This is a genomic window from Acetobacter sp. DsW_063 (assembly GCF_002153745.1).
In the GTDB taxonomy this organism is placed as follows: domain Bacteria; phylum Pseudomonadota; class Alphaproteobacteria; order Acetobacterales; family Acetobacteraceae; genus Acetobacter.
Map to the genome: position 1 here is coordinate 1 of NZ_JOPL01000031.1, position 44,581 is coordinate 44,581.

At 59.9% G+C, this 44,581-nt stretch carries 36 protein-coding genes; 9 read left to right on the plus strand and 27 right to left on the minus strand.

Annotated elements, in window-relative coordinates; genetic code table 11:
- Nucleotides 1-252 precede the first annotated feature (252 nt).
- Together hutG and HK28_RS06365 are read right to left on the minus strand one after the other, a co-directional pair.
- Entirely contained in the window at nt 253-1,053 is an 801-nt protein-coding gene (gene hutG / locus HK28_RS06360) for an N-formylglutamate deformylase (RefSeq protein WP_086643774.1), read from the minus strand.
- Nucleotides 1,054-1,129: 76 nt separating this feature from the next.
- The gene (locus HK28_RS06365) at nt 1,130-2,521 is read right to left on the minus strand and encodes a formimidoylglutamate deiminase (protein ID WP_086643803.1); all 1,392 of its coding nucleotides are present in this window, start codon (nt 2,519-2,521) and stop codon (nt 1,130-1,132) included.
- Between the two features lie 143 nt (nt 2,522-2,664).
- Here HK28_RS06365 and hutI point away from each other — a divergent pair, with 143 nt between their 5' ends.
- From hutI to HK28_RS06380, 3 genes are read left to right on the plus strand one after another with little or no spacing between them, the layout of a single operon-like run.
- The gene (hutI, locus tag HK28_RS06370) at nt 2,665-3,930 is read left to right on the plus strand and encodes an imidazolonepropionase (RefSeq protein WP_086643775.1); all 1,266 of its coding nucleotides are present in this window, start codon (nt 2,665-2,667) and stop codon (nt 3,928-3,930) included.
- Nucleotides 3,920-4,681, plus strand: a complete 762-nt coding sequence (gene hutC, locus HK28_RS06375) for a histidine utilization repressor (protein WP_086643776.1) — start codon at nt 3,920-3,922, stop codon at nt 4,679-4,681. The genes hutI and hutC overlap by 11 nt, the downstream gene beginning before the upstream one ends.
- Before the next feature lie 41 nt (nt 4,682-4,722).
- Nucleotides 4,723-5,196 (plus strand): YbaK/EbsC family protein, encoded by a 474-nt coding sequence (locus HK28_RS06380; RefSeq protein ID WP_086643777.1) that lies wholly within the window; start codon nt 4,723-4,725, stop codon nt 5,194-5,196.
- Nucleotides 5,197-5,643: 447 nt separating this feature from the next.
- On the opposite strand, the gene HK28_RS06385 is transcribed toward HK28_RS06380, so the two are convergent.
- Genes HK28_RS06385 through HK28_RS06395 form a run of 3 tightly spaced genes read right to left on the minus strand, consistent with a single transcriptional unit; the run spans nt 5,644 to nt 8,239 of the window.
- Entirely contained in the window at nt 5,644-6,396 is a 753-nt protein-coding gene (locus HK28_RS06385) for a TylF/MycF/NovP-related O-methyltransferase (protein WP_086643778.1), read from the minus strand.
- A 23-nt stretch (nt 6,397-6,419) separates the two neighbouring features.
- Nucleotides 6,420-7,391, minus strand: a complete 972-nt coding sequence (locus HK28_RS06390; RefSeq protein WP_086643804.1) for an NAD(P)H-dependent glycerol-3-phosphate dehydrogenase — start codon at nt 7,389-7,391, stop codon at nt 6,420-6,422.
- Complete coding sequence (locus tag HK28_RS06395; protein WP_086643779.1) at nt 7,388-8,239, minus strand: 23S rRNA (adenine(2030)-N(6))-methyltransferase RlmJ; 852 nt, start codon at nt 8,237-8,239, stop codon at nt 7,388-7,390. Before HK28_RS06395 ends, HK28_RS06390 begins: the two co-directional genes overlap by 4 nt.
- Nucleotides 8,240-8,453: 214 nt before the next feature.
- Here HK28_RS06395 and HK28_RS06400 point away from each other — a divergent pair, with 214 nt between their 5' ends.
- Nucleotides 8,454-9,713, plus strand: a complete 1,260-nt coding sequence (locus HK28_RS06400; RefSeq protein ID WP_086643780.1) for a tyrosine-type recombinase/integrase — start codon at nt 8,454-8,456, stop codon at nt 9,711-9,713.
- A gap of 17 nt (nt 9,714-9,730) precedes the next feature.
- Here the strand turns inward: HK28_RS06400 and HK28_RS06405 are convergent, their stop codons facing one another.
- Both HK28_RS06405 and HK28_RS06410 read right to left on the minus strand, forming a co-directional pair.
- Nucleotides 9,731-10,675, minus strand: coding sequence for a hypothetical protein (locus HK28_RS06405; protein WP_143217337.1), 945 nt, complete (start codon nt 10,673-10,675; stop codon nt 9,731-9,733).
- Nucleotides 10,672-12,111: a primase-helicase family protein gene (locus tag HK28_RS06410; RefSeq protein WP_086643782.1), complete on the minus strand. Its 1,440-nt coding sequence runs from the start codon at nt 12,109-12,111 to the stop codon at nt 10,672-10,674. The genes HK28_RS06405 and HK28_RS06410 overlap by 4 nt, the downstream gene beginning before the upstream one ends.
- 1,508 nt (nt 12,112-13,619) lie before the next feature.
- Between HK28_RS06410 and HK28_RS06415 the strand changes: the two genes are divergently transcribed.
- Nucleotides 13,620-14,216, plus strand: a complete 597-nt coding sequence (locus HK28_RS06415) for a recombinase family protein (RefSeq protein ID WP_086643805.1) — start codon at nt 13,620-13,622, stop codon at nt 14,214-14,216.
- On the opposite strand, the gene HK28_RS06420 is transcribed toward HK28_RS06415, so the two are convergent.
- Nucleotides 14,213-15,160, minus strand: coding sequence for a hypothetical protein (locus tag HK28_RS06420; protein ID WP_086643783.1), 948 nt, complete (start codon nt 15,158-15,160; stop codon nt 14,213-14,215). The two genes, HK28_RS06415 and HK28_RS06420, sit on opposite strands and share 4 nt — an antisense overlap.
- Before the next feature lie 412 nt (nt 15,161-15,572).
- Between HK28_RS06420 and HK28_RS06425 the strand changes: the two genes are divergently transcribed.
- Complete coding sequence (locus tag HK28_RS06425) at nt 15,573-16,400, plus strand: aldo/keto reductase (protein WP_086643784.1); 828 nt, start codon at nt 15,573-15,575, stop codon at nt 16,398-16,400.
- A 231-nt stretch (nt 16,401-16,631) separates the two neighbouring features.
- Here the strand turns inward: HK28_RS06425 and alr are convergent, their stop codons facing one another.
- The 5 genes from alr to HK28_RS06450 all read right to left on the minus strand — a co-directional run bounded on the left by alr (nt 16,632) and on the right by HK28_RS06450 (nt 24,869).
- Nucleotides 16,632-17,756: an alanine racemase gene (gene alr / locus HK28_RS06430; RefSeq protein WP_086643806.1), complete on the minus strand. Its 1,125-nt coding sequence runs from the start codon at nt 17,754-17,756 to the stop codon at nt 16,632-16,634.
- Nucleotides 17,757-17,905: 149 nt separating this feature from the next.
- The gene (locus HK28_RS06435) at nt 17,906-18,925 is read right to left on the minus strand and encodes an NAD(P)/FAD-dependent oxidoreductase (protein WP_086643785.1); all 1,020 of its coding nucleotides are present in this window, start codon (nt 18,923-18,925) and stop codon (nt 17,906-17,908) included.
- Between the two features lie 127 nt (nt 18,926-19,052).
- Complete coding sequence (locus HK28_RS06440) at nt 19,053-20,588, minus strand: efflux transporter outer membrane subunit (RefSeq protein ID WP_086643786.1); 1,536 nt, start codon at nt 20,586-20,588, stop codon at nt 19,053-19,055.
- Nucleotides 20,585-23,704, minus strand: coding sequence for an efflux RND transporter permease subunit (locus HK28_RS06445; RefSeq protein WP_086643807.1), 3,120 nt, complete (start codon nt 23,702-23,704; stop codon nt 20,585-20,587). Before HK28_RS06445 ends, HK28_RS06440 begins: the two co-directional genes overlap by 4 nt.
- A complete protein-coding gene (locus HK28_RS06450; RefSeq protein ID WP_158093410.1) occupies nt 23,697-24,869 on the minus strand; it encodes an efflux RND transporter periplasmic adaptor subunit in 1,173 nt (390 codons plus the stop codon). The genes HK28_RS06445 and HK28_RS06450 overlap by 8 nt, the downstream gene beginning before the upstream one ends.
- Nucleotides 24,870-25,487: 618 nt before the next feature.
- Here HK28_RS06450 and HK28_RS06455 point away from each other — a divergent pair.
- Complete coding sequence (locus HK28_RS06455) at nt 25,488-26,729, plus strand: multidrug effflux MFS transporter (protein WP_086643788.1); 1,242 nt, start codon at nt 25,488-25,490, stop codon at nt 26,727-26,729.
- A gap of 34 nt (nt 26,730-26,763) precedes the next feature.
- On the opposite strand, the gene HK28_RS06460 is transcribed toward HK28_RS06455, so the two are convergent.
- Nucleotides 26,764-27,945, minus strand: coding sequence for an adenylosuccinate synthetase (locus HK28_RS06460; protein ID WP_158093411.1), 1,182 nt, complete (start codon nt 27,943-27,945; stop codon nt 26,764-26,766).
- A 13-nt stretch (nt 27,946-27,958) separates the two neighbouring features.
- A complete protein-coding gene (locus HK28_RS06465; protein ID WP_086643790.1) occupies nt 27,959-28,846 on the minus strand; it encodes a hypothetical protein in 888 nt (295 codons plus the stop codon).
- A 110-nt stretch (nt 28,847-28,956) separates the two neighbouring features.
- On the opposite strand from HK28_RS06465, the gene HK28_RS06470 reads away from it, so the two are divergent.
- Nucleotides 28,957-29,625 carry an NrtR DNA-binding winged helix domain-containing protein gene (locus HK28_RS06470; RefSeq protein WP_086643791.1) on the plus strand — a complete coding sequence of 223 codons (669 nt, stop codon included), beginning with the start codon at nt 28,957-28,959 and terminating at the stop codon, nt 29,623-29,625.
- A gap of 189 nt (nt 29,626-29,814) precedes the next feature.
- Here HK28_RS06470 and ilvD read toward each other — a convergent pair whose 3' ends face one another.
- The 12 genes from ilvD to HK28_RS06530 form a co-directional block, all read right to left on the minus strand.
- Nucleotides 29,815-31,674, minus strand: coding sequence for a dihydroxy-acid dehydratase (gene ilvD / locus HK28_RS06475; protein WP_086643808.1), 1,860 nt, complete (start codon nt 31,672-31,674; stop codon nt 29,815-29,817).
- Nucleotides 31,675-31,810: 136 nt separating this feature from the next.
- A complete protein-coding gene (locus HK28_RS06480) occupies nt 31,811-32,971 on the minus strand; it encodes a hypothetical protein (RefSeq protein ID WP_086643809.1) in 1,161 nt (386 codons plus the stop codon).
- Nucleotides 32,972-33,098: 127 nt separating this feature from the next.
- Nucleotides 33,099-34,190: a nitronate monooxygenase family protein gene (locus HK28_RS06485; RefSeq protein WP_086643792.1), complete on the minus strand. Its 1,092-nt coding sequence runs from the start codon at nt 34,188-34,190 to the stop codon at nt 33,099-33,101.
- Nucleotides 34,187-35,023, minus strand: a complete 837-nt coding sequence (locus HK28_RS06490; RefSeq protein WP_086643793.1) for an SDR family oxidoreductase — start codon at nt 35,021-35,023, stop codon at nt 34,187-34,189. Before HK28_RS06490 ends, HK28_RS06485 begins: the two co-directional genes overlap by 4 nt.
- Before the next feature lie 9 nt (nt 35,024-35,032).
- A complete protein-coding gene (gene purF, locus HK28_RS06495) occupies nt 35,033-36,517 on the minus strand; it encodes an amidophosphoribosyltransferase (RefSeq protein ID WP_086643794.1) in 1,485 nt (494 codons plus the stop codon).
- A 49-nt stretch (nt 36,518-36,566) separates the two neighbouring features.
- On the minus strand, nt 36,567-37,232 hold the full coding sequence (locus tag HK28_RS06500; RefSeq protein ID WP_158093412.1) for a CvpA family protein: 666 nt from the start codon (nt 37,230-37,232) through the stop codon (nt 36,567-36,569).
- Between the two features lie 235 nt (nt 37,233-37,467).
- Nucleotides 37,468-37,860, minus strand: coding sequence for a phosphoribosyl-ATP pyrophosphatase (locus HK28_RS06505; protein ID WP_233140400.1), 393 nt, complete (start codon nt 37,858-37,860; stop codon nt 37,468-37,470).
- Nucleotides 37,861-38,005: 145 nt separating this feature from the next.
- Entirely contained in the window at nt 38,006-38,923 is a 918-nt protein-coding gene (locus HK28_RS06510; protein ID WP_086643797.1) for a polysaccharide deacetylase, read from the minus strand.
- Nucleotides 38,920-40,467: a peptide MFS transporter gene (locus HK28_RS06515; RefSeq protein WP_086643798.1), complete on the minus strand. Its 1,548-nt coding sequence runs from the start codon at nt 40,465-40,467 to the stop codon at nt 38,920-38,922. The genes HK28_RS06510 and HK28_RS06515 overlap by 4 nt, the downstream gene beginning before the upstream one ends.
- 318 nt (nt 40,468-40,785) lie before the next feature.
- Entirely contained in the window at nt 40,786-41,505 is a 720-nt protein-coding gene (locus HK28_RS06520; protein ID WP_086643799.1) for a glycoside hydrolase family 108 protein, read from the minus strand.
- Between the two features lie 322 nt (nt 41,506-41,827).
- The gene (ybaK, locus tag HK28_RS06525; protein WP_086643800.1) at nt 41,828-42,310 is read right to left on the minus strand and encodes a Cys-tRNA(Pro) deacylase; all 483 of its coding nucleotides are present in this window, start codon (nt 42,308-42,310) and stop codon (nt 41,828-41,830) included.
- Nucleotides 42,311-42,677: 367 nt separating this feature from the next.
- On the minus strand, nt 42,678-43,490 hold the full coding sequence (locus tag HK28_RS06530) for a helix-turn-helix domain-containing protein (protein ID WP_086643801.1): 813 nt from the start codon (nt 43,488-43,490) through the stop codon (nt 42,678-42,680).
- A 52-nt stretch (nt 43,491-43,542) separates the two neighbouring features.
- Here HK28_RS06530 and HK28_RS06535 point away from each other — a divergent pair, with 52 nt between their 5' ends.
- Complete coding sequence (locus HK28_RS06535; protein ID WP_233140401.1) at nt 43,543-44,478, plus strand: NAD(P)-dependent oxidoreductase; 936 nt, start codon at nt 43,543-43,545, stop codon at nt 44,476-44,478.
- Nucleotides 44,479-44,581 lie beyond the last annotated feature (103 nt).

Consider the following 44,581-nt stretch of genomic DNA (forward strand, 5'->3'; position numbering starts at 1 on the left):
GGAATCACACAGAACAGGTCAGAGCCAAGGGGCTTTTCAAACCCTCCATCTGCGTCCGGTGTCCTGAATACAGGAAAGTTGCTCCTGCGACGGGTCAGGGGGGGGGGCGAAGCCGTCTGTTTGCGCCGCGCCAAGTAAGGCAACCCCCTCGCACCGCCCAGCACCTCTTCGTGTTGAGTTCATAGTGCTTGCTGGCCCTGAGGCATCGTGACAAATCATTCGGAAGGGCCTGTAACCAGCGCCGCGCGAGGCTTAACCCTCTGGCGTCCAGGAGAGCAATGCCTCGAGCAGCCCGTTGATGGCTTCCTGCAGACGCGCGCCTTTCGTCGCATCCGCAAGCCATGGGTCATCCTCGCTGGTCAGATAGGTAGATTGCGCGATCTCCAGCTGGACCGCGTGCACGCCCGTCTCTGGCGTGCCGTAATGACGCGTTGTGTAGCCTCCACGAAACCGCCCGTTCAAAACATGCGTGTAATCGGGCGACATTCCGACCTGCCCCATCACGGCATTCGACAAGGAGGCTGCGCAGGACGCGCCGCTATTGGTGCCAACGTTCAGGTCCGGCAGCACGCCCTCGAACAGTCGTGCAACCTGCGAACGGATCGAATGTGCGTCCCACAGGATCGCCCACCCATGCTTTGCTCTCAGCCGTTTGAGTTCCGCAGTAACGGCGTCATGGTAGGGGCGCCAGTAAGCCTCCGTCCGTTGCGCGATTTCGTCCCCGCCAGGCGCCTCTCCTTCGAGATAGATCGGAGTCCCGTCGAAGGTCAGATGTGGCGCAAGGCCGGTGCTCGGTCGTCCAGGATAGAGCGCCGCATCATCGGCGCCGCGATTCAGATCGACGACATATCGCGAGTAATGGGCGGTAAGGACGCCGACCCCACGCAGCGCTGCTCCGGTGTAGAGATCCGGCATGTACCAGTCCGTGTCAGGAAGGCGCAGTCCGCGCGCCGTCATGCGGGCCTCCATGCCCGGCGCAAGGGCCGTACCTGCGTGTGGGATGGTGACCAGAACGGGGCTTGAGCCCGGCGTCAGTGTGAAGACTGGAGGCATAATCCTGTCGCTCCCGATTCTTTCATATGATATAAAATTATTTTCTCAATTTGAGTAAAGCCTGCGGCCCCTTGCGTCACTCTTCCAGCAACGCGGCGGCGGTCATGTTAAAGCGTTCCCGCGCAGCGTCCTGCAGAGGGTGGCGCCCGTCACACACCAGCCACTCTCCAGCGCACATGACATCACGGATCGGTAAGGCCGTTCCCGCGAAAATCGCGGCGTCGAGGATCGCATCTCCCGTCAGTCCGGGAAGCGACAGCCGCGCAGCGTCGAGTGTGCAGAGATCTGCTCTTGCGCCGACTGTGATTCCCCAGAGCGTATCGCCGCCCGCGAGAAGCCCGCAGGCCTGCGCGCCGCCTTGCGCCGCCGCCCGATAGAGTGCTGCGCCTGTCGAACCGACCTCGCCTTCCGGCAGGCCGAGGCAGCGCTGTCGCCGACTGAGTCTCTGTCCGTATTCGAGCAGGCGCAGTTCTTCGCCTGGGCTGATCAGCACGTTGCTGTCTGACCCCACACCCCACGCGCCCTTGCGTGTGATGTAGTCCTGAAAGGGGAAAAATCCGTCGCCCAGATTGGCTTCCGTGATCGGGCACAGTCCGGCGACGGCGCGACTGTCTGCGGCTCGCGCGGTCTCCACGGCGTCCATATGGGTTGCATGGACAAGGCACCACCGATCATCCACAGGCGCGTTGTCGAGCAGGTAGGAGACCGGGCGCGCGCCTGTCGCTGCGAGACATTCATCTACTTCACGCGTCTGCTCCGCGACGTGGATATGGACGGGGCCGCCATGGACCCGCCGTTCTGTAAGGCGCGCAGCGTCAGCGATATCGACGGCGCGCAGGGAATGCAGGCCGAGCCCGACGACAAGACGACTGTCGCCCACAGCGCCTGCCGCCCGCTCAGCAATCTCCATGATGGTCTCCGCGCTGGTCGCGAAGCGGCGCTGGTCACTCTGTAGCCCAGCCGCCCCGAAACCGGAGCGGGCGTATAGCGTGGGAAGCAGCGTCAGCCCGATCCCGACATCCCGCGCCGCAGCGATCAACTGGACGGACATCTCGGCAGGGTTCGCGTATGGCGCGCCGTCGGGCGCGTGGTGCAGGTAGTGGAATTCAGCGACCTGCGTATACCCGGCGCGAAGCATCTCGATATACAGATGTGTCGCAATGGTTCGCATGTCGTCAGGGCTGATCCGCAGCGCCAGACGATACATCAACGTGCGCCACGTCCAGAACGTATCCGCCGGATTCTGACGGCGTTCGGTCAGGCCCGCCATGGCGCGCTGGAACGCGTGAGAATGCAGGTTGGGCATCGACGGAATCGCGACATCCGCCCGCCAGTCGACGCCATCGGGTGTCGCATCAGGCGCGATATGTGCAAAACGTCCGTTTTCATCCGTCGCGATCCGCACGTTACAGCGCCATCCTTCGGGCAGGAGGGCTTGTTTCACGAATCCGATGCGGGTTTGCGTCATGCCGGTGCGTCCGCTTTTTCTGTCGTTGCGTAAACGCACCATAGCTGCTTCGATGGGGTTGTATAGACTTACCTAGAGTTTTACCGAAGACGTTCCATGCGCATGGTGTATCGCGCAAGGGCTTTGTAAACAGGATGACGACGATGTGGGACAGGCTCTGGATAGGCGTTCATCTCGCGACGCTCGACCCGACGGCGACCCAGGATGCTTATGGCTGCATACGCGACGGCGCGATTGCGTCGCGCGACGGGCGGATTATCTGGCTCGGGCGGCGACAGGACTTGCCGGATGCGCCTGAATCTCTGGCGCGTGAGGTCATCACCTGCAGCGTCGGAATTCACGCCGAAGATCTGGTCGGGGCGCGTATGCCGTGGGTGACGCCGGGCCTCATCGACGCGCACACACATCTTGTTTTTGCCGGGGATCGCAGTGCGGAGTTCGAACAACGCCTGAATGGCGTGAGCTATGAGGAAATCGCCCGGTCTGGCGGTGGCATCGCATCAACTGTGCGCGCCACGCGAACTGCGAGCGAAGAGGAGTTGCTGGAAATCGCGCTTCGCCGCACGCAGGTGATGATTGCCGCCGGAACCACGACAATTGAGATCAAGTCCGGATATGGACTGACGCTGGCGGACGAGGTCAAACAGCTGCGCGTGGCGCGCGCCGTCGGCGAAAGATTGCCGGTGCGCGTGCACACGACGTTCCTTGGCGCCCACGCCCTGCCGCCGGAATTCGCCGGACGACAGGACGACTACGTCACGCATCTGGTTGAAGATATGCTGCCCGAAATCGCGCGGCTCGGCCTCGCGGACAGCGTGGACGCATTCTGCGAGAGCATCGCCTTCACAGCGCCGCAAGTGGATCGACTGTTCGCCGCTGCGCGCGAACTTGGCTTGCCGGTCCGGCTGCATGCCGATCAATTGTCCGATGGCGGCGGAGCGTCGCTGGCTGCGAAGTATCGGGCGCTCTCGGCCGACCATGTTGAATATGTGGGAGAAGAGGGCGCCGCCGCATTGGCGGAGGCAGGCACGGTCGCCATGCTGCTGCCCGGCGCGTTCTATTTCATCCGTGAAACGCAGGCGCCGCCTGTCGATCTTTTCCGGCGTTGCGGCGTGCCGATGGGGCTGGCTACAGATTGCAACCCCGGCACGTCGCCATTATCCAGCCTGACGGCGACGATGAATCTCGCCTCCGTGCTGTTCAGGTTGACGCCGGAGGAGGCTCTGAAAGCCGTGACCCGGATCGCCGCGCAGGCGCTCGGCATGTGCGGCGATATCGGCGTTCTTTCTACAGGCAGTTTTGCAGACTTCGTGCTCTGGGACGTGACCGGTCCACATGAACTGTCCTACTGGATCGGTGGCGTGACCCCGATCGCACGCGTTTTTGGAGGCGTTCCCGATGGCGTCTGATACGGACACCCTTCCGCGCCGTACCGTGTCGCCGGACCTGACGGCTGCGCGCCCTGCTTCCCGCTACGAGCAGGTGAAACACTACATCACCGAGCGGATCGCCTCGGGCGAGTGGGGCGTCGGTTCGCGTCTGCCATCTGAAAATGAACTGGTGGAAACGCTCGGCGTCTCCCGGATGACCGTGCATCGCGCTCTGCGCGAACTCATGGGCGAGGGGATCGTCACGCGCGCCCAGGGCGTGGGCACGTTTGTCGCCCGACCGGCGCCAAGGGCTGAGGTGCTCGAGCTTCGTGACATCGCCGACGATATTCAGGCGGGTGGGGGACGGCACCGATCACGCGTCGTATTGCTGGAGACGATCCGCGCTGATGGGCATCTCGCCCTCGCTTTTGACCAGCGGCCGGGCGTCAAGCTGTTCCACTCGGTGCTGATCCATTACGAGGACGACACGCCCCTGCAGATTGAGGAGCGTTTTGTGTCTCCGCATTTTGCGCCGGACTATCTCGATCAGGATTTCGCCACGACCCATCCTCATCGGTATCTGTTTCAGATCTCGCCTCCGCACGAGGTCGAGCACGTCATCTTCGCCGTGACGCCGGAAGCGGATCAGCAAGCCCTCCTTGAACTCGACGGCCCAGAAGCGTGCCTGCAACTGGTGCGCCGAACCTGGGTCGATGGACGCGTGGTGATGCGTGGCGTGTTCACGTATCCTGGCAGCCGCTACAGTTTTGGCGGACGACGGCAGACCTGATCCGCAACGTCGTCATCAGGCAATCAGGGAGATTCCAGCGTATGAGTCTTGAGTCCGTTCGCGCCTTCTTCGCCGAACACGCGCCCGACATCGCGCCCGTCGTGATGGAGGCGAGCACGGCGACCGTGTCGGAGGCCGCGCAGACGCTCGGCGTGGAAGACGGGCAGATCGCCAAGACGCTGGCGATAAAGGTCGGCGACGAACGCCTGCTTGTCGTTATGGCGGGCACGGGCCGTCTGGACAATCGCAAGACCAAGGCCGCGTTCGGTGACCGTCCTCGCATGCTTCCGCCCGATGAGGTGCTTGAATTGACCAGTCACCCTGTTGGCGGCGTCTGCCCTTTTGGTCTGCCGCAACCCTTGCGCGTATGCTGCGATATTTCGTTGCGTCGGTATGCCGAGGTCTGGCCGGCGGCGGGTTCAACCACCAGTTCGGTCTGCCTGACGCCTGAACGCCTGGCTGAATTGGTGAACGGAGAATGGGTCGATGTGTGTCAGGCTGTCGCTGACGCGTGATCAAAGATATTTCACGTAATAATATTACGCAGTGTAAAATGGAGGTCGGGCGTCGAGCGGGTCGGACGTAGATACAGCGAACGACTCCAATCTTCTGGCGGAAAAATCTGGAGGCAGAGATATTCCTGTTTATTTCCAAAGGGAAAACGAACGAAATTCATATCTGAAATAATATAATGTGATTCCGTTCTGCCTGCGCAGAAAGTATTCATTTTCTAAAAATGCATTCCTCGCGGCGTTCAGCGTCGCCTTGCTTCCCGTTTGCCCGATACCAAACGGAGCAATCCGACGCCCTCTCCGTCAAGAACTGCCCGCCCGGAGTTGGTTACATGTTGGCTCAAGGATGTGCTGGCGGCGCTCTTCATACAAATTGATTTATTGGCCGTCTCAGCAGGAGCAAAGCTCATTCGTTCCAAATCCGCAGTATCAAATTACGGCTCTAAACATTTAAGCTGCGACAGCAGTTGCATCCGCTTCCACGCTGACCATTACGCGCGCATCCGCCGACCGGATAACCATAGCCTGTGTCGTCGGTAATTCGATCATCCGTTCGGGACGGCCAGCCATGAAACGGTCAACAGCGTTCCGGACACCCGGAATGATTGAGTAATCGTGCGTGATAAGTATGCCCCCCGGAAGCATGCGCGGATAAAAAAACTCCAGACCAGCAAAGGTCGCGCCTTCAAGGTCAACATCCAGATGCACAAAAGAGAATCGCAAATTTTCCAAGCCTGCCGTGCTGGCTGGAAACACGCCCTGATGAAAATGAACGCCCTTGTATCCCTTCAACACATTCTGGACTTCGGCCAGAGTTCCTCGAAATTCACCTTTTCGGAAAGTGCCCAGTTCTGCACCGGAAGGTTTTGGGAGACCTGAGAAAGTGTCGAACAGATGCAGGGGCGTGGTCCCTTTCACGGAACACAGCAGACGCGCCGAGCAACCTTTGTAGACCCCGAATTCTGCGAACGCGCCACCATGCTCCGCCTGCGCCTGCGCCAACGCATGCAACATAAAGGATTCATCGCCGCTGAGCAGGGAGTCCGCCTTCCTGCGGCACGACTCTATGGTGTCGATGACCTGTTTCGATTTATGGCCGCGCAACAAGGTGAGTTGAAGACGCGTCTGAATGTCGGATGACAGGAAACGAAGAACTTTGTTGCGACTTACAATCCGTCTAAGCCGTTCGTTTCGCATCCACATCCGCGTCTTCCCCCTTATCTGACTCAGGCCATGCGCCCCGCTTCGCTTCCTGCCGGTCGAGACAACAGACGTTCGATAACATCGGTCAAAAGACTGCGCCCTTCGACCAGATCAGCTACCGCTTCAATCACCGGAACCGCCACGTCATGCCGCTTCGCAAGAGCCAGAAGGGCGCCGGAGGTGGCCACGCCTTCCGCCACGCCTGCTGGTGAATTCAAAGATTCTGCAAGCGTCATGCCTTTACCCAACGCGGAGCCAACACGAAAGTTGCGGGAGGCGCCCCCGGTGCAGGTGAGCAGCAGGTCGCCCACGCCTGCAAGACCCGCCAGCGTCTCTGGGCGTCCGCCCAATGCGGCGGCCAGACGCCCGATTTCGGCCAATCCGCGCGTCACCAGCGCCGCGCGCGCATTTTCGCCCAGACCTGCGCCAATCGCCGCCCCGGCTGCTATCGCGATCACGTTCTTCGCGGCGCCACCAAGCTGCACCCCGACAATGTCGTCGCTGTCATAGAGACGAAACCGAGGCGTCGTCAGCAGATCGCCGAGAGCGCGAGCAAGACTCGCCTTCCGTGCTGCGATCACCGCCGCCGCAGGCAAACATGCCGCGATTTCATGCGCAAAATTCGGTCCGGACAACACTGCGCCGGAAACGCCGGGGAGCGCCTCTTCTAGAATCTGAAGAGGAAATCGTAATGTTCCAGGTTCGACGCCCTTGCAGCACAGGACGACCGGCGCGCCGCTGTTCAGACCGCCCAACACGGCCGGCAGATGCTGCATCGGAACCGCCAGCAGCACCATGTCGGCGCGCTCCGGCATCCGTCCGCTCACCGACACCGTGTCGGGCAGCGGATATCCCGGCAAACGCGGCATGGCCCCATTCGCCAGACGCGCCGACGGGTCGCGCGCCCAGAGATGCACCTGCGCGCCCGCTCGCGCGGCCTGCAAAGCCAGCGCCAGCCCCCACGACCCGGCGCCGATCACAGCGATATGCTTCATTCCGGCGCGACCCATTCAACCTTCGCCTGCGTCTCTCCGCCACCCAGATGGCGGCAAAGCGGCTCAAGCATACTGCGCGCTTCCTCATCGAACTGATAGGGCGGCTGCACCACCAGAAGCCCACACCCGTTGAGATGCGAAGGGTCCAGCGGCGGGCGCAGGGTAAATTCAACGTTCAATACGTCGCGCAGCCCCGCATCCCGGATCGTATCCAGAAACGCCCGTACAGGCCCGCCATGCTTGATCGGATACCACGCGGCCACCATGCCGGTGGAAAAGCGTGCGCGCGCCTGCGCCACCGCTTGCGCCAGCCGTGCGAACTCGTCGGTCCGTTCGAACGGCGGGTCGATCAGCGTCAACCCGCGCCTGGCCTGCCTTGGCGGCAACAGGGCACCGATCGCCTCATACCCGTCGCGATGATGAACCGACACGTTCGGCTTGTTTCGAAACAGGCGTCGCAACACCGCCTGATCTTCCGGATGCAGTTCGCAGCAGACAAGTTCGTCCTGCGGGCGGAGCAGGCGCGCAACCAGTTCCGGCGAGCCCGGATAATGAAACGCGCCATCCTCCGGCCTCAAACTGGCCCGCACCATATCCAGCCAGGGGCGCAGCGGCGTCAGTTCCGACGCGTCCTCTGGAATGGCCAGCAGACGCCCGATCCCATCCCGCCATTCGCCCGTGGCCTCCGCCTGAACGCCAGCAAGATCGTACCCGCCAATCCCTGCGTGGGTGTCCAGAACCGCAAATGGCGTATCCTTGCGGGTCAGCGCGCCAATCAGCGCGGCCAGCAGGGCGTGCTTCATGCAGTCGGCGAAGTTGCCAGCGTGGTAAGCGTGTCTATAATTCACTGAGAAATCACCATAACCTGTTGTTTTAACATGATATTTTCAGGGCTCTTCTCGGCTTGACTTACCCGCATACCTACCGCATACCTCGTAAAACGCGTTTCGCACTTCTCAATGAAATCAAACACTTAGGAATTTGCGAATTTTCGCATCCGCATACTTCCCGCATACCTTTGAGCCACCAAAACGCTGACCCGCATACCTTAGAGACGAGCCGATGTCTGAGCCACCATTCACTTTGTTCAAACAACCCAAATCGGCAAATTTTTACGTTCGATTTTATACGCTCGGACGCGAAATCAGGCGGTCATTGGGGACTTCGGACGAACGGGACGCATTGAAACGCGCGCACCTCGAATACGGGAGATATGTCGCACGGGCCGAAATGGGTCTGGATGGCCGCGATCCCACGATCAATTCGTTGATCCCGCGATATGAGCGATATCTCGACGGTAAGGTTGAACGACGCCGAATGACCGCGCTGAGAGCCAAACAGCACAAACGGGTGGTTCAGCTTTATCTCGCTCAATTTTGCGGTGACAAACCTGTCTCGTATCTGTCGGCGAAAACCATCGACGATTTTATGAACTGGCGCATGACGTACTGGACTAGCGGGCCGGGAACGCAAATCACCAAACAAACCATTCTTCGGTGCGGGAAACCCGTAACTCGCCGCATCAATCCGAAAATCAAAACGATTCCTGCCGCCACCACTCAACAAATGGAGCAATCTGGTCTGTATATTTTCCTCAACTGGCTGCATGACGAGAAATTGATCGCAGACCGGATTCAATTCCGATATGCCGATAAACAACACGTGGCCAGACCAGCATTCAGCACCGACGAATTGAAGTCGTTTTTTCACGCCATCGGTCTCAGGCAAATCAGCGCATCAACAGCAGATGCTGATTACCGATCATCCTACAAATGGAAAATGTTTTTCGATTATTGCATGTTCATGCTGGAAACCGGACTGCGCCCCACGGAAGCCCGAACGCTCAAATGGAAGCACATTATCGGATTCGATTACGAGACCGTTATGCCGCAAATGATATCGATACGAGTTCAGGGAAAAGGAAAACACAGGACGACAATACCGCTGCCACAGGTCGCGATTACATTGGCTGGTGTATGGACCAATTTCAAATTCATGCACAACACTGCGCCTGATCCAGAGGATTACATTTTCGCCAATTCAAAGAGAAAAATCACCGAAGATATGGATCGATTTATGAATGTGATCCTGAAAGATTCCGCACTTGAACGTGATTATCTCGGGACGAAACGCACAACGTACTCATTCAGACATACTCACATCACGGAGCAAATTGTTGATCGTGTTGATTATTACAGCCTTGCGAAAAACTTGGGGACTTCAGTCGATATGATCAGAAAACACTACGATCACAGCACGATTGAACAGCACCGGGAGGCGCTTATCCCCAAGAAATGGCGGGATTATTCTCAGAATTCTTGACCCGCATTGGTTGGAATTCAGCGCACAACACGTCTCGCATCACGGATCAATTGCGCGAAATTATTATGCGTTGAACCGTGTAATACGTCAGCAAGGGCCTTTTCCAAAATCTGATCGTCAACGCCATTCGGAAATCGCCCATTGGTGGCCTTGACCAACGTACACGCGAACTTGGCGGCATATGCGCCTTTGCTTGCTTGTGTGCTGATTTCATCGGCCAATTTGCGACATTTGCCCAAAGGGCTGAACAGGTTCTGATCGGTCAATCCGTTCCAATACGGTGAGCCGTGGCTTTTGACGATTTTGCCGTGTGCACGTTTGGCGTTGGCTGACTGCTTCATACGTGCCGCTAAAATCGCCTTGGCTCGCTGCCGACTGGCCTGTGCGATTATTCCGGTGGGATCATACGCACCTCGGTTGTTGACGTGCCTATGGACGCATTTGTGGCCCGTTTGTGTGTTGGTGGCCGGAATGTAAAATTTGCGAGCGATATTGGAACATGCCGCGTCCAGTTTCAGCTTGCCCGACCACATGTTTTGCACGGCGTCGAATAATAACTTATTCTGGTCGTTGTCGTTGATCGGCGTTGTCAGTGGAATAACGGCACGCGCTTTGTCCTTGCTGCCGGGGACGTATGACATGGTTGTGTGGATGAAATAATCGCAATCGAGTTCGTCCAATGCCGCCTGCACGTTTGTCCATGTGTTGCCGTCGTCGTCAAAATCCATCCCGAACAGGCACGTTGGTTTGGCTAACGCGTTCACCGGATGAAACGTGCTGGTCTGCGCGTCCCACGTGAATGAACAGGGCAGCCACAATGGGCCGCCCTTTCCCGGAAACTCGCGTTTTTCAGCTTGTTCCGTCATGAACTGCGCGAACTCGTTGAACGAATCACATGGCACGTTTTTGCACTCGTACGCATCCACGGCTGCAATAATCGAAAAATTGAACAGACTCATCATGCGGCCTCCACGTCGAACTGATCGGCGTTTATGTGGCACCTGCGGCGGTCATGCGTTTCCGTGTCTTCGTCCAACCGCATGTCATTTCGTATTTCCAGAACGTTTTCGTGTTTCAACCAGATGCGATCCGATGCGAAGCCGAAAAATGAACTGGCTTCATACATTTCAGATTTGATTTGGCGAGCATTCGGTTTCTCATGGCCGTTGCGCTCACACCAACTCTGATACTGCTCAAAGAACTGGGTTTTCTTTATATTATATCTGTAAAATGACCCACGAACGAATTTCTCCGTTAATAAATCGGATAACTTTTCCTCAGCCAGAAAATCATGAATTAATGACTTGGCGTCATTCGTCAATTGGTCAGACACCTCCGTTCTGTGCCATGTGTTGATCAGCTCTTCGTCAATCCACATGTAATGGATAAACTTCGCCAGCAATCTGCACATGTTCTCATCGTCAATATCACGTGTGTATTTTACGGTATTCGTTCTTTGCGTATCGGCTAATCCGATCAGCGGATCGTTGAATGTACGAATGAATACCGTGCGGCGTTCCGTGTCGTCAGTTTTGTACGGACTCAGCAAATTTGAGAATATCCAATAATTGGACAGGTTGCGCGCCGTTTTTTGGTCAACGCCCTTTTGCTCAAACGAGACGTATTCATCAATCGACACCTTTTTGATCAGTTCATTCAGACCACCGGTTCGGTCCAAGACCTCGTTCAGCACCACCAACGACGAACCAACAGACCAACTGTTGAACTTGCCTTCGATGTTCTGTGGTTTGGCGACATTGGTCTCGCCCAGCAAACGACGCATGTAATTTTCCAACAGGTTCTTACCCATGCCACCCGGTCTTCCAACTAACGCCATATTGGTTTTCAAATTCGATCCGGGACGCATGTAATTCTGAGCGATCTGGTGCATGATGAAACGGAATTCGAACTCCTGTTCGTTCTTCTCGTCGTGCAATATGTCCATCAATTCATCGAATGTCTTTTCGCCGCGTTTGTTCGCCAAATTGATCCTGATGATTTTGTTGATGAACTCGGCGATTGTGTCCTGCTCATCCTGTTTCCACGGCTGATCATCGTCGGCGATTTTGATTCCGGTATCGCGCCATGTGTTGCGGAATAATTTGCCGTCCTCCATGAATGACTGCGGCCCCATCGGGAAATATCCGTCGCCCGCACATGTCTCGTGGAATTGTGATTGTGCAAAAACCCACGTCACGAAATCTTCGTCGATCAACTCGTCATTGAGATCATGCACGATGACCTTGGCTGCAGCTGCGGGTTTTTTGAAATACGACCATGTGTGTGAATCCGCACGCCATACGGTCACGCCGTCTCGTTCTGTTTCAGGAATTGCCACCTTGAGGACATTTCGCGTGGCCTCTTCGAACAGCTCCAATTCAACGGGATCAGTGATCACACTGGGTACCTTGATATGGACCGGTCTGCCCTTGGCGTCGGTTGTGGTGCTGCTCGTGTGTGTCGTGAATTGAGAAATCTTCACCTTGTGGAACGTTGGTGCGGAACAATGCGTTGCACCGGCTGTGCGCTCTTTGAAAACTAATGTGTACATATTGCTAATCTCAAAATATGGCGATGGAAACAATCAGCCGTTCGCCAACAAAAAACGGGGCCATCCCGACCAAGAGACAACCCCGCGAATCCGCAATATGTACGTGTATTTATACACACATAATTCTGGCAATGCAACCAGAAAATCCACATATTGGGGACGGGATCGGTGTTTTACTTGGTCGCCGATCATCTATACATTATATTTAACATATTGTTGTGATTATGCAACTATTTCATGTCGTGAGTCCCCTGTTCCCGGTTGTGATCATATGCGTTTGCCGTTGTTCCCGTGCGTGTTCCCAATGTTCCCATGTTGTTCCCAATCTGTACCCAGAAAAATTGGCTGATTTCCGCCATGTTCCCAATGTTCCCAGGTTTTTATATATATAATAACAAACAAACACACATACGTATATACGTGGTATACACATGGCAAAACCTGGGAACATTGGGAACATGGCGGTTTTCTGCGGTTTTTTCTGGGTACAACATGGGAACAAACCGGGAACAACCACATGTGTATCGCCCCCGCTCATTCAATCAAACACACGACACGTCTCCATATACGTCGACCATACCCGGTCTGAAATGCGTGGGAGTGACGGACACAAGCGCGCCCACGCCAAACTCGCACCACGGCTGATTTCAGAAACCAATTTTCCCCATGCACGCCTCAATTAATTTCAAACTACTTGGGGCGGCGGGCATGGCTCAAACAGCACAGCGAGACGGATCGGGTCAATAAAAAAAACGCACCGAATTAGTTTTTTGTTTATATGTTGGTCGTCTTTCGAAATTCGAAAAGTCAATACCGACCGGCAAAAACCGACGCGACTAAATTAATTGGCAATGAAATCAACGCGTTGCCCCATTTGGTACATTTTTCCCGTCGCGTAATTTCCGATGGGGGCTGCGCTTGAGTCGAAAACACTTTTCAAAATTTACCCCCCTTATACACTGGGAAATTCCATTTACTTCTACTAATGCCCGATGGAAATCCAATTTACTTGCGCTTGTCGTTTTCCACAGCCGACTGGAATTTTCAATTTACTTCTGACCATCCGTCATTGGAAATTCCATCCACTTCTGACCATTCTCGTGTTGTCGGCGTTGGCTACTTCTGGTTTTCACTCACCGGCGACAACACGCGAGTGATCAGACGTACGCACAATGCACTATCGCTGACGGTTGTTGGTGTGTGAGCGATATCCGCGCCTGATCTGTTCCATTTGACCATGCCCAAACGCGACACCGATCAGTCAGCCCGAATGTGTTTCATTTGAATCGGAATTTGACTTATGAGACACATTCTCATATATCTCCTAAAATCAAATGATACAGATCGGATGCACAATGATCATCGGATACGCCCGTACCAGCACCACCGATCAAACGCACGGATTGGCGGCGCAACAGACCACATTGTCGGATTATGGATGCGAACGGGTTTTCAGCGAACAGGTCAGCGCCAAATCAACCGCACGTCCTGAACTCGCCAATGTGCTTGATTACATTAGGGACGGCGACGTGCTGGTCGTTACTAAACCTGATCGTCTGGCGCGCTCAACCGCTGATCTGTTGGACATTGTGCGCGGCATCGAGGCGAAAAACGCGTCGTTAGTAATTTTGTCGATGGGCGGTCAGGTGCTGGACACGTCAAACCCCACATCGAAAATGATGCTGACAATGTTGGCCGCCGTGGCTGAATTCGAACGCGATCTGATGCTGGAACGTCAGCGTGAGGGAATTGCACAGGCCAAATCAGCGGGAAAATATCAGGGCCGCCCACCGATGGCTGACGAACAACGCGACGCGATCCTGACAATGTTGGACAACGGCACGTCACCCACGGAAACCGCCCGAAAATTGGGAATCAGCCGTGCGACCGTGTATCGCATTGAAGCAGTTCACAAGAGACGTTGCGAAGGATCCGGTTTACAGAAACATTAATTCGAAAGAGGTTTATCAATATATTTTTCGGAGTCTATCAACATTGACAATAATTGATCGAGTCTTCGACGTTGATCTGCGTCATTTGCTCTAGTTAATTTTAAAATAATTTCTCTTTTCAACCTTTGAATATCAAACATTACTGAATCTATCATAGATTTCGTCGTAATCCCCGCAAATAATTTTTTTTGAATTTTCGAAACCTCAATATCCAAATTTTCGATCGAAATATCAGAAATTGAGTGATCATCATATGTTGGTGGTGGTGTAAAAATTCCACGTTTCTTATCATTTAACAACTTACTTAATGTTATTTTGATACTATCCAGTTCGCGGAGAAGTATCTCATTCGTAAAATTCTGCTTATTATCTACGCTCATCGGAGATATTTTTGCTGGGCTGGCGATTTGTATGAATTTAATAATGGAGTTTATATTTGCGTCTGCTGTATCAGGATTCATTGTGGAGTGGATAAATTTTGTAATTTCTGATTGTGTGTTTAGCACATCACGATATCCGAGATGCCTCGAGTAGGTAATGTATCGTATGGTAGCTATATCAAAAATGTCCGCAGTTTCATTATCCTTAATAATTACCACGGGCTTGTCGAATGCTTGTCGAATGCCTAGTTCAAATAAAACATTTGGATTTCTTCCACTGACGTCGCAAATAGCCAGTGGGCATTCAACGATTTTTTTTATGATATCGGCATGTATAATATTTGTTGTTTTTGATTCATCAGCTCGAATCGGTTTGTACCCTGCCGCTTCTACAGCTGGTACGATAATATCTTTATAGACGTGCGTGAAATGATCATTGGGGTATGGTGGCATGTCAGCAATGGGCATTATTACGAAGCAATTTTTGTCTGAATCCGCGCTCACTGCTTTTTTCACCGTCATATCCACCACCCCGAACTCAATCAATTCTAAGCCATCGAACACTTCGTGTCATTTTTTTTCACATTGCCCGCATACCTACGCGCGTGTCCGAATTTTATATGAATGAATTCAATATCTTACGCACGATGACGATACGGTAAGCGTGTCTGTAGTTCACTGAGAAATCACCATAACATTTTGTTTTAATTTAAATTTACCGTGGGTGTCGTCAAGTTGATTAACCCGCATACTACACAAAACTAACTTTCCAGTCGTCAATGAAATCAATCGCTTAAGATTTTACAATTTTTTGCATCCGCATACTGCCCGCATACCCAGATGTGCTCCCTCCACTGCCCCATGATCGAGAACTCACGTGCGCTTGCCCCTGCGACTCTTGGGGTTCTACAAATGCACCAAAGTTCTGAGGTCACCGATTGTCGTTCACGACGCTTGAAAAATGAGGTTGAATTTCATGGTTCTTTCTCCAAGGCTTCGCCTTCTGAACGGCGTCGAAATGCCCCAGTTCGGTCTGGGAACCTGGCCGATGGACGACGCGCAGGTCGCCGGCGCCGTCAGCCACGCGATTGACGCCGGCTATCGTCTTTTCGACACGGCTGAGAATTACCGCAACGAAACAGGCGTTGGAGAGGGCGTTCGGCGCAGTTCCGCATCGCGCGCCGAAATCTTCATCACCACCAAATTCAACAAGGAGTGGCACAGCCGCGACGGCGTACGGACGGCGTGCGAAGCAAGCCTGCGTCGTCTTGGGATGGACTACGTCGATTTGCTGCTGATCCACTGGCCCAACCCGGCGCAGGACCTCTATGTCGAGGCGTTCGAGGGTATGACCCGCCTGCTTGAGGCCGGGATGACCCGTTCGATCGGCGTTTCGAACTTCAAGTCGGCTCATCTGGCGAAACTCTTCGACGCAGGCTTTGTGCCGCACGTCAACCAGATCCAGCTCGATCCGTATTTGCGCAGGGACGATCTTGTCACCATCCATCGCGAAAAAGGCATCGTTACGGAAACGTGGAGTCCGCTGGGCCGCAATGGCGAGATCATGCATGATCCGGTCATCGGAGAAATCGCCGCCCGGATGGGCAAGACGGTCGGGCAGGTGATCCTGCGCTGGCACCTGCAGAGCGGCTTCGCCACGACGCCAAAATCCGCCGACCCTGCACGGCAGAAGGAAAATCTGGGTTGTGTTGCCTTCGAGATTTCCAATGACGATATGGCGCGCATCGACAGCCTTGGGGGTACGGACATGCTGCCCGTCGATGCAGATAAATCGGGACATTAGAGCGACAGGGGGCCGTACAAGTGAACTAACGGTTGCGGTAAACGTCGCGACGTCAGTATTAAAATTTTCTATGATATTTACTTGTTGTTTTTATATTATTCCGGTTCGGCGTGACCGCGTGGCGGTCTCCCGGGGACGAATGGTCGCCAGAGCGGGCGTCCGGCGTATCGCGTCGGCCTGACGTTTCCGCGCGATGCGTCACTATAGACGTGCAATGAAGAAAAACCAAAATCAGGACGCAGCGTGTCCCTGCGTGTAGCTCCTGTGATATCGGCCGCCGAGATCCGTAAGCAACTCATAGCCGATCGTGCCCGCCGCTGCCGCAGCTTCGTCCAGCGAGATATGCGGGCCGATCAGATCGAACGGAGTACCCGCTGGCACAAGCAAGCAGCCCAGGTCCGTAATGTCTACGGCGAGGGAGTCCATAGACACCCGGCCAATGATCGGCAAATGCGTCTCAGGATGCGACGGCAGGACGGCGCGCCCGCGATTGGAGGCCGCGCGGTGGAAGCCGTCGCCGTAACCTATGCCGAGCAGCGCTACCCGCGTCGGGCGTGCTGCGGTAAACAGCCCGCCATAACCGACAGTTTGCCCCGTTGGGATGTCGCGCGTCTGAATCACTCGCGCCTGCAACCGCACGACGGGCCGCATGGGGTTCGGCCGTCCCGGCGTCGGGTTGACGCCATAAAGCGCCGCTCCCGGACGGACGATGTCAAAATGCCATTCAGGGCCGAGAAAAATCCCTGAAGACGCCGCAAGGCTGCGGGGCAGGGTAGGAAACAGCGCTGTCAAACGCAGGAAGGCCGCCAACTGCGCGGCGTTCGCCGGATGCTGCGGCTCGTCAGCGCACGCCAGATGGCTCATGACGAAAAGCGGTTTGACTCCCGCCAGCATGCCTGGATCATTCGCAATGGTCGTGACGATTTCGGCGGTTAACCCAAAGCGCGCCATGCCGGAATCGATCTGAATCACGGCGGGCAACATGCGCCCCAGACTGGCGGCGAGCGCCCGCCATTCGGCGAGCTGCTCCACGCTGTTCAGCACCGGCGTCAGCCCGGCCTCCAGAAGATCGCGCGACGTGCCCGGCGGGGGGCCGTGCAACACGAAAATCGGGATGTCCCGGCTGATCACCGGGCGCAGAGCCACGCCCTCCGACAGGTGCGCGACGAAGAAACGGCGGCAACCGGCCTTCTCCAGTGTCGGCCCGACAGTCAACGCGCCCAGGCCATACGCGTCGGCCTTGATCGCCGCGCCGCACTCTCCGCCCACGACGCTTTGCAGTGTCCTATAGTTTGCGGCGATCGCCGCCAGATCGATCGTCAGGGCGCCGCCTGCCCATTGCGCAGCGATGTCCATTTCAGAAAGTCCTCGATACATGCGGGGTTTTGCTCCAGAGAATGGAGAGCATGAAGGCCTCTGCGCTTGTTCCGGGCGCCCGCTCAGGTAGCGCCCGCGTGTCCCGGTGAATCAGTATAAGGCGGCGACCCGCCCGCGCCACCCTCTCGTTACGAATTCGGAACGCCTTTGCTTGTCGAATATTCGAAATGCAGCGCCTGATCGGGGTGGACGATCGGATGAATCGCATGCGCTGCCATCGCACCCTCGCTGAAACCCTGCAGGATGAGCTTCAGCTTGCCCGGATACGTCGCGACGTCGCCGATGGCGAACACGCCGGCCAGACTTGTCTCGCATGTCGAGGGCGTAACCGGAATCGTAGAGCGGATCTGGTCCATGCCCCATTGCGCGACCGGGCCAAGGTCGGTCGCCAGTCCAAAGAACGCCAGCAGATGATCGGCTTCAAGACGACGGCTTTCACCGTCCAGCGTCACCAGCTCCACTTCCCGCAACGCGCCGTTTTCGCCGTGCAGGGCCTTGAGCTGGAACGGAGTGACCTTTTCGATCTCGCCGCGCTCCACGGCCTCGTCGAGCTGCCGCAGGCTTTCCGGCGCCGCGCGAAACTTGTCGCGGCGATGCACCAGATAGATCTTGCGCGCCAGCTCCTTTAACGAGAGCGCCCAGTCGAGGGCGGAGTCGCCCCCGCCTGCGATGACCAGTGTTTTCCCCTCGAAGTCCGCGCGACGACGGACATAATACTGCACCGAGCCTGTGTCTTCATAGGCTTCAAGCCCGTCCAGCGGCGGTCGGTTCGGGCCGAACGCTCCGGCTCCGGCCGCGATGATCACGGCCTTCGCGTGGATGACGTCGCCCTTGTCCGTGCCAAGGATGAACGCCCCGCGCTGACCTTTCAGGGTTTCGACGCGACGACCGAGCATCCGGGGGATGTTGAACGGCTCGATCTGGCGGGCGAGGGATTCGATCAGCGCAGCCCCTTCGATCGCCGGATGGGCGGGAATGTCGTAGATCGGCTTTTCGGGATAAAGCGCGGCGCACTGACCGCCGATATCGGCGAGGGCGTCGACAAGCACGCAGTCGAGCTTGAGCATCGCGCACTCGAACGCGGCGAACAGACCCGTAGGCCCGGCTCCGATGATGGCGACATCCGTCGTGATCGTCCCGTCTGTCATGTGTCGTCTCTCTCCTGCCGTGAGCGGGGGGCGGCCTCAGCGCAAGGTCAGCATAACCGTAGCGTCTGATTGTCGTGTCTGGCGAAGTCGTTGTGCGTCAGAGCGGAGGCGAACGCAACGCGGTCGTTCAGCCGTTACCGGCTGGTCCAGCCGCCGGTCGCGCGGAGGCGGCGGCTTTCGCGCCGCCGGGGACCGTTGCAGCCGGATCGTCAACCCGGTTCCACCAGCCGCCGCCGAGAGACTGGAACAGCCCCACCGTATCCGACAGCCGCGCCGCGCGGGCCTGAATCAGGGTCAGCATGGTTTGTAGGCGCGCCTCTTGCACGTTCAGCAGAGCGACCTGACTGACGTCGCCGAGGCGAAGCTGCGCCTGCATGATCTGGGCGCTTCTGTCCGACTCATGTTCGGCTGCAGCCGACTGAATCAGCGCGTCCGCGTCGGTGTGGACGGCGCTGAGGCTGTCGGCGACGTCCTGCACGGCGGAAACGATCGTCGCCCGATACTGGGCGGCGGCTTCCTCGTACCGTTTGCGCGCAGCCTGCTCCTGATGCTGAAGCTGGAACCCGTCGAAGATCGGCTGGGTCAGCATCGCGCCCAGTGTCCATTGACCGTATCCGGGCGTCGCCATCTGGGCGATCGTCGCGGCCGCGAAGCCGGGGTCGAAGCCGAGCTGTATATTCGGCAGACGGTTGGCGATGGCGACGCCGACCTGCGCACAGGCGGCGTGGAAATAGGCTTCCGAGGTGCGGATATCCGGCCGCTGGGAGATGAGCCGCGCAGGCACGCTGACTGGCAAAACCTCAGGCAGTACGAACCGATCCAGCTCGAACTGCGGCGTCGGCGCGTCCGGCATGTCGTTGGACAGCGCCGCGATCTCGTCATGCAGCGTCGCCAGAGTCTGGCGCAGGGGCGGTAGCGTCGCGCGCGTCTGGGCCAACAGGGTGCGCTGCATCGCAACTTCGGCGCCCGACATCGCGCCAAGAGCCTTCTCCGCCAGAGAGGCTTTCAGGGTGCGCTCCTGATCCGCGATCAGCGTCTCGGTCGTCTCGATCTGGGCGCGCGTCATGGCGTAGGAAACGGCCGCGTCCACGGTGGAGCTGGTGAGGGTCAACCACGCAGCTTCGAGCTGGTTGCGCTGCGCTTCACGTTCCGCCGCCGCTGACTCGATCTGACGGCGCACCCCGCCCCAGATATCCGGAGAGTAGGAGATGTTCAGCTGCGCTGTGTGGATTGTGTACAGCCAGGAATTTGCGATCGGCACGTTGGAGTACGCCCGCGACGTCTTGAAGCGCGCCGGGTTGTAGAAACCGCTGACCGAAGGATACAGCGCGCTCTCGGTCGCTTTCTTGTCCTGTTGCGCGGCCTGAAGCGCGAGCTTCGCGGCTTCGAGCGTCGGGCTTCGCGCCAGCACGCGTTTCAGAAGCTGATCGAGCTCCGGATAGTGGAACAGCGTCCACCAGTCCGCCGGGATGTCCTTGCCCATGGCCAAAAGCTGTGGCGCGTCCTGATTTGACGGCAGACCTTTCTTCGCTTCGCTGCCCGACGTGCGCGCCAGACCTCCCGGTCCGTAAGTGGTCGTCGGCGCGTCAGGGCGGTGGAAGTCCGGCCCAACGGCGCATCCGGCAAGCGCGATCAGGGCGACGGCTCCGAGAAGTCTCCTCATGCCGGAGACCCGCCGGTTTCGCCCGCATGCGATGCGGCCCGTTGTCGGTCCTCCCGACGTTTCGCCCAGGCTTCGATCCGCGCGTAGTACGTCGGCAGGATGAACAGCGTCAGGAAGGTGGCGATGCCCAGACCGCCCACCACCACGGTGGCGAGGCCGCGTTGCACGTCGGTGCCGATGCCTGTCGCGATGGCGGCGGGCAACATGCCGACGCTTGCGACTGTCGCCGTCATGAGCACCGGACGGAAGCGCTCTCCGGCGCCCTCAAGGACTGCTGCGCGCAACTCCATGCCGTTGGCCCGGTGGCGGTTGATGTTCGAAACCATGATGATGCCGTTTTGAACCGCGACGCCGAACAGGGCGATGAAGCCGACGGCGGTCGCGACGTTCAGCGTTTCGCCGCGCAGATGCAGCGCCACCAGCCCGCCAAGCGTCGCCAGCGGCACGACGCCGAGGACGAGCGCCGCCTGACGGAAAATACGGAACTCCCCGAATAGCAGCACCAGCATGACGGCGAACATGATCGCCAGAGCGACCGTCAGGCGTGCCTGCGCGTGCTGCTGCTCCTGAAACGTGCCTGCCCATTCCAACCGGTATCGCGCCGTATCGAAGTGAACGTCGCGGTTGATGCGGGCCTGCGCGTCCGTCAGGTATTGCGACAGCGCGCGGTCGCCGTTGTTGACGCGGATGGTGATCTGGCGGTGATTGTTCTCATGCGAGATGTTGCTCTCGCCGGTTTCCAGTGTGATCTTTGCAAGTTCGTTGAGCGAAATTTGGCTGCCGGACGCCGTGGTGAACGGCATCCGCCCCAGCGTCTGCAGATTGGCGGCGTCCGCCTGTGGAATGCGCACCGTCATGTTGTAACTGCGGTCGCCGACGTAAAGCTGGGCAACGGCGGCGTCGCCGATGCCGTTCTGCACCACGTTCATCACGTCGGATCCAGCGACGCCGTAACGCGCGACGGCCATGCGATCGACGGAGATGTTCATCTCCGGAATTTCGGGCTCCTGAAAGATCGAGGCGTCGCGGGTGCCGGGCACGGTCCAGAGAATGCGCACGACTTCGTTGCCGATGCGGCGCAGTTCACGGAAATCCTGACCATAGATACGCAGCACGAGCGGAGAGTGTGCGCCGCCGACCAGATCGTTCATGTTGTCTTCGATCGGTTGGCTGATCCCAAAGCTGATGCCCGGAATCTGGCGTAACTTCGCAGCAAATTTTTTCTCGAACTGCTTTTTCGTCTCTCCATGCGGCCAGGTGCTGTAGGGCTTCAGGCCGACGGGCATTTCGATATGCGACGGCGTCCAGGGATCGGTGCCTGAATCGTTACGTCCGAGCTGCGTGATGGCGAAGGAAATTTCCGGAAATTCGTCTGCCGCGTGGCGGATATCGCTGGCCATGGCGCTGGCCTTGTCGAGCGAAATGCCGGAGGGGAGCTGAATCTGAAGCCACAGCGCCCCCTCGTCCAGCTCCGGCAGGAATTCACGCCCGACTGAGGCCCCCAATACGACGACCAAAGCGAAGGCAGCGACGCCTGCGATATAGGCGACCTGCGGTCGGTCGACGATATGGCCGAGCCAGCGAACATAGGTCCGATGCAGCCACTCCAGCGGCTTGTTGTGGAACAGGCGGTGGGGCTTGCGCATCGCCAGCCACGCCAGCGCGGGCGTCAGCATGGTTGCGCTCAGCAACGCACCGAACAGGGCGAAGCTGACCGTGAAGGCCATTGGGCGAAAGAGTTTTCCTTCCGCAGCCTGAAAGGCGAAGAGCGGGCTGTAGGCGACGATGATGATCAGCGTCGAGAACATGATCGATCGGCCGATATGACCCGTGGTTTCGAGCACCTGACTCATTTCGACCACGTCGTTCGGTCGCTCTTCGCGAATGCGCAGGATCGCCTCGGTCACCACGATGGCCCCGTCGACGACGACGCCAAAATCTATGGCGCCAAGGGAGAACAGGTTCGCGGGCATGCCGAGCATGTCCATGACCACGAACACGAACGCCAGGGCGAGAGGGATGGTGATAGCCGCGACAAGCGCGCTTCTCGGGCTGCCCAGAAAAAGCACGAGGACGATCAGAACGAGGCCGACGCCCTTGAAAACGGTGTCCATCACCTTGTCTGTAGTGGCGCGGACAAGCACGTCGCGGTCGATATAAGGTACGATCCTTACGCCCATTGGCGTAAGCTGCTGCTGCAGACTGTCGATCTGGGCATGAACGTTTTTCAGGATGAGCGACGCGTTCTGGCCGCTGAGCATCGTGATGATGCCCTCAATCGTGTCGGGATTGGAGTCCTTGCCGAGAATGCCCTCCCGCACCTGGTGGCCAAGCTGCATCTGACCGAGATTGCGCAAGAACACAGGAATGCCGTTGCGCTGGGCGACCGAGATTTCGCCCATTTCGTCCAGCGTGCGCACCAGTCCGCTGCCGCGTACGACGTAAGACTGGTCACCGCGCGTCACACGCCCACCGCCAGCGTTGCCGTTGTTGTTGCGGATTGCGGTCAGGACGTCATTGAGTCCGATACCGTAGTAATGAAGCGATCCGGGATTCAGGACCAACTGGTATTCTTTGGTGAAACCGCCGAAATTGGTCACCGAGGCGATGCCGGGGATTTGGGTCAGCGCCGGGATGACGATCCATTTCTGGATGTCGGACAGTTGCATAAGATTGGCGCGATCCGACACCAGCGTATAGCGAAGAATCTCCCCTGACGGTCCGGTGACCGGGCCAAGGCCCGGCGTTGCGCCATAAGGCACGGTCACCTGGGCCAACTGTTCGGTCACGCGTTGGCGCGCGAAATAGACGTCCGTGCCGTCCTTGAAGATCAGCGTGATCAGCGAGAGGCCGAACGTGCTGCTGGATCGGGAGTCGATCAGACCCGGAGTGCTTGCGAGCTGGCGTTCCAGCGGCGTCGTGATCTGCTGCTCGACTTCTTCGGCGGCGAGGCCAGAAACCTGCGTCGTGACCTGCACGGTCACGGCGCCCAGATCCGGATAAGCCTCGATCGCGATGCTTCGCCAGGCCAGAACGCCCCAGATTGCGAGAGCTATTGCCGCGGCGAAAACCAGGCGTCTGTTGCGAAGACAGCCTGCAATGACCCGATCAATCATCATTCAGCAGGATCGCGCCAACGGTGACGACGGAATCGCTGGGCGACAGGCCGGAGGTAACGCGGCACTGGTCCCCTTCGTCATAGACGATCTCGACCGCGCGCCGTTCGAACACATGGGGGGCCACGCGGACGAAGACCGTCACCTTGTCATTGTTCATCAACAGCGCCGATTGCGGCACCGAGATCGTCGGCGGTTGCGGCTCCATGACTGTAATCGCTGCGTACATGTTCGGGCGCAGCGCCCCGTCCACGTTTGGCAGGATGGAGCGAACGCGCAGCACCGCCATGTTCGGCTGAACGATCGGGTCGATGGCTGAGACCGTCGAGTGCAGGATGACGTTCGGAAAAGCGGACGGCGCGACGTTGACCTGCTGCCCGACCGTGACGCCGCGGATATCGCGTTCGGGCACGTCGGCGATAGCCCATAATTCTTCCGAATTGGCCATGACGATCAGCGGCTGCGTGATATCGACGACGTTCATGCCAGCGGTCGCGTTGACCGCGCTCACGTCGCCTTCGATCGGCGCCTTGAGGGTTATGATTCCGTCGGCGCCGGATGCGGATTGCAGCGCGCTCAATCTGGCCTGCGCGCGGTCCTCCTCGGCCTGCGCCTGCAGCAGGTTGCTGCGGGCGTTTTCGAGATCTTTCTGGGCGCCGCCGCCTGCGGCCAGAACGCCCTGGGCGCGGGTGAATGCGCGTTGCGCGAACTCCAGACCCGCACGGGCCTTCGCCTCGTCGCTGGTCGCCTGCGCGGCGTCGCCGGAGATGACGCGCGCCAAAATCTGCCCGGCCTGCACATGATCGCCCGGATTCACCGTGACTTCCTGAATCAGGCCGGTGACGGGCGAAAAAACCGTGACGCTACGGGACGGTTCGGCGACGATCTGACCCGGCGTCCGGACCCCGCGATTCCAGATGCTCGCCGTCACCGGGGTCACGACAAGCGTTTTGTCGAGGGCGGAGTCAGCCTCGACCACCACTTGCCCTCGGGCGTTGCGGTGCGCCGGATTGTTCTCTGCGTTGGCCTGGCTCGCAAACCCGGAGCATGAAAGCATCGCAGCCGCCGCGACAGCGTAACGTCCGGATGTCTTGGGACGATGCATCCCGGTAACAGGAGCGGCGGCGCCCAATGGACCGAGGCGGCCAACGATTGGCAGGTTCATACTGGATAAGGCGCCCGTTCCCGAATTGCGGCTGGTCTGGAATGACATGCGTCGCAGACTGAATGAAGGTGCAATCATACGACGACATCACGGGTAAAATGTGGCGGGCGACGCTGACGCCGCCACCGGGCGTCGTCGTTGTACTGATCGCCGGACGCCGTCTCTAAATAGCCTTTTGAGGCTGCGCTCGGGCAGCCAAGCACCTAACTGAGTCCGGGGCGCTCCGCAATGGGCGGGCGATGCGCCTGGAGAGGTGAAATGAAGCTCCACAAGGCCCAGTGGAGGATCCTGAGGCAGTTTGCGCCGATTTGTTCGGCTTTACACGCTGAAAGGCGGCGATCAGCGTGATTTACAAAAAGATCTTATGAAATCAAAGGCCTTTGTGAAATTTTTATTTCCGCCGCGACGTGCCGTGTGTTCGTTCGGGATTGGTGGTTTGGGAGATAGACATATGTTGCAATAATTTTGACGTGAACGAGAAATATTTATCGCTGTCAGCCGAGGCTCCTGTCGGCGCGCCATGCCGCGAACTGTGATCGGTCCCGCGAATTGCGCCGGTGGACAATGCCGGAAAACGGGTGAATGACACATATTCCCTTTCGCCCCCTACGGTCCGTGATGTTCTCCGCCAAATCAGCCCAACACCTGCTCGCAGGGGCTCCGCCGCCACTTCCACTGATCGTGTTACTTGGCACCATCACCGCGATCGGTCCTCTTTCAACCGACATGTACCTTCCGGCATTTCCCACGCTGGACAAGGAGCTGGAGGGCGGTGGGCCGGGTTCCGCGCAGTTCACGCTTGCGACGTGGTTCGCGGGTCTTGCCGTGGGACAGTTCTCATGCGGGCCGCTGTCGGATCGGTTCGGGCGGCGCGCGCCGTTGATCGCGGGATTGCTGGTCTTCACGCTGGCCTCCATCGGCTGCGCCACGACATCCGATTTTCATGCGTTCTGCCTGTTTCGCTTTCTGGCGGCCCTCGGCGGAGCGGTCGGCGCCGTCGTGCCGCGAGCATTCGTGCGCGACATCGCGACCGGCCGGGACGGCGCGCGCATCATGACGCAGCTTACTCTGGTGTTCGGCGCGATGCCGATCCTCGCACCGTCGCTGGGCGGCGCGGTCCTCACCTTTGGGTCTTGGCGCTGGATCTTCTGGATCGCGGTCCTTTACGGGATTGCGGGCATCCTCGCCGTCTATCTGATGTTGCCCGATACCTTGCCGCTGTCGCGTCGCGTTCCCCTGCACCCTGCTGCGATCCTGAACCGCTATATCAACCTTCTGGGCGAGCCGAATTTTGTGCTCAACGCGATCATCGCAAGTGCGGGCACCTTCGTCACATTCGCCTATCTGGGCGGAGCTCCCGTGGTGTTCGAACACCTGATCGGCTTCACGCCGATGCAGTTCGCGCTGTTTTTTGGCGTGAACGCCGCCACATTCATTCTGTGCAACCAGATCAGCGGCAAACTCGTGCAGCGCGTTCCAGTCGAAACTCTGATGCAGAGAGGCGTCGCCGCCTGCGCGTCCGCTGCGGCCCTGTTCCTTCTGCTGACCGTGCTGCACGTCGCCACCCCCGGCCATCCGGCGCTCGTCGCCGTGCTGATCATGATGACGACCGGAACTCTGGGTTTCGTCGGCGCGAACGCTACCGTATTGGCGTTCCACCATCACGGGGCGCAGGCCGGAAGCGCTTCCGCGTTGCTGGGAACGATGCAGTTCAGCATCGGCGCGATCAGCGGCGTTCTGATGGGATACATGCCAACGAGTTCCATCATCCCGATGGCGTTCGTCATGAGCATTGGCGCGTTGATGATGGTCGTGGCCGACGTTCTTCGCAAACGACTGTGCGCTCCGGTGACAGCCTAAACCTGCCGCGTCGTTTGATCCGGTCAAACCAACTTCAACGGTTCGTCGGGCCTGCAAATGTCTGCAACTGCGTCAGGTGCGTAGCTGCACGGATATCGGCCAGAAACTCGTCTCGTGAGCCATCTACGGTTTTGCCGTCCCTGATCCACGCGACACGCGCCCCGATGCACTGATCCAGACAGGTGACGGCAATAGCGGGGCGCAGGGTGAGGCCGCTGGCGCAAGTCATGTCCGCGTGTATGTCCGATGCCAGTGCAGCTGGGTCGAGCAGTCCGAAGCGTAGCGTTTCCTGCCAGGGATTGGGCTGATTTGTAGGGTCATCCACTGCAAAGAAGGGCGCGATGTTGCGTTCATCGCTCATCGGACCCCGGCCGTGACGGGTCAGGTAACAGCGCGACACGTAGAATGCGTCAATCGTCTCCAGGCTGGCCTCACGTGCGATCGCGGCAATATTGGCGACGCCGGTGTTCGAGCGGGTAAGGTAGGGAAAGTCAGGATAGTGTTGGTCCAGCCTCAGACCCTGCGCCGCTTCAAAGATCACGGTCTGGTCTGCGCTCAGTGTGGCGTCCTCTCTCAGATCGACGACGCTCGAGAAGAAGAGGCAATCATCCACAAATCGCTTGACGATATCGGACGATGCTGCGTGGCTCAGCGGGGAATCATTTCCGAATTTCAGACCCAACTGTTTCATACGCGCGGGCAACCAGTCCCCCTGAATGGCACGCAGTTTGTCACGCAGCCGTGGCGCCCGCAGATCGGCGACGGTCAAGGTATACGCGGTGTCCTCGGTTCGTCCTGCGGTTTCGCCAAACCCCATACCGCACGATCCGTGCCGCTCTTCGCCACGAGATGACTCCAGAGCCTGATTGATCATCATGTCCCACGGCGTCGTGACCGCGCCGCGTGGGTCCGCGGTTACATGCACGCAACCGCTTTTCGCCGCGACCTGATCTAACTCTTCTCGAAAAAGCATGGGATGGGAAATCATGAATTGCGACAGATGCGTTGACGCTCCCGCAAGCGCGCCCGAGCCGATATGGTGAAACACGTGGCGTGTTCCGTCGGCGAGCGTAACTGTGTGCCCGGCCTGAGCGCCACCGTTGCTGCGCACCACGGTCACGGCTCCCGGCGCCAGGGTCGCCAACCAATCGACCACGCGCCCTTTGCCCTCGTCGCCGTAGGCGGCCCCGATCACGACTTGCGCGACATGCGTCATTTCTCGATGCTCCTTAACGGGGAAAACCGAAAAATCTCTTAGAATATTTGGGGAGATTGAGAATTGACGGACCGCCGTCTGTTGTCGCGCCCCCATGCGCGGCGTCGCCCACCGCTTCGATCGTCGTTACGATGGTGTCCGCCAGTCGTGACGGGTCTCGTAAATGAATGACCCTTTCTGGAAGAATCGATTCCCATGATCGGCGCACACGATCGAGATTTCGCGCAGCGTAGGTGCCGTCCACGATGATATGGAATACTTCATATCGTTCCCGCGCCAACGCGACGATCTCCTTTCCTCTGACGCCGCGTTGTGACGAAAGCCCAAGGACCCGTTTGATCTGCTCCCGAGAGACGCCGTCCAGCACGGGTTCGTCGCCGACCGTGAACAAAAAGCCTTTCCGACCGCGTCGTTCGAAAGCATCATGGGACGTTTTCCATGCCGCAAACGCGTGCGCCAGACAGTAGCTTTCTCCATCATTGCCCCCACCGCCGCCCTCCAGCCACAGACCGCGCAGTTGCTCGATGATGCGCAGATCGGCCTCGAATTGCGTCGCCTGCAAGGGCGCGCGGTCACAAAACGCGTCTCCGATTGCAAGCGCCATGACGTGCGGGTCGCTGACCGGTTTGCGGTCGAGCAGTTGCGTGAACGTCTCGTTCAGGCCCCGCACCACCAGTTCCTCCGCCAGAACCCCCATGGAGCCCGTGACGTCTACGCCGATGATGATCGGCGTAGAGAGAGGGTTGTTCACGCTGTCGCGGGATTCCCTGATATGGATACGGGCCGGATCGTAATGCGGATCCATGCTTCGCGAGGCGAACAGTTCGGAGCGGCTCAGCCCGTGTACCGAGCCGGCTGCATAGCTCGCCCAATCCTCGTCTCTCCAACGTCCGTGTCCCATGGCGTCCTCCGGGTGTCTCTCCTCTGGGCAGAATTGACGCAGATTGGAACAGAATACAAGATGCAAAATACATTTTGCGTTTAATTTGACGTGTGCGATGTGCTTCACCCATGACGACCACGTTCGAAAAGCCCATTCTTACGATCGATCTCGTGCCCCTGACGGTGCGTGACGAACGTTTGTGCGTGCTGCTGGCCGAACGTGGGCAGGAACCGTTCACCGGGCGGCAAGCCCTGATCGGCGGTTATGTTCATGTCGATAAAGACTGCAATCTTGGCGAGACGGCGCGACGCGTGCTGCGCGACAAGGTCGGCCTGAGCAAACTCTACGTGGAGCAACTATCAACGTTTTCCGGAGCGGACCGGGATCCTCGCGGCTGGTCAGCCAGCGTCGCGTATTTTTCTTTGACGCCGTTTGAATGTCTTCAGCCTGCTCTGAATAAAGCGGGTCTCGACCTTGTCGACGTCGCTGCGGTCTCGGGTCTGCCGTTTGATCACGACCTTATCGTACGGGCGGCCGTCGAGAGGTTGCGCGGCAAGGGTGCCTATTCAGATTTGCCTGCGCGATTTCTGGGAGAATTCTTCACGCTGCCGGAACTTCACCGCGTTTATCAGATCGTGCTCGGAGAAAGGATCAACATTGACGCCTTCCGGCGCAAAGTGCTTGAGCGTGACTTTCTGGAGGCCACGGGGGAGAAGCGAACCGACGCGGGCGCGACGCGGCCTTCCGCCCTCTTTCGCCTGAAGAGCGCGGCCTCGGTGTTCGACCGGCGGTTCTAGAACAGGCCCCGTTCAGACGGACTTGTCTGAACGGATGTGGGCTTTCGAAAAACGCCCAGTACGGACCGTCCCTTCTTGCAACGGCATGCAGCCGATATGCCCCGAAATCGGACAGAGGCTGGAAGCCGGGCTATCCGTTGTAACAGCCCGGCTTTTATGTGTGATGAACAAGTCGCCAAAAGGCGGCGATCACCGCCCCTTGCGGCGCGTCAACTGGCTCACATCCCGCACGGCGCCGCGCGCCGCACTGGTCGTCATGGCGGCGTAGGCCTGTAACGCTGTCGAGACGACGCGCTCGCGATCTGGCACCCACGCATCGACGCCCTTGTCTTCCATCTGCGCACGCCGTTCCGACAACTCTGCATCGGGTACGGCCGTTCGCAGGATGCGGCCCGGTATGTCGATCTCGATGATGTCGCCGTCCTGAATCAAGCCGATAGCGCCGCCTTCGGCGGCTTCCGGCGAGATGTGGCCGATCGACAGCCCGGAGCTGCCGCCCGAGAAGCGGCCGTCGGTGATCAGCGCACAGGATTCCGCCAGGCCTTTGGATTTCAAATAGCTGGTTGGATACAGCATCTCCTGCATGCCGGGTCCCCCTTTGGGGCCTTCATAGCGGATCACTACAACGTCGCCTGCCTTGATCTTGCCGCCAAGGATCGCGGACACCGCGGCGTCCTGACTCTCGAACACGCGGGCCGGTCCGGAGAACGTAAGAAGTCCGGCGGCGACGCCAGCGGTTTTCACGATGGCGCCGTCTTCAGCGATGTTGCCGTACAGCACGGCCAGACCGCCGTCCTGACTGAAGGCGTGAGGCCCCGCGCGCAGGGCGCCCTTTTCGCGATCCGTGTCCAGCGACTTGTAGCGGCTGGCCTGCGAGAACGCCTGCGTCGTGCGGACGCCGCCCGGCGCCGCGCGGAAGAACTCGCGCGCAGCTTCGGGCGCCTCACCGCCGATATCCCATTGTGTGAGCGCGTCGGAGACAGACGGCGCATGCACCATCGGCGCGTTGCGATGCAGCAGCGCCAGACGATCCAGCTCGCCCATGATGGCCGGGATGCCGCCCGCGCGATGCACGTCCTCCATGTGAACGTCGGACCGCGATGGCGCGACCTTGCAGAGGTTGGGCACGCGCCGCGACAGGCGGTCGATATCGGCCATTGTGAACGCGACCTCACCTTCATGCGCGGCGGCGAGAAGATGCAGCACCGTGTTCGTCGAGCCGCCCATGGCGATGTCGACAGTCATGGCGTTCTCGAACGCCTCCCGCGTCGCGATGGAGCGCGGCAGCACGCTCTCGTCGTTCTCTTCGTAGTAACGGCGGGCGAGGGATACCGCGAGTTCACCCGCCTTCAGGAAGAGTCCTTTCCGGTCGGCGTGCGTCGCCACCAGACTGCCGTTGCCCGGCAGGGAAAGGCCAAGCGCCTCGGTCAGGCAGTTCATCGAATTGGCGGTAAACATGCCGGAGCAGGAGCCGCAGGTCGGGCAGGCGGAACGCTCGATTGTCTCGGACTCGCTCTCGCTCACGTCCGGGTTGGCGGCGGCCACCATGGAGGTGACCAGGTCGACGTGCCGCTCGATTCCATCTTCTGTTACGCGTCCGGCTTCCATCGGACCGCCGGAGACGAACACCGTCGGGATGTTCAGTCGCATGGCGGCCATCAGCATGCCGGGCGTGATCTTGTCGCAGTTGCTGATGCAGACCAGCGCATCGGCGCAGTGCGCGTTCACCATGTACTCGACCGCGTCGGCGATCAGTTCACGCGACGGCAGGCTGTACAGCATGCCGCCGTGACCCATGGCGATGCCGTCATCCACCGCAATGGTGTTGAACTCGCGTCCTACGCCGCCAGCTTCGGCGATGGCGCCGCAGACGAGTTGCCCGAGATCTTTCAGATGGACATGGCCAGGGACGAACTGGGTGAAGGAGTTCGCCACAGCGATGATAGGCTTGCCGAAATCGCCGTCCGTCATCCCCGTGGCGCGCCAGAGGCTGCGCGCGCCGGCCATGTTGCGGCCGTGGGTCGTGGTGCGGGAGCGGTAACCGGGCATGGGGCGACTCTTTTCGGATCTGAACGGATATTTACGGGCGCGACCCCAAAGCAGTGCGGTCGTCGCGCCGTTGAAGCCGACCATAGTAGCCTGAAACGGCGCTCACGTCAGCATCAGACGCGATTCGGGCCGCGACTTACGCCGCGTGCCAGTTGCCGCCCTGCTTGTAAGCCATATTCAGATCTTCGATCATGTGATCGAAATCTCCCGCGTTCAGGATCGTTACCGTAGGGTCGAAGTTCTGGCCCGCGCGGAAAGCAGCGTGCAGCCGCCGGTTGAGTGCGCGGTTGAAAACGCCGGGACCAGTTTTGTAGGCGATGTACAAATCCTTGTGCAGAAAACTGTTCCGATAAATCGATAGCAGGCAATCGGCGAGGATCGGGCTGTTACGGCGGCTGCCGAAGAAGTCGTTATGGACGTAGTGGTTGTCCGTCAGGAAGAACACGTGCGACGGCTGCAAAGAGATCTGGCGGGCGAACGCCTTGGGCGACCGTATTCTGATATCGGCGTCCAGCCACCAGCCGCCCAGTTCCTGAATGACATGAACGCGCAGGAAATCGGCTGCTTCCGCAGGGTGTCGAGCCGCAAGGAACAGATCACGCGCTTCGGCTCCATAGGTCGAATACAGCCACTCCGTGCCTTCCTCACGATTGAACATGCGTACCGGCGCATCCAGCGTGTCTTGATGATGCTGAAGGTTTTCGGTGACTTCCTCCGGCGGGTCGCGGTCCCAGTACATGTAGACGGCGGGCGGTATCATCTGCTCCGGCGTCGCCGCCTTCTGCGGCGCCGAGGGCTTCAGGACGCTCAAGGCTGTCTCGAGATAGAGAACGTCCGCCTCTTCGCCGGTGTGGAAGCTCTCGAAACAGCAACCCATCCGCTCCAGCGCGGCCTTGGGACTCTGTTGTCGCCAGGCCATCTCGATGCCCGTTATGTAGTTGTAGATCGGGGTCGAAAGTCTCTGAAGCTGCTCCAGCTCTTCAGGCGGAACCGGCAGGCCCGCTTTCAGCAGGCACAGCAAACGGGCCTGGAGCAGCGACGAGGCTAGCGGATACTCGGTGGGACTCTTCGAGTGCAGGTTGAATGCGAGCCCGTAAAAATTCGCGGCCTCCCTGACCAACTTGTGCATGTGCAGAATGTTGGCGAGTGCGAAGGCATGCTCGACAGTGCCGCCGCCATGCTTGTTGTAGTAATTCTGGGCCTGATGATTCCCGGCGAAATCTTCAAGCGAGAAATCTGACGCCTTGTCTACTGCAACGAACACGAAACCATCGGCGTCAAGGTTTTCAGTGGTCATGACCTGTTCTTTATTGCTCTCTGTCACGCGCCGCATCGAGCGGCGTTCACGGGTTTCATCTGTCCAGCATTTCGCTGACATTGCAACATAGGGCGCAGGACGCGCCGCAGCCGCGTGGCCGGTATTTTCAGGCGCTCTCGGCTTCCCCCGCGCGCCATTCCCGTGTGAGGGCAGCGACCAGTTGAGCGGCCGATATGAACCGACTGCGTCGGGCGCCGCCCCCAGCCCAGAAGGCGCCGTAACCGCTCTCCCCCCCCGCGCGCGCGGCTGCGTCGAGCGCTTTTCCGGCGTCGTAGGCATAGGGGTAGGGCGGGGTCGCCGGGCGATCGTTGCGCGCGCCCAAAGCGGTGAAACGATTGACAAGACATCGGGCGGGGCGTCCTGAAATTGCTGAGGTCATCACGGTGACGTCCCCCTCCGACGCGCTCCCGGACGCCGCCAGCGCCTTGCGGTAGGCTGGGCTGGCTGCGCTCTCGTCTGCGGCGACGAAGGCCGTGCCAAGCTGCGCTGCGCACGCTCCGGCCTGCAGAACCGCTGCGACGTCCCGGCCGTTCATCAGCCCTCCCGCCGCGAAAAGGGGGGTAGACGTCGCCTGAGACAGTTCCCCGAGCAGCGTGTGCAACGGAAGCTTTCGGTCCGCCCCCTGCGGGTCGAAGACGCCGCGATGGCCGCCGGCCTCGTAGCCTTGGGCGATCAGGACATCCATGCCTGCCGCGTCGGCCGCTTGCGCTTCCGATACGCACGTCACGCTTGTGGCGAGCAGAGCGCCAGATCGCCGCAGGACGTCCGTCGCATGCGCCGACGGCGCGCCGAAATGAAAGCTGACCAGCGCCAGCCGTTCTTCAGCCAGCATGGTCAGCCTGGCGTCGTTGTCGAGGAAGCTGAGATAGATTTCGCGCAACGATTCAGGCGGGACTGCGTCATAGCGCGCGAATTCCGGTCGCAGCCATTCCAGCCATGCGGCGGCGCGATCGGGCGCGCACTCCTCCGAGCGATGGCAGAAAAGATTCACTGAAAAAGGCCGGTCGGTGAGGCGACGGGTTTCACGGATCGCGGCTCTGGCGGCCTCAACGCTCATGGCGCCAAGGCCCAGCGAGCCCAGACCGCCTGCCTCTGACACTGCGGCGGCTAAAGCAGGCGTGGACACGCCGGCCATCGGCGCCTGCACGATAGGCGTGGTCATGCCGAGACGGCGCAAAACAGGGTGCAATTCGGTCATCGCTTCGGTTCCCTGGCGCGCGATGAGGCGCTGTTTCCGGCGTTGATCTGAGGCATGAGCAGGGACAGGATCGTCGCAGCCGCCTCGTCGGGCGTGCGCGGACGGACGCCCTCTCCTCCGGGAAACGCCTGAGCGCGCAGTCGCGTTGCCGTCGGGCCGGGATCGAATAGAGAAATGTGGAAATTTGGGCGGTCCGTCATCTCCTCCCGCCAGCTTTCCACAAGTGCCTCGAGCGCTGCGCGGCAGACGGCGGCGCCGCTCCGAAAACGCCCTGGCGCAGCATCCTGCCGGTTGATGAGAATGACGGCGCGGGCGAACGCCGCCGCCCTGAGAAGAGGCGTTGTTGTCCGAAGCAGCCGCATCGTCGCGGTGAGATTGACGCCCAGCGTCTGCTCCCAGTCCCTGTCACGGATGTGTGCGACAGGACTCAGCGGGACGAACGTGGCGGCAGCGTGTACCAGCAGATCAAGCCGCCCAAAACGTTGTGCGATGGACGGACCGAGCGCGTCGGCGCCGCTCCCGTCACTGAGGTCGAGCGGCAGCAGGGTAGAGCGTCGTCCTGAGGCGGCGAGGATCAGATCGTCGGTTTCTTCAAGCCCGCCGACCGTGCGCGCAGTGATGACGCAATGAGCGCCTTGCGTGGCGAGAGCGACGGCGACGGCCCGCCCAATTCCCCGACTTGCGCCCGTCACCAGCGCGACTTCGCCCGCCAGTGGCCCTTCGGCGCGCCCGACGGATGAAGCGGCGCCTGAGTCAATGTCTGCGTTTGCAACTGCGCCCTGCGCCGTCCCGGTGGGCGCACCCGCAAGCGGACTCTCGATCGGCCCGCTCATGAGGTCGGCTCAGGCCGCGTCGGCGCCGTGTTCCTGCTCGTAATCGACAAGCGGGATCGGATAATCGCCAGTGAAGCAGGCGTCGCAATACCGGATGCGGTCTGCGTCGCGCTTTTCATGGCCGAGCGCACGATAAAGCCCGTCGAGCGAGATGAAGGCGAGGCTGTCGACGCCGATCAGTTCCGCCATCTTCGCCACGTCATGCTGCGCCGCGAGCAGCTTGCTACGTTCGGGCGTGTCGATGCCGTAGAAGCAGGAATGCTTCGTGGGCGGCGAGGAAATGCGCATATGCACTTCAGCCGCCCCCGCCGCGCGCACCATGTCGACGATCTTGCGCGACGTGGTGCCGCGCACGATCGAGTCGTCCACCAGCACGACGCGCTTGCCGTCAAGCATGGTGCGGTTGGTGGAGTGTTTCAGACGCACGCCGAGATTGCGGATGTGATCGGTCGGTTCGATGAACGTCCGCCCGACATAGTGATTGCGGATGATGCCCAGCTCGAACGGGATGCCGCTGGCCTGCGCGTAACCCATCGCCGACGGAACGCCGGAATCCGGGACCGGGACGATGACGTCGGCGTCGACCGCGCTTTCGCGCGCCAGCTCGACCCCGATCTGTTTGCGGACGTTATAGACCGACATGCCGTCGAGCACCGAGTCGGGGCGGGCGAAATAGATGTATTCGAACACGCAGAAACGCGATTGCGTCGGGATGAACGGGCGCACCGAGCGCACGCCGTTCTTGTCGATGATGACCAGTTCGCCCGGCTCCACGTCGCGTACGAATTCGGCGCCCACGATGTCCAGTCCGCAGCTTTCCGAAGCCAGCACCCAACCGGACGCGTCGTCGGCGGAGCCGGGGATGCGCCCGAGCACCAGAGGACGTACGCCCAGCGGGTCACGCACGCCCATCAAAGTCTCCCGTGACAGAACGACGAGCGAATATGCGCCCTGCACCTGCTTGAGCGCGTCGATCAGCCGGTCTTCGACCGTCGCGTAGAGTGAAATGGCGATCAGGTGAATGAACACCTCGCTGTCCATCGTCGACTGGAACAGACATCCGCGACGGATCAGGGCTTTGCGAAGCGTGTTCGCGTTGGTCAGGTTGCCGTTATGGGCGACGGCCAGACCGCCGAATTCGAACTCGGCGAAAAGCGGCTGCACGTTGCGCAGCAGCGTATCGCCGGTCGTCGAATAACGATCATGCCCGATCGCGTTGGCGCCCGGAAGAGTCGCCATGACGCGGGAGTCGCTGAAAACGTCCCCGACGAGGCCAAGACCCTTGTGTGTATGGAAGCGCTCGCCGTCGAAAGTGACGATGCCGGACGCCTCCTGCCCGCGATGCTGGAGCGCATGCAGGCCAAGCGCGGTGATCGCTGCGGCGTCAGCTGTGTTCCACACGCCGAAGACGGCGCATTCCTCATGCAGTTCGTCGCCGCCGTGACGGTCGTCCGGATCGATCGTGTCCTGCCACGGTGAAGAGGTCTGGAGCATGGATGGGTCCCTTTTGGGCGTCCGCCTCACCGGCAGAACTGGCGATACGTCACGGGGTGGAGGAGCCGGACGCGTCCGGGCTCTTCCGTTCGGCGAGGTCATGGCGCGAGCCGCCCGGCGGCGCAAGACCTGATCCCGCGAATTTGGGGAGAAGCGGCGCCAAATGCGAGGCCTCGCTCGCCGTTCTGCGCGCCATTTCCTGCATGAGAGGGTTGTCACGCATTTGCGCCGCCCAGTGGTACGCAGGCGACACCCATGTCGACAACGCGTACATCGCCGCGACGACGACGAATCCCCGCAAGGCCCCGAACACGCCGCCCAGCAGACGATCAAGCCCGGCAAACGGCGATAACAGCACCAGCCGGGACACGCGGGACGCGACGACGCGGCATAAGACCAGCAGCACGGCGAACGTTCCGACGACTCCGAGCCAATAAGCGATGAAGTGGTTCGATATCTGTCCGCTCAGCCAGGTCGTCGCCTGATCGTGGAACGCGCCTGTAAGCGCCAACGCTACGATCCAGCTCGCCAGACTCAGGACTTCACGTGAAAAGCCGCGCCAGACGCCAAACAGGGTGGAGATCGCCACAAGGCCGAGCGCCGCCAACCCGAGGGTTCCCGGAGGGTGCGCGAACAGATCGTCACGCCAGGCCAGAGCGGCGGACTGTGCGGCGGATTGCGCGGCCGCAACGCTCGTATCGGTCAGAGACGCCATGACCGGCTCCATGACGCAGGCGACGACGTATTCGGAAGCTGGACGTCAGAGCCAGCTGGAGCAGCGGCCGTTTCTGCGCCGCCCTCACACCTTATGGTCAGGCGCAAGCTGTGTCCGATACAGGGTTCGTCAGGGTGTCCATACCGACTCATGCAGGGGCTTATGCCACTCAAGTCGCGTCGAGTCATCGAATCCTGCGCCAACGGCGAAAGGCGCGCGTACAGGTCGCCCGGCGCTACGGCAGCTTGCTCGTCGCCACCCGCCATGGAGCCATGCGCCGGGCGCCTGTGCGTGTGGGCGAGCGGCTGAGGCGGAGGCTGAGTTCTCCCATTTCGATACGAGCGTGTAATTCGGTCCAGACCGTCTCCGGGTCGACGCCTGTAAGCCGCCACAGATGCAGCAGCGATTCCAGAAACGCCGCGCTCTCCCGCACGACCCCTTCGGGATCGCCTGCAATAGAGGCGATTGTGCATGCCGTTGCGGCGGCGCCGGTTTGACGTGCAACGACATCCCCGGACGTCTCTCCGGCGCTCAGCCGCGCCAGCGAAAGGCTTTTGACGGCGGAGGGCGACTTTTCTGTCATCGGACGATCATGATGAGCGGGATGCGACCTCGTCAAATCTGTCACCGAGGGCGGTCTCCTGATGCATTCGCCTGCTGATTCTGCGCATGTCGAATTTGGACGCCCACCAGAAACGCCCCGATGACGAAAAAGTCCCCGCATGGCTGGCATAACGCGCAAGCGTCGCGGACCGGCAAGAGGGGCGGGGGATTCACGGTCCGACTTCCGCTGCGTTGTCCCGGCACCACAGCGCGACCTGCTCATGGGTCGCAAACCAGACGTCTCCGCGAGCGCGTGCTGCCTCCAGCAATGCAGAGATCACGCCGACGCGGCTGCGATGTCCGCTGATGTGCGGGTGCATCGTTAGCAGGAAAAGGCCGCCTTCGTCGTAGGCTCCGTCGAACTCAGCCATGAAGATGTCCAGCACGTCGCGCGGGGCGGTGTATGGGCGCAGGGCCGAAAATCGGTCGAAATTGAAGTAGACGGCGTCGTCGCGGATCCATTCGGGCGGCAGTTCGACAATGCCGGTGGCTTCCCCGTTCTGGAGAAGTTCGTAAGCGTCGTCGTCAGCCATCAGACTGCTGTCGTACAGAAGCCCCATCTGCCGGATGATGGAGAGCGTGTTGACCGAGAAGTCCCAGCTTGCCGTGCGGATGCCGACGACCGGGCGCCGCCCGATGTCCTGCAGTACCGCTTGCGCTCGGGTTGTCAGGTCCAGCTCGGTTTCGCCGTCGAGATGCGTGTTGCGCTCATGAATCCAGGAATGGATGCCGATCTCATGCCCATCGGCGACAACGCCCCGGACTTCGTCGGGGTAGAGCAGGGCGGAGACCGCGGGATAAAAGAATGTCGCAGGCACGGCGTGGTGTTGCAGCAGGTCCCGGATGCGTGGCACGCCACGTCGATGGCCGTAGTGACCCTGGCTGATGCGCATGGGGCTTTCGTCGCTGTCGCGCAACGGAATCGTGTCATGATCGGCGTCGAACGAGATGGCGAAAGCACAGCGCGCACCATCGGGCCAGGCTTTCGGACGCAGAGAACGCCCGGCGCGTGCGCGCCCGACGGCGGCTCGCCAATAGTTTTCCGGCCATTGCCATGGGGGAAGTTTATTGTTCGGGAGTTCGGTCATAGGGCTATGTCCATCATGTCCTGCTCTCGCCTGAGTGTTGTCGTCACTGGCTCCGCGCCACGCCACCGGGCGTCCATGCGCCGCGCGACGGGAATGAAAAGAGCCGACCCTAACGCGGCCAGTGACGCCAGCATGCACAGGTCGCCAAACAGGTGGGCGTACGCCATCGGCGCGGCGGCCCCTTCGTTCGATCTGCCGACAGAGACGCCGGTAGCGACGACGCTGCCGAGATAACTCGTCAACCCGGCCAGCACGGAAAAGCACCCCATCAACTGTCCTGTCGCGCCGGGGGGCGCATATCGCGCGATTGCGGCGAGTCCGAGCGCAGCAATCAGCAGTTCGCCCGCCGAGAACACGGCGTACCCCGCCACCATCCACCATGGCGAAATTGTCGCATTGACGCTGGCGAGGGCGGCGGCGCGCCAGAGTTGAAACGAAAGCGCAAGGAAAATGAAACCGCACAGGAAGCGGATCGGCAGGGAAATCGGTCGGTCACGGCGCTCGGCGCGGTCATAAAGCGCGGCCAGACCGGGAGCGATGGCGAGGATCCACAAGTTGTTCAGGGATTGAAACTGTCCGGCCTGCAGCGTCCAGTTTACGCCCGCCATACGAAGTGTAGTCGCGACATGGTCTCGGGCGAAACTGGTAAGGGATGTCGCGATCTGCTGGTTGAACAGAAAGAACAGGACCGCCTGCGCCTGTAATGCGAAGGACAGTCGCAGCCCCAGGCGCCAGGCTGGCGTCGCGCGACGGTACAGAAAACTCCAGACCAGCAGAATGGCGATCGCCGCGATCCAGATGCAGATTCGGGCCAGCACCGGGTAATGCAGCAGGACAAAGGCGAGGCCGATTGCGGCGGCGCATGCAGGCCATACCCATGTGTCGCGTTTTCGCGCTGCCACCACGGTGCGAGGAAGGGTCAGGGATACTGCGAAACCCACCCACAAGACGGCGGCTGCGATGGCGAAGCTCTTCCGCCATCCGATATGTTCGGCGAGGAATGGAATTGCGATAGCAGCGACGGTCGCGCCGATATTGATCGACATATAGTAGATGGTGAAGACGATATCGACGCGGTCTGAAGCGTCGTTGAAGGTCTGTCGCAACAGGCTGGCGACATTAGGTTTGAAGATCCCGCCGCCCAGAATCAGCACGGCGAGCACAAGAGATACTCCCGCCGATCCGCCCAGACCGCAAGAGAGCCCGCTATAGCCGATGGCCAGCAACGCCATCGCGATCGTCACTGTCCGCCGCGTTCCGAGAACTCTGTCGCCCAGCCAGCCTCCCAGAACAGGAATGCCGAACATCAGGGCGCTGAATGCGCCCCATAGCATCACGGCTCCCTGTTCCGTTAGTCTCATGGTCTGCACGAAATACGCTATCGAAACGCTTTGCAGGCCGTAAAAACCAAAACGTTCGCAGATTTCCAGGCAGGCAATTTGCAGAAACGTGCGGTTGCGGGAATGCATCAGAAGAAGCGTGCGCTGACGGGAGCGATGTGGACGCTCTGCAAGGCCCCCTTCAAGCGCAGCAGGCTCGACCATCTGGTCCGAAGGCTATGCGCGTGCGCAGGACCACCCTGACGAATTTTTGCGCCAGTAAATGTGTAAAAGGAAGTTTCAGGAAATGAGATGGAGAAACTTCCACTGCCGATCGGGCGGAAAACACTGCTCGTGTGATACCGGCCTGACGCACCTGCGTTCCATGCAGCGCGCGAACGACGTTGCGACGAAAGGCGATAGCAGCGGGAGGCGGAGGTTCTCTGACGGCCATCGGGCATGGTCATTCTGTAGACGAAATGGAGGCGCGTGAAAACCTTTCGCCAAGCAGGTTGCTGCGCCCTTTCCTGTACGCTGCAGCAGTCAGCTTTCGAAAGACGCAGCCCCCCGGGCTGTCGCCGCCGAGACCATGGCCAGCGCGGTTTCAGTCCGTCGTCGCGTTCTCGCCAGCCAGCCCCGTCCGAAGCGCCGAAACCCGTCGCGGGAACGATATTCACGTTGCTGCATGCCGCCGAGGACCATCACGGTCACCATTTCTGCGCCGCCTGGCCGCGCGAGTGCGCGGCGCACTTCCGGGCCAATGCCGCTGCTGGGCGGAAGTCCAAGCCGCGCGTGCAACGCAGCCAAAGAGTCGGGATCGATCTGAGGCAAAAGGTCCGTGACGTCGATATGCGACACCCCGTCGAGGGTTTTTGGTCCGATGCGTCCGTCCGCCACGGCGCCGACGATGCGCTGCAGCAGGGTCGCAGACGCGCCCACGCCGCAATTCCAGCCAAAGTCGAACGTCATGAGATCGACGCCCGCAGGGAGCGCGGATCCAGCGAGCGGGTTCCAGTAGCGCGAGCGGGCGATGGCGTCGAAAGTCTTCAGGTCCAGCGCGCGCATGCTGTCCGCCGAAATCGCTGCGGGCGCGGACCATGCGGCCAGCGTCATTGCGGAGACGCCGTAATGGCTGCCGATCAGTGTGTCGCCCCGCCCCTTGTCGCCACGCAACCAGTTTCCGGGGTCTTTGGGATCGTCGCTGTATCCGCCTTCCGCCGTACGAACGAAATCGAGGCATGCGTCGAAATTCTGGGCGGTCAAGAAGCGTCTCCGGTGCTGGCGGCGAAAAGCCGCGACCGCGCACGAAACGTGCGGCGGTCGTCGGGACGTCATCTTACGTGTCTCTGATGGCGAGGATCTGAGCGGAAACAAACGGGGGCGCCGCAGGGACGAGTTCCGGCGGTCTCCTCCCTGAGTCGGCGCGGGGGATGGAAACCACACAGGGAGGGGTGGAGGAAAAGGTTTGCGGGCAGGCCGTCCGCGCCGTCTCGCGGCGCGTGAGCGGCAAGCAGTAATCAGAGGCGCAGAAATGCGCTTCGAGCACTGCGCACGACCGTCAGTCGATAAGTTGACGCGCGGCTCTTCAGGTTAGAGGCGCCAGGACATCTCCGGGAACGCCATTCATGGCGGTCAGCGCATCCGCCGGAGTGAGCTTCACCTGCACGCCGCGAGCGCCTCCGTTCGCGACGATATAAGGCTGCTCCAGAGCTTCGCGCGCCAAAATTGTTGGCGTCGCCTTGCGGCGGCCGAAAGGACTGATCCCACCGACCTTGAAACCGGTCACGCGCTCGGCGTCTGCAGGTTTCATCATTCTGGCGCTTTTCCCGCCTGCTGCGGTCGCAAGCTTTTTCATACTCAACTCGCGCGCCACGGGAATGACGACGCAGACGGCCGCGCCGTCAACCTCGGTCATCAGGGTTTTAAACACCCGGTCTTCCGGCTCGCCCATGGCGGCGGCGGCGTGGACTCCGAGCCGATCCACCGATGGGTCGTAATCGTAAGACAGCGTTTCGAAAGGGATATTACTGCGGCGCAAAAAGGCGGTGGCGGGCGTGGTTTTGCTCATGTGCGAAGCCTACACCAGCGCCCCGTTCGGAGGTATCCCGCATGGCGCATGGCATCGTTCATTCGGCTGATCATGTAAGGATAATAATATTCGCCGCGCGAACGGAGTGAAGGACGTGGCGGCGCGCGTGTTCACTTCACTGCCGCCCAGAAAGCAGTGTCCGCAATTCGCTGGATGCTGGAGCCATGCTTGTTCGTGCCGACTCATATAAGTGGTTCTTGGACGCTGTTTTGACGAGCATCTTGATCCGCGCGGATGGATGCATCCCGCATGGACCTCCCCCAAAGGAACGTGAACCCGGCCCCATCGGGTAGTCTGCGCAAGCCGCCCCAGGTCTGCAAAAGAAATCGACGCATCAACATCCGCCTTATGACGTCCGGTCAGGTCCGCTCCCTCGGAGTTTGGAATAATCCCGTGGGCTGCATCCGGTGATCGACCTGAAAGCGGCGCCGAACGCGCCGCTGCTTTCGTAGCCGACTTCAAGTGCTGCGTCGGTGACGCTGCGGCCACGCGCCAGCAACTCCTGCGCGGCCAGCACACGCAGACGCCGTCGCCATGTGGAGAAGGGCATGCCGGTCTCCGCCATGAAACGTCGCACGAACGATCTGGGTGACATGCCAGCGTCGCTCGCCCAGTCGGGCTGTTCACGTGGATCGGCAGGATTATCGCTTAACAAATCGGCCATACGGCGAAGACGCGGGTCCGTCGGAAGCGGCAGCGACAGGGCCGCGTGCGGCAGTGAGCGGAATTCGTCCCAGAAACTCTCGGCCAAGCGAAACAGCGGCTTATCCCAAATCATGCCGGAGGCATGGCGCGCAAGACGTTCCGCCTGCGCGCGCAGCAGCCGCGATCCCTGTGTCAGGAACGGTTCGGACGGCAGAGTCCGGCTGCGGGATTCGTTGATATACAGAAGCCAGCCGGTAATGGCGCCGTGGGAGCGCGCCTGATGCGGTAGTCCAGGTGGAAGCCACAGGCACTGGCCGGGACCGATCTGCCAGTAAGAATGCTCGGTCCTGATGCCGATAACACCTTCATCAACCCCGAGAATTTGTCCGTACGCGTGTTCATGCCGCTCAGCCATACGGCGGGTCGTCTGGCTGAAATATCCACCGTTCATCCACGGCGGCTCGCCGGCGGCAGAATCCAGGGCGAGCGGCGGTATGGGGAAGGTGGCGCACATGAGTCGAAATATGGCCTGCAAGCGTGAGCACGCCAAGCGTGGGAGGCTTACCATGGGTGAAGCGGCCAAGCCCCCGCAGGGGCGGCCTTCATGGAAGAGAAAGCAGATGAAAATCGGTTTCATAGGACTGGGAGCCATGGGCGTGGTGATGGCGGGGCGCCTGATCGACGCCGGGTATGATCTTGTCGTGCACAACCGCACGCGCGCCAAAGCCGACGCGCTTGTCGCGCGTGGCGCCGCTTATGCAGAAACTCCAGCAGATGTCGCGCGGGATGCGGACATCGTCTTCTCCATGCTGTTTGATGACGCGTCGACTCAGGACGCCACCTTCGGTGACAATGGAATCGCGACGACGCTCCGGTCTGGAGCCATCCACGTGTGTTGCAGCACCCTCTCGCTTGCACAGGCGCGCCGCCTGCGTGACGGGCACGCCGAACGCGGACAGGCTTATGTCAGCGCCAATGTCCTCGGGCGCCCACCCGCTGCGGAAGCGGGGCAATTGTATGTGATCGCCGCAGGAGCCGAAGGAGATGTGGAGCGGCTCGGGCCCGTGCTGAAATGCTTCGGTCCTCATCTTTTCGTTGTGGGGACAGATCCCGTGCAGGCGAACCTCGTTAAACTCTCCCTGAATTTCATGATCTATTCGACCATAGAGCAGATGTCAGAGGTCTTTGCCCTGAACGAAAAGGCCGGAACCGACCCGCGAAAAATATTCGATATTATAACAGGAAGTTTTTACAATGCGCCGGTTCACAAGAATTACGGAAGCCTGATGGTCGATAAAAATTACGACGCGCCCGGCGCGCCGGTCACGCTGGGACTCAAGGATGTAAAGATGTTCATGGACGCCGGCGGCGAATATGCCGTGCCTCTGCCTTATGCGTCGGTCGTACGCGACAGATTGCTGAGCGCGGTAAGCGCGGGAGACGGCGAACGGGATTTTGTGGTGTTGTTCGAGCGCGCGCGGCAGGAAAGCGGCCTGAAGTGAAGGCGCCGCAACGCAAGCGCGAACCCATTTTGCTAGGGCGTGTCGTCAGTTAAGCGGGAGGCTTATGCCGCTTGTACTCCTACCTGATCTGTGATGTTTTCTT

What these genes read in the sequence shown, in the direction of transcription:
- hutG (WP_086643774.1), bottom strand. Translation starts at nt 1,053, where the DNA reads ATGCCTCCAGTCTTCACACTGACGCCGGGCTCAAGCCCCGTTCTGGTC.
- HK28_RS06365 (WP_086643803.1), bottom strand. Translation starts at nt 2,521, where the DNA reads ATGACGCAAACCCGCATCGGATTCGTGAAACAAGCCCTCCTGCCCGAA.
- hutI (WP_086643775.1), top strand. Translation starts at nt 2,665, where the DNA reads ATGTGGGACAGGCTCTGGATAGGCGTTCATCTCGCGACGCTCGACCCG.
- hutC (WP_086643776.1), top strand. Translation starts at nt 3,920, where the DNA reads ATGGCGTCTGATACGGACACCCTTCCGCGCCGTACCGTGTCGCCGGAC.
- HK28_RS06380 (WP_086643777.1), top strand. Translation starts at nt 4,723, where the DNA reads ATGAGTCTTGAGTCCGTTCGCGCCTTCTTCGCCGAACACGCGCCCGAC.
- HK28_RS06385 (WP_086643778.1), bottom strand. Translation starts at nt 6,396, where the DNA reads ATGTGGATGCGAAACGAACGGCTTAGACGGATTGTAAGTCGCAACAAA.
- HK28_RS06390 (WP_086643804.1), bottom strand. Translation starts at nt 7,391, where the DNA reads ATGAAGCATATCGCTGTGATCGGCGCCGGGTCGTGGGGGCTGGCGCTG.
- HK28_RS06400 (WP_086643780.1), top strand. Translation starts at nt 8,454, where the DNA reads ATGTCTGAGCCACCATTCACTTTGTTCAAACAACCCAAATCGGCAAAT.
- HK28_RS06405 (WP_143217337.1), bottom strand. Translation starts at nt 10,675, where the DNA reads ATGATGAGTCTGTTCAATTTTTCGATTATTGCAGCCGTGGATGCGTAC.
- HK28_RS06415 (WP_086643805.1), top strand. Translation starts at nt 13,620, where the DNA reads ATGATCATCGGATACGCCCGTACCAGCACCACCGATCAAACGCACGGA.
- HK28_RS06425 (WP_086643784.1), top strand. Translation starts at nt 15,573, where the DNA reads ATGGTTCTTTCTCCAAGGCTTCGCCTTCTGAACGGCGTCGAAATGCCC.
- alr (WP_086643806.1), bottom strand. Translation starts at nt 17,756, where the DNA reads ATGGACATCGCTGCGCAATGGGCAGGCGGCGCCCTGACGATCGATCTG.
- HK28_RS06435 (WP_086643785.1), bottom strand. Translation starts at nt 18,925, where the DNA reads ATGACAGACGGGACGATCACGACGGATGTCGCCATCATCGGAGCCGGG.
- HK28_RS06440 (WP_086643786.1), bottom strand. Translation starts at nt 20,588, where the DNA reads ATGAGGAGACTTCTCGGAGCCGTCGCCCTGATCGCGCTTGCCGGATGC.
- HK28_RS06445 (WP_086643807.1), bottom strand. Translation starts at nt 23,704, where the DNA reads ATGATTGATCGGGTCATTGCAGGCTGTCTTCGCAACAGACGCCTGGTT.
- HK28_RS06450 (WP_158093410.1), bottom strand. Translation starts at nt 24,869, where the DNA reads ATGAACCTGCCAATCGTTGGCCGCCTCGGTCCATTGGGCGCCGCCGCT.
- HK28_RS06455 (WP_086643788.1), top strand. Translation starts at nt 25,488, where the DNA reads ATGTTCTCCGCCAAATCAGCCCAACACCTGCTCGCAGGGGCTCCGCCG.
- HK28_RS06460 (WP_158093411.1), bottom strand. Translation starts at nt 27,945, where the DNA reads ATGACGCATGTCGCGCAAGTCGTGATCGGGGCCGCCTACGGCGACGAG.
- HK28_RS06465 (WP_086643790.1), bottom strand. Translation starts at nt 28,846, where the DNA reads ATGGGACACGGACGTTGGAGAGACGAGGATTGGGCGAGCTATGCAGCC.
- HK28_RS06470 (WP_086643791.1), top strand. Translation starts at nt 28,957, where the DNA reads ATGACGACCACGTTCGAAAAGCCCATTCTTACGATCGATCTCGTGCCC.
- ilvD (WP_086643808.1), bottom strand. Translation starts at nt 31,674, where the DNA reads ATGCCCGGTTACCGCTCCCGCACCACGACCCACGGCCGCAACATGGCC.
- HK28_RS06480 (WP_086643809.1), bottom strand. Translation starts at nt 32,971, where the DNA reads ATGACCACTGAAAACCTTGACGCCGATGGTTTCGTGTTCGTTGCAGTA.
- HK28_RS06485 (WP_086643792.1), bottom strand. Translation starts at nt 34,190, where the DNA reads ATGACCGAATTGCACCCTGTTTTGCGCCGTCTCGGCATGACCACGCCT.
- HK28_RS06490 (WP_086643793.1), bottom strand. Translation starts at nt 35,023, where the DNA reads ATGAGCGGGCCGATCGAGAGTCCGCTTGCGGGTGCGCCCACCGGGACG.
- purF (WP_086643794.1), bottom strand. Translation starts at nt 36,517, where the DNA reads ATGCTCCAGACCTCTTCACCGTGGCAGGACACGATCGATCCGGACGAC.
- HK28_RS06500 (WP_158093412.1), bottom strand. Translation starts at nt 37,232, where the DNA reads ATGGCGTCTCTGACCGATACGAGCGTTGCGGCCGCGCAATCCGCCGCA.
- HK28_RS06510 (WP_086643797.1), bottom strand. Translation starts at nt 38,923, where the DNA reads ATGACCGAACTCCCGAACAATAAACTTCCCCCATGGCAATGGCCGGAA.
- HK28_RS06515 (WP_086643798.1), bottom strand. Translation starts at nt 40,467, where the DNA reads ATGGTCGAGCCTGCTGCGCTTGAAGGGGGCCTTGCAGAGCGTCCACAT.
- ybaK (WP_086643800.1), bottom strand. Translation starts at nt 42,310, where the DNA reads ATGAGCAAAACCACGCCCGCCACCGCCTTTTTGCGCCGCAGTAATATC.
- HK28_RS06530 (WP_086643801.1), bottom strand. Translation starts at nt 43,490, where the DNA reads ATGTGCGCCACCTTCCCCATACCGCCGCTCGCCCTGGATTCTGCCGCC.
- HK28_RS06535 (WP_233140401.1), top strand. Translation starts at nt 43,543, where the DNA reads ATGGGTGAAGCGGCCAAGCCCCCGCAGGGGCGGCCTTCATGGAAGAGA.